Source organism: Massilia sp. UMI-21 (genome assembly GCA_015277795.1).
Lineage (GTDB): Bacteria > Pseudomonadota > Gammaproteobacteria > Burkholderiales > Burkholderiaceae_D > Telluria.
This window is the reverse complement of record CP063848.1, coordinates 4,821,019-4,877,137: the sequence shown is the minus strand read 5'-3', so window position 1 is coordinate 4,877,137 and position 56,119 is coordinate 4,821,019. Positions and strand designations below refer to the sequence as shown.

Sequence of the window (56,119 nt, the reverse complement as noted above, 5' to 3'; positions counted from 1 at the left end):
CACCATCCCGCCGATCAGGACGTAGTGCAGGTGGGCCACGATGAAATAGGTGTCGTGCACCTGCCAGTCGAAGGGAACCACCGCCACCATCACGCCGGTCAGGCCGCCCAGCACGAAGATGAACATGAAACCCATCAGGAACAGCGTGGGCGAATGCATGCGCACGCGCCCGTTCCACAGCGTGGCGAGCCAGGCGAACACCTGGATCCCGGTCGGGATGGCCACCGCCATGCTGGCCGCCGAGATGAAGCTCATCTCCAGCACGCCCAGGCCGGCCGTGAACATGTGGTGCGCCCACAGCCCGAAGCTGAAGAAACCGACGCCCACCAGGGCCACGATGACGGCGCGCCGTCCCACCAGCGGGGTGGCGGCCAGGGTCGGGACCATGGTCGAGACCATGCCGGCGGCCGGCAGGAAGATGATGTAGACCTCGGGGTGGCCGAAGAACCAGAACAGGTGCTGCCACAGGATCGGGTCGCCGCCGCGCTCGGCGATGAAGAAGGGCCAGTCGAAGGCGCGCTCCAGCTCCAGCAGGGCGGTGCCGGCAATCACCGCCGGGAAGGCGAACACGATCATCACCGCAACCACCAGCATGGCCCAGGCATACACCGGCATGCGGCGCAGGGTCATGCCCGGCGCGCGCGTGAACAGGATGCCGACGATCAGCTCGACCGCGCCGGCGATGGCCGAGATCTCGATGAAGCCGATCCCGAGCAGCCAGAAGTCGGCGTTCAGCCCGGGCGAATACGTGTTGCCGGTGTAGGGCGGGTACATGAACCAGCCGCCGTCCGGCGCCAGGCCCACGAAGACGGTGCAGAAGAAGGCCAGGCCGCCGAAGGCGTAGGCCCAATAGGCATAGGCCGACAGGCGCGGGAAGGGCAGGTCGCGTGCGCCCAGCATGTTGGGCAGCAGGTAGACGGCGATCGCCTCGACGATCGGAATCGCGAACAGGAACATCATCACCGTGCCGTGCATGGTGAAGACCTGGTTGTAGGTGCCGGGACTGAGCAGGGTATTGTCGGGCACCGCCAGCTGCACCCGCATCACGAGCGCCAGGATGCCGGCCAGGATGAAGAACAGCAGCGCGGTGCCGATGTAGAGCAGGCCGATGCTGGTGTTGTTGACCGACTTGAAGAAACGCCAGCCGGTAGGGGTGCGCCAGACTTCCTTGAGGCGCTCGAATTCGTCCTCCGGCCGGGGCAGGGAACTGGGCAATGTGTTGGAGGGCTGCGTCATTTCAGGTGCTCGAGATAGGTGGCCAGCGCGTCCAGCGTGTCGCGGTCGAGCTCCGGCGAGCCCGGCATGAAGACGCCGGGCTTGGCCGCCTGCGGGTGGGCGATCCAGGCTTTCAGGGTGTCGTGGCGGGTGCGCAGGGTGCCGGCCGCGATGTACATGCGGCTGCCGACGTGGGTCAGGTCCGGCCCCTGGTGCGCCTCTTCGGCCACGCCGCGGATCGTGTGGCAGGCCTGGCAGCGCTGTTCCAGGAAGGCGCTGCGGCCGCGTTCGAGTATCGCGTTGTTCGCCGGCATGGCAGGCTGGGCCTGGCGCGCCAGCCAGGCCTCGAACTCGTGCGGGGGCAGGGCCACCACGTGCAGCGCCATCTTGGCGTGCTGGGCGCCGCAGTACTCGGCGCACTGGCCGCGGTAGACGCCGGGCTTGTCCGCGCGCAGGTTCAGGCCGGTGACGCGGCCCGGCACCATGTCGCGCTTGCCGGCCAGCGACGGCACCCACAGGCTGTGGATCACGTCGGCCGAATTCAGGCCGAGGTAGACCGCGCGTCCGGTGGGGATGTGGATCTCGTTGGCGGTGACGATCTCGCGCCCGCTCGCCGGGTCGCGGTAGCGCACCTCCCACCACCACATTTTGGCGGTGAGCGAGATGACGAGCGCATCGTGCGAGGTTTGCGGCGCCAGCTGGGCGCTGCGCCAGGTGCTCCAGGCCAGCAGCGCGCTGAGCACGACGACAGGGAAGGCGATGCCGCCGCCGCCGATCCAGAGCAGCGCATGCGCCGGCCGTTCGCGGCGCCGCAGGCTCAGGTACAGCAGCGCCATGACGGCGATGAAGATCACGGCGCCGGCGCCGAACATCACCCAGGCGAACTGGCTGATGATGGCGGCGTCCCAGCCGGCCGGGTGCAGGACGGACTGCAGCGTGCCGTCGACAGGAAGACTCATCGCCGCCTCATTGCAAGGTGTACAGGAAGGCGGCGATGTGGCGCGCCTCCTGCTCGGTAAGACCCATCGACGGCATCTCGGTGCCCGGCCTGACGGCATGCGGCACGCGCAGCCAGCGCACCATGTTGGCGGGCTGGTTGGGAACGCCGCTGGCGATGTAGCTCAGGCGGCCGACGTGCTCGAGGGAGGGGCCCTGATCGCCCGCGGCGCCCTGCACGCCGGGAATCGTGTGGCAGGCGCCGCACTGGTACTGGGTGGTCAGGCGCAGGCCCTGCTGCGCGTCGCCGCCGGGGACGGTCATGGGACGCTCTTCCTTGCAGCCGACGAGCAGCATGGCGCAGGCCAGCAGCGTAGCGGCAGCCGGTGTGCTCTTGCGGGCGAATTCGTGGGAAGGTAGGGGGCGCACGCTTGAAAATCAGAATTGTGGAGTCGCTTTTATAATACACAAAAGAATGATGTAAATTTTTTAACAATTCAATCGGACGCGCTCCCGACATGCTTTCCAACCGCCAACGGCTGATCGTGAAGACCGCTGTACTGACCCTGCTGGCGGCCGGCGTTACCGCGGGCGCGGCCGGGCTGGCCCTGCTGTTCGGCGGCTGGTACAACATCGGGGCCACGGCCCAGCACTTCCCCATGGTGTACGCGGTGCTGGGAGAGGGCCTGGCGTACTCGGTGCGCAATCACGCGCAGGACGTCGCCCTGCCGGCCTCCGGCCTGGGTGGCGAACAGCAGTTGCGCCTGGGCGCGCAGGTCTACCGCGACAACTGCGTGCAGTGCCACGGCGGGCCCGCCGTGGCGCCGTCGACCATCGGCATGAGCATGCAGCCGATTCCCGGCCCGCTGGTGGACGCGACCCGGCACTGGAAGCCGCGCGAGCTGTACTGGATCACCAGGCACGGCATCAAGATGAGCGGCATGCCGGCCTGGGAATACCACTTGCGCGACGACGAGATCTGGGCGGTGGTGGCCTTCGTGACGACGCTGCCGACGATGAGCCCACAGGATTACCGGATCGCGACCGCACAGGGAGAGACGAAATGAACCTTCCGCGCGTGGCGGCGGCGGTGCTGCTGCTGGCCGGCCTGGCCGCCTGTTCGCCCCAGCGGCCGCCGGTCGGGGTACAGGGCGACCCGGAGCGCGGCAGGATCGCCGTCACCCAGTACGCCTGCCAGTCCTGCCACATCATTCCGGGCGTGTCCGGATCGAAGGTGTACGTTGGCCGGCCCCTCGAGGACATGGCGCGGCGCAAGGTGCTGGCCGGCTCGCTGCCGCACGACCAGGCCAACCTGGTGCGCTGGATCCGCGACCCGCAGTCGATCGATCCGGAAACCGCCATGCCCAACATGGGGGTAAGCGAACGCGATGCGCTCGACATCAGCGCGTTTCTCCTGACCCGCTGAGCGGCCGAACCGCCGCCGCCCTGCGCGATCCTTGGTATCATCGCCCCCTGCCCATGCATGGGCCAGTTCAATACGGGGAATACAACAATGAGATTGGTACGCTACGGCCGTCCCGGCAAGGAAAAACCGGGCCTGTTCGACGAAGAGGGCCGCCTGCGCGACCTGTCCGGGATCATCGGCGACATCGACGCATCGGTCCTGTCGGACAAGGCCTTGCGCAAGCTGGCCAAGGTCGACCCGAAAACGCTGCCGCTCGTGCGCGGCAATCCGCGCCTGGGCGTGCCGGTCAGGGGCGTCGGCAAGTTCATCGGCATCGGCATGAACTATGCCGACCACGCCGCCGAGACGGGGGCTGCGGTGCCGACGGAACCGATCTTCTTCACCAAGGCGATCAGCTGCCTGTCCGGCCCGGACGATCCGGTCCAGCTGCCGAAGGGTTCGAAGAAGACCGACTGGGAAGTCGAGCTGGGCGTCGTGATCGGTACCCGTGCGCAGTACGTGGACGAAGCCGAGGCCCTGAAGTACGTGGCCGGCTATTGCGTGGTCAACGACCTGTCCGAGCGCGCCTTCCAGTTCGAGATGGGCTCGCAGTGGGACAAGGGCAAGGGCTGCGACACCTTCGGTCCGGTCGGCCCCTTCCTGGTGACGCGCGACGAGATCTACGACGTCCAGGACCTCGACCTCTACCTGGAGCTGAACGGCAAGCGCATGCAGACCGGGAATACGTCGAACATGATCTTCCCGGTGGCGCACATCGTCAGCTACGTGTCGCGTTTCATGACGCTGGAGCCGGGCGACATCATCACCACCGGCACCCCGCCGGGCGTGGGCATGGGACGCTCGCCGCAGCGCTTCCTCAAGAAGGGCGACAAGCTCAGGCTCGGCATCGCCGGTCTCGGCGAGCAGCAGCAGGAAGTCCTCGCCTTCCCGAAGTAATCCGGCCTGTCAGACCGGCATCGGCTGCGCGCTGGACGCCGGCACCGCCGTCCTGGCCGTGTTCATCACCATGGCCAGGAAGGTGTAGTACCCGTTCACGCCCATCAGGTCGACCACCCCCTGCTCGCCGAACAGCGCCAGCGCATCCGCATACACCCGGTCCGACACCGATTTCGCCTGGTGCAGCTCGACGCAGAAATCGTGCACCACGGCTTCGTCCACCAGCATGTCGTCGGGCCTGCGCCATTCGGCGATCGCGTGGATCACCGAAGCGGGGATGCCCACCTGCGCCGCGATCGGCGCATGGATCGCCCATTCCACCTGCTGGTTCCATTGACGCGCCGTGACCAGGATCGCCAGTTCCGACAGCCGCACCCCGATCGCGCTGCGGTAGCGCAGGTACTCGCCCATGCGCTGGGCGTACTCCATCAGCTCCGGGCTGCGCAGCAGCGGCACGAAGGGGCCGTACACGGCGCCGCGCGGGCCATCGATGATGGCCTGCGCCGCGGCGCGCTGGGCGGCGGTCATGGCTTCGGGCGCGATCGGTCCGAGTCGGTCGGTCATCAGCGGGCGTGAGTTGCTCAGAAAGGCGTGTTGTAATTAGAAAATAATTGCACAGCGTTCTTTAAAAATCAAAAGAACCGGCGCGCCGCACGCTTATTGTCAAACCCTTGTTCTGACCAAGGAGCCGCAATGAGCCATATCCTCCACCGCAACCTGCGCCAGGTGCCGCCGACCGCGGTGTCGGCAAGCGGCATCCGCATGCGCGACAAGGCCGGCCGGATCTATATCGACGCCAGCGGCGGGGCGGCCGTGTCCTCGCTCGGCCACGGGCACCCTGACGTGATCGCCGCCATGCACCGCCAGATCGACCGCTGCGCCTACGCCCACACCGCCTTCTTCACCACCGACGTGGCCGAGGAACTGGCCGACCGCCTGATTGCCGGCGCGCCGCAGGACATCGGCGCCGTCTACCTGGTCTCGGGCGGCTCGGAAGCGATGGAGACGGCGCTCAAGCTGGCGCGCCAGTACTGGGTCGAGGCGGGCGAGCCGCAGCGCCGCCTGTTCATGGCACGGCGCCAGAGCTACCACGGCAACACGCTCGGCGCGCTGGCGGTGGGCGGCAACGAGTGGCGCCGCAAGGCCTTCGCGCCGCTATTGATGGACACGGTGCGCGTGAACGCCTGCTACGAATACCGCGGCCGCGCCGCCCACCAGAGCGTGGACGACTATACCGCCGGCCTGCTCGACGAGCTGGAAACCCGGATCCTCGAGGCCGGGCCGGAGAACATCATCGCTTTCGTCGCCGAACCGGTGGTCGGTGCTACCGGCGGCGCGATCCCACCGACGCCGGGCTACTTCCGGGGCGTGCGCGACATCTGCGACCGCTACCGCATCCTGTTCATCGCCGACGAGGTGATGTGCGGCATGGGCCGCACCGGCACCATGTATGCGATCGAGCAGGACGGCGTGGCGCCCGACATCATCGCCATCGCCAAGGGCCTGGGCGCGGGCTACCAGCCGATCGGCGCGGTGCTGGCGCACCAGACCATCGTCGACTGCCTGCGCAGCGGCAGCGGCGTGTTCCAGCACGGGCACACCTACATCGGGCATCCGGTGGCGGCGGCGGCGGCGCTGGAAGTGCAGAAGGTGATCGAACGCGACGACCTGCTGGGGCGCGTGCGCAGCCGCGGCGCGACCTTGCGGCGCATGCTGGGCGACGTGTTCGGCAACCACGAGCACGTGGGCGACATCCGCGGACGCGGCATGTTTTTGGCGCTGGAATTGGTGCAGGACCGCGCCACCAAGGCGCCGTTCGCGCCCGAGCGCAAGCTGCACGCGGCGATCAAGGCCAAGGCGATGGAGAACGGGCTGATGGTCTACCCGATGGGCGGGACGATCGACGGCCAGCACGGCGACCACGTGCTGCTGGCGCCGCCCTTCATTGCGACGGCGGCGGACCTGTCGGAGATCGTGTCGCGCCTGGCCGATGCGGTGGAGGCGGCGCTGAAGTTGTAGGGTGGGCGGCTCCACCCTGCAAAACGATTCACCGGGAAGACAAACGCCGCCCACGCGTTCACATCACCTTCAAACAGCCGAAACGGCTATTCTCCTGCTGGCTGAACGCGTGGGCGGCATTGATGGTATTGCCAGTCACATTGTCGGGTGGAGCCGCCCACCCTACGGTGTCGGGTGCTGTCCTACGCCAGCACCTTGCGAAGCCACGTCGAGATATCCTGCACCTCTTCCTGGCACAGCGAATGCTGCATGGTGTACTCGTGCCACTCGACCCCGTAGCCGAGCGAGGCCAGCAGGTCTTTCGACTCGCGTGCGCGCGCGAACGGCACCACGTTGTCGTGGGTGCCGTGGGCCATGAAGATCGGCGTGGCCAGGCTTTCCGGGGTGCGTTCGTCGACGACCACATTGGCCAGCGGCAGGTAGCCCGACAGGCACAGCATGCCGGCCAGCTGCTCGGGGTGGCGCATGCCGGTCTGCAGCGTCATCGCGCAGCCCTGCGAGAAACCGGCCAGGATGATGCGCGAGGCCGGGATGCCGCGTGCCTTCTCGCGCGCGATCAGGGCTTCGACGTCGCGCTGCGAGGCGCGCAGGCCGCCTTCGTCCTCGCGCCGGGTCAGCTCGGCGCCGGTGATGTCGTACCAGGCGCGCATCACGTAGCCGCCGTTGATCGTCACCGGCATCGTCTTGGCATGCGGGAACACGAAGCGGATGCCGGGCAGGCCGGCCAGGTCCAGCTCATTCACCAGCGGCACGAAGTCGTTGCCGTCGGCGCCCAGGCCGTGCAGCCAGATGACCGCCACTTGCGGGTTCGGCGCGGTTTCGATCTCGATGTTTTGCAGCAGCTCCATGTATTTCCTTTGTATGCGCTCGGTATGCGTTCAGGCGGCAGGAGGACGCAGCGCCGACTTCGGGCGGAAGGTCTTGCTGACGGCCGGGTTGGTTTCCATGTACGGTCCGCCGATCAGGTCGATGCAGTACGGCACGGCCGCGAAGATGCCGCCGACGACGACCTTGCCGGCATCGTCCTTCAGGCCTTCGAGCGTTTCCTTGATCGATTTCGGCTGGCCCGGCAGGTTCATGATCAGGGCCGCATGATCGGCGTCCCGGACTTCGCGGATCACCGCGGTCTGGCGCGACAGGATCGCGGTCGGCACGAAGCGCAGGCTGATCTGGCGCATCTGCTCGCCGAAGCCCGGCATCTCCTTGGTGGCCACGGCCAGCGTCGCTTCCGGCGTGACATCGCGCCGCGCCGGACCGGTGCCGCCGGTGGTCAGCACCAGGTGGCAGCGTGCGTTGTCGACCAGGTCGGCGAGGGTGCGCTCGATCTCCGCGCGCTCGTCGGGGATCAGGCGGGTTTCGATACGGTAGGGGGTGGTGATGGCCTGCGCCAGCCAGTCGGCCAGGGCGGGAATGCCCTTGTCCTCGTAGACGCCGCCGCTGGCGCGGTCCGATACCGACACCAGCCCGATCACCAGCGTCGGTTCACTCGTCGTCGGACTCGTCATCGAGCGCTTCCTCGTCGTCGGCATCCGCCTGCTTCGGCTTCTTGCCCAGGTCTTTCAGGATCTGGAAGATCTCGCGGTAGGCCTTGGGCGGCTTGTTCTCGGCCTGTTCCTTGCGCGCGTTGCGGATCAGGGTGCGCAGGTGCTGCGCGTCCAGGCTCGGGTTTTCTTCCAGGAGCTGGGTCAGGGCCTTGTCGTCGGCCAGCAGCTTCTCGCGGCGGCGCTCGAGGGCGTGCAGCGCGGCGGTTTCGGCCTTCGAGGCGCCTTTCCAGCTGTCGATGGTGCGCTGGATGACGGCGACTTCTTCTTCGTCGAGCGTGCGCATCTTCTTGCCCACGAACTGCAGGGCGCGGCGGCGGCCTTCGTGGTTGGTGATGGTCTGGCACGTCAGGATGGCTTCCTTGACGTCCTCGGGCATCTCGACGCGCTTGACGCGGTCGCGCGGCGCATCGACCAGCTGTTCGCCGAGCTTTTGCAGCTCGTTCGACTGGCGCTTGGCTTCGGACTTGGACGGGCGTTCGTACTCCTGGTCGAATTCGTTGGACTGGAAGCCGACGGAGCCGCGGTTTGGATTAGGCATAATTTGAGGGAAACTCGTGATTGTTCCGATTGGCGCTGGGCCGATCAGTGAAAACTGTAAACGGCTGCTATGATAACTGTTTTAGGGCGAGCTACGAAAAACACGATATGAACGACTCCGCGATCACCTCTACGTTTACCCATACCCAGGACCAGCTGAAACAGCTCGCCCGCGACGTGTTGGCCTTCGCCAAAGAGCAGGGCGCCACCGATGCCTCGGTCGAGATCAGCGAAGGCAGCGGTCTGTCGGTGTCCGTACGTAAAGGCAAGATCGAGACCATCGAACAGAACAAGGACAAGGGCATCGGCGTCACCGTGTATTACGGGCAGCGCCGCGGCAACGCGAATACCTCCGACTTCTCGAGCAAGTCCCTGAAGGACACCGTGGAAGCGGCCTGGAACATCGCCCGCTTCACCGCCGAAGACGACTGCGCCGGCCTGCCCGACGCCGAGCTGCTGGAAATGCAGCCGCGCGACCTGCGCCTGTGCTATCCCTGGCAGATCTCCACCGAGGAAGCGGTCGAACTGGCCCAGCGCTGCGAGAACGCGGCCTTCGAGGTCGACCCGCGCATCAGCAACAGCGAAGGCGCCAGCGTCTACGTGCAGCAGTCGCACTTCGTCGGCGCCAACTCGCGCGGCTTCATCGGCGGCTACCCGTTCTCGCGCCACACCATCTCGGTGGCGCCGATTGCCGGCCGCGGCAACAAGATGCAGCGCGACGACTGGTACACCTCGGCACGCGACCCCAAGCAGCTGGCCAAGCCGGAAGCCGTGGGCCGCTACGCCGCCGAGCGCGCACTGGCGCGCCTGAACGCGCGCAAGCTCGACACCCGCAGCTGCCCGGTGCTGTTCGAGGCGCCGCTGGCCGCCGGCCTGCTCGGCGCCTTCGTGCAAGCCGTCTCGGGCGGCGCGCTGTACCGCAAGTCGAGCTTCCTGCTCGATACGCTGGGCAAGCAGGTCTTCCCGGAGCACATCAACATCGTCGAAGACCCGCACCTGATCGGCGCGGTCGGCTCGGCGCCCTTCGACGAGGAAGGCGTGCGCACCGCCCGCCGCAAGGTGATCGATAAGGGCGTGCTGCAGGGTTATTTCCTGTCGTCGTACTCGGCGCGCAAGCTGGGCATGCAGACCACCGGCAACGCCGGCGGCTCGCACAACCTCGACATCGTCTCGACGGCTACCAAGCGCGCCGACGACTTCGAAGGCATGCTGCGCAAGATGGGCACCGGCCTGCTGGTCACCGAACTGATGGGGCAGGGCGTGAACTACGTCACCGGCGATTATTCGCGCGGCGCGTCCGGCTACTGGGTCGAGAACGGCGTCATCCAGTACCCGGTGGAAGAAATCACCATTGCCGGCAATATGCGCGAAATGTTCACGCAGATCGTGGCAATCGGCAACGATGTGCTTACTCGGGGCAATAAATCGACCGGCTCGATCCTGATCGAGAAGATGGTCGTGGCCGGCTCTTAAGCATTCAAGCGGAGGCAAGCATGAGCAAGTTCGTTCGTATCGACAAGGAAAACAGCCAGAAGAGCGTCCTGCTCAACCTCGACCTCGTGGCCACCGTCGAGCTGTCGCAGCCTTCCGACCTGCTCAGCTCGGGCAACGAGGCGCGCAAGGCCTACGCCACCTTCCTGGCGCCCGACAAGACCACCATCGCCACCCTGCATTTCGACTCGCTCGACGATGCCGGCGCCTGGGTCAACAAGCACCTGGACGTCGAACTCTAAGGGCGTTTTTCAGCCGGCTTCAGCCGGCTTCAGCTGGTCTCAGCCGCCATACGGCACATACGCGATGCCGTTGGCGATCAGTTCGGCCACCGCATCGCGGTTTTCCCCGCTATCGCTGATCAGGGCCAGCACGCCCGGCAGGTCGGCCCTTTTACTGTCCAGGATATCCAGCCAGTAGGCGTAGCCCCCCGCATCCGGCTCGCGGTGCAGGATGTTCTTGTACATGCGCATGACCAGTTCCGCGTTGGTCGGCGCCGCGCCGTACAAGTCGGCGAACTCTTTTGACGCGGCAAAGCCGGCCGCCACGTCATAGGTGGTGGCGCCCCGGTCCATCACCGACAACCAGAACCCCATCCCGCCCAGGTCCGGATCGCGGTCGAAGGCGGCGCGGTAGATGCGGAAGGCCTGGCCGGCCACGCCGTCGATGTCGAGCGCCATGGCGCCGTCATTGAAGACGAGGCGTTCGACGCCGGCCAGGGTGTCGCTGCCGTCGCCGCCTGCACTACGCTTGTCGGCGACCTGGAACACGCCTGCCGTGCGCGTGACCGTGTAGTCGGCCTTGCCGCCGGTGTAGCGTGCGCTGTCCAGGCCGGCGCCGCCGACCAGGGTGTCGTTGCCGGCGCCGCCGATCAGCATGTCGTCGCCTTCGCCGCCGTCGAGGCGGTCGTTGCCGCTGCCGCCGCTCAGGACTTCGTTGCCGCTGTCGCCGGTGCGCGTGACCGGCGGGTCGGTGGCGACCGGTGGTGGCGGCGGCGGTGGCGGAGGAGGGGGCGGTGGCGGTGGTGGCGGCGGCGGTATGACCACAGGCGGCGCGGGCCAGGGGCTGTAGCCTTCCAGGATGTTGGCGGAAGTGACCGCAGCGGCATTCACGCCGCTCAAGGTCATGATCGTCTTGAATCCGTAGGTAGCGCCCTCTCCATCGCGGTCGTACTGCAGGCGCGTATCGGCGCCGTCTTGCACCAGGCGTAAGACGTTCGAGGCAAATGGGTCCCGTTGGATGAGCCAATTGAGCATCGGCATGACCGCGATCCGGTCGCCCCCCGGACCCGCCTGGAAATCGGTGACCGTGTAATGCCCGCCGGCCTCGAACACGTCGCGGCCGGCCCCGCCGGTGGCCTGTGCGATGCTGTCATCCACGGAGGAGTGGACAGTGAACACATCGTTGCCCGCGCCGCCCAGCATGGTGGCGTGCAGGCCGGCGGTCTCGGGGGCCGTGTGGTCGCCGCGAAGCCAGAGACGGTCGGCCCCATCGCCGCCGTCCAGCATGCCGCCACGGCTCATATTGACGAGGGTGTCGTCGCCGTCGCCGCCACGCAGGATGTCGTCGCCGTAGCCGTTCAGGGAATCGTTGCCGGCACCACCCAGCAGGGTGTCGCGGCCGTAGCGATCGGAGAGGACGTCGTTGCCGTCGCCGCCGTCGAGCAGGTCGTCGCCCCGCGATCCGTCCAGGCTGTCGTCGCCGCCGCCGCCCCGTAGCGTATCGTCGAGCCAGTCGCCGACCTTGTAGTCGCTTCCTTCCGTACCGGTCCACTCGATGCCGGCCGTCGATCCGTCCGGCCGCAGGCCATGCAGCATATTGGCGGCGGCGAGCTGGTTCTTGTCGACGTTTTGCAGGGTGAGGAAATCGCGGTGCTCGCCCTTGCCGGCGGCGTCGATCTGGAGCACCGCATCGGCGCCGCGCTGGACGAAGCGGTACTGGCCCGTTGCGAACGGCGAGTTGTCGCCCAGCGTCACACCGAGCATGTCGAAGACGTCGAGCACATCGCCGCCGGCGCCCGCCTGGAAGTCGGTGATGACGATCGATCCCTGCGTGAGCGGCCAGTCGATCGAGAAAGTATCCTTGCCCGCTCCGCCCTCCAGGGTGATGTCGTAGAGCGCTTGCGCGGCAGGCCGGACGCGCAGCAGATCGTCGCCGGCGTCGCCGTGCATTGCCACGCGCTGGCGCTGCATGCCGGCGCCGTCATGGTCGGTGTCGAGCAGCAGGGTGTCGTTGCCGTCGCCGCCGCGCAGTACATCGTTGCCGCGTATGCTGACCAGTTCATCGTTGCCGGCGCCGCCCTCGAGGATGTCGTCGCCGGTTGGTACCGGGTCGTATTGTCCCGGCGGCGTGAGCACGTAGAAGTCTCCCAGCAGCAAGTCGTCGCCGTCGCCGCCCATCAGATGGTCGTTGCCGGCCAGGCCTTCCAGCCTGTCATTGCCCGCGCCGCCCGCCATGCTGTCGTCCAGCCAGCCGCCGGTCAGCGTGTCGGCCCCGTCGGTGCCGACGATGCTGCGACCGACGCTGGAGCCGTCCGGATTGAAGCCCCAGACGACGTTCGCTGCGCCGATCGCCGCTTTGTCGAGTCCGGCGAACACGATCACGTCGCGGTATACCGGATTGCCGCCCTCCGTTACCCGCGCCTGCAACACGGCATCGGCTCCGCGCTGTTCGATCCGCACGCCGCTGCCGCTACTGAAGGGATTGGGACCGCCCGCCAGATCGACCACACGGCTCAGGTCGAGCAGGTCGCCGCCTTCGCCGGTCTGGAAGTCGCGGATCGTCAGGCTGGCGTTCTGCGGTATGCCGATGGGCTGGTAGGTATCCTGGCCGGCGCCGCCGTCCGCCACGACCGTCATTTGCTGTGTTCCGCCAAGGGCAACGGTAATCAGGTCGTGGCCCTCGCCCCCATGGATGGTCACCGAGGCGTCGGCCAGGTCGAACTGGGAGTTGCCGACCTCGAAGGTGTCGTCGCCTGTGCCGCCGTCGAGTACGGCGCTGGCGGCATGGCTGCGCAGCAGGTCCTTGCCTGCGCCGCCGAACAGTTCGCTGCTGCCCGATCCGGTCAGCGCAAGAACATCGTCGCCGTCGCCGCCGTCGAGACGGTTGCTTCCCGCGTTGTCGACCAGGTTGTCGTTGCCGGCGCCGCCGACCAGCAGGTCGTCGCCTTCTCCGCCCTCCAGGTAATCGAAACCGGCGTCGCCATACAGGCTGTCCGCACCGAAGCCGCCGAGCAGCCGGTCATGGCCGTCGCCACCGCGCAGGATATCGTCGAGGCGCCCGCCTTCCATCGTCTCGTGCGCGTCCGTTCCGCTGCGGTCGAACCCCACCGGCGAGCCGTCCGGACGCGCACCATCGACGAAATCATCGCCGCTCAGTGCGGCGGCTTGCGTGTTACGCAGGATGACGACGTCGCGCCATGCGACATCCGGGCCAGCCGATTCGCGCTGGATGACGGTGTCGCTGCCGCGTTGTTCGATCCGCAGCTTGTTCAGTACGCCAAACGGATTGCCGCTGCCGTTCACATAGTCCAGCAGCGAGAAGATGTCGAGCAGGTCGCCACCAGGCCCCAGCGCAAAATCCGTGATCGCCAGCACCGGCATGGCATCGTTGGCATTGAACCGGTAGGTGTCCCGGCCTTCGCCACCGGTCGCGTCGATCCGCGATACGGTCGTGCTCCAGGCGCCGATGTGGATGAGATCGTCACCGGCGCCGGCATCGATCCGCGCCGGCGCCTGTCCCGTCAGGTCCTTGGCCGAGCGGAAGATAAGGATTTTGTCGTTGCCGGTGCCGCCCAGGATGGTGTCGGCGTCGAGCGAGGCCTCGATGTCGTCGTTGCCGGCCCCGCCGTCGATGAAGATGGTGTACGCAGGCGCACCGGGCGTGTCGTCGGGGATGCCGTAGTAGTTGGTGGTACGGATGCTGTCGTGACCATCGCCGCCTTCGAAAATATCGTTGCCCGATGCATCCACCAGCCAGTCGTCGCCGGCGCCGCCAAGCAGCCGGTCGTCGCCGCTGCCGCCGTCGAGCCGGTCGTTGCCGATCCCGCCGCGCAGGATGTCGTCGCCCGAGTCGCCGTGCAGGTTATTGCCGTTGTAACTGAAATCCTCACCGCCATCGATATCGTCGTTTCCTTTGCCGCCGTGGATCTCGTCGTTTCCCGCGCCGCCATGGATGGTGTCGTCGAGATCCTCGCCCTGCAGGAGATCGTTCTGGTCGGTACCGACGATGGTGTAGCCGACGTCGCTGCCGAGCTTGTCGTAGCCGCCGCTGAAGCTGGCCCGCGTCAGGTCCGGCAGCGAGACGCCGCGCAGTATCACCGCCAGTTCGAACCGGTGCGCCGACCCGGCCGCGCCGTCGGCGTCCGCATAGATCAGGGTATCGCCGCCGACCTGCTCGGCCTTGAGATAGGCGAGCGGGCCGAAGGGATTGTCGTCGAGATTGCTTGGAATGATCCCGCGCAGTTCCAGGCGGTCACCCTCGGCGGTGGAGAAATCGTCGATCCGCACATGCGATTGCGGACTCAGGATGGCGAAGACGTCGGCGCCCGCGCCGCCCAGTGCCGTCACCGTCGCCAATGGCGACATGGCGCCGATCCGCAGCAGATCGGCGCCCGCGCCGCCGTCCAGGCTCACCGCGCGGGCGCCCTCGTTGCCGCCGCCGTCGACCGTGAGCGTGTCCTTGCCGTCCCCGCCCAGCAGGCTGTCGGCGCCCTTGCCGCCTGCCAGGATGTCGTCGCCGGCGCCGCCGTCGAGCAGATTGACGCCGCTCGAGGCCACGCTCAGCCGGTCGTTGCCGATGCCGCCCTCGAGCCGGTTGCTGCCGGAAAGATCGCTCGTTTCATCCAGCACGTCGTTGCCGGCGCCGCCGATCAGCAGGTCGTTTCCGCTGCGGCCATACAGGCTGTCGTTGCCGTCGCCGCCGTCAAGGCTGTCGTCGCCGCCGCCCCCCACCAGGCGATCGTCGCCAGCGAAGCCGCGCAGCGTGTCGTTCGCCATTGCCCCGGTCAGCGTGTCGCCGGATGCCGTACCTTCCAGGGTCGATCCGATGGAAGAACCGGCCGGATCGATACCGCCGACAAAGTTCGCGCGGGTGAGGCTTGCGGGCGCAACCCCCACCAGCGTCAGCAGGGTAAAGTAGCCGCCGGGCGCATGTGCGCTGCGCAACTGGAACAGGGTGTCGCCACCTTCGGCCGCGAGGCGCACCGTGCCGTCCCGGAACGGATTGCCGTCGTGGTCGATCGTCAGCAGCGGGAGCAGGTCGATGCGGTCGCCGCCGTCGCCCGGCGTGAAGTCGGTGACGCGTGCGCCGGCGTCGCCATCGGCCGCGATGTCGACCGCCAGGATGGCGTAGGTATCGCTGCCGGCGCCGCCCTGCAGTGCGAGCCTGGCGCCGCTCGGGCTGTCCCAGGCGAGTTCGACGCGGTCGTCGCCGATGCCGGCATCGAGCACCGACCCGGCGGTTCCCGTGATCGTCATGCGCAGGATATCCTTGCCGGCGCCGCCGGCGAAGTCCACGCCACTGTAGCCTTGTAGCGTGTCGTCCCCGTCACCACCATCGAGCCTGCCGGTCGTTCCCTTGGCGGCGGTCAGGAAATCATTGCCTTCGCCGCCGAGCAGGATGTTGGCGCCCGCGCCACCGTTCAGCCTATCGTTGCCGGTACCGCCGTCGAGGAGGTCGTCGCCGTCTTCGCCGAACAGCTGGTCGTTGCCACCGTTGCCGTTCAGGGTATCGTTGCCGGCACCGCCCAACAGGAAGTCACCATAGAAGTCCGTCCCGGGTTCGTCGCCGCCATTGAGGAGGTCGTCGCCCCCGTAGCCGTACAGGTAGTCGCTGCCGGCGCCGCCGGAAATGGTGTCGGCAAGATCGCTTCCATGGATCCTGTCGTCCTGGTCGGTTCCGGTCGCGTCGACGGGCGTGGGGCTGATTCCGGTCTCGAAGAGTGCCGCGACCGCAATCGGATTGCCGGCCAGGTCGAGGATGGCGTTCTCGCTGAATTGGATGATGTGGAAGGTCTTGGCCTTCAAATCTTCCGGAGGATCGAAGCTGAGCGTATTGCCTTCCACGGTAAGACGTGGGTTGGTGCCGACATCGGCCAGGTAGATCTCCCCGATGCCGTTGACATGGAGTGACAGGGTGCCGCTGCCAAGTTTGACCGGCCGGTCGAAGGTAAAGACCAGGTTGGCCCGCACGTCGTGACCGCTGGCGGGACCGGATACCAGCCCCTGCGCCGTGGTATCGGCGGTGGCGCTCGCCGAACCGCCCGTGGCGACGTGCCAAAGGACGGACGAAGGAAGATGGCCTGGCGATTCGAGCATGATGGGGGCGGACGCAGTAAAAGTCAGCGGCGACTATCGCCCACTCATCTGTACATGTCTAGGAAAAAATACAACGAATTCACAATTATGCGCCCGGCATGGCGCCTGCGCAGTCGAAAAAAACGCTCCGGCGAGCGGAGCGTTTTCTGGCCTGCCGAAGCGGGCGGGTGGAGACGGCCGGCGTCAGCCGGCCTGCTCGATGCGGCTCAGGCGCTGGCCGAAAATTCCCCAGCGTCGCGCTTCGCCATCGACCGTGGCCGTCAAGGCCCAGCCGGTGCCGATCTTCTCGACGCCGACCTCGGTCTCCAGCTCTTTCGCAACTTTTTCGGCCCAGTTCTGGGCCGCGCCGCGGCCCTTGAACAGCTCCTGGCCTTCGAACACGACGGTGGCGTCGAATACGGGGGCGGCGAAGACGCTCATGGCTTACTCCTGGCCGCTACGCAGCGCGCGCACCGCGTTCAGCACCGGTTGCAGCACCGCGCCGCCCAGGCGGGCGCTGCGCGCGCCGTCCCAGCCCACTTGCGGGTCCGGGTCGTTGGCGTTGTCCTTGAACGGCAGTTCCAGGGTCAGCGACAGGCAACCGAAGGCGTGGGTGACGTGCGAGGAGCCCATGGTGAGGGTCTCGTCGGTGAACGGGGTCTGGCCGTAGCCGTGCACGTCCTGGAAGTCCGGGCTGGCGATCTTGAAGTCGTCGATGAAGCGCTGCTGCGCCGCCGCCTGGGCCTCGGTCCAGGTCGGGAGCGATTCGCTGCCGGCCACGAACACGTAGGGCAGGCCCTCGTCGCCGTGCACGTCCAGGCACAGGTCGACGCCGGTTTCGTGCATCTTCTTGAGCACCAGGAAGACTTCCGGGCTGCGCTCCATCGAGGGGTTCATCCACTCGCGGTTCAGGTTGGCGCCCGCCGCATTGGTGCGCAGGTTGCCGCGCACCGAGCCGTCCGGGTTCATGTTCGGCACCACGTAGAACACCGATTCCTTGAGCAGCTGGCGCCCGAACGGATGCGCCGGGTCGAGCAGGGCGTCGAGCATGCCTTCCACGAACCACTCGGCCATCGTCTCGCCCGGGTGCTGGCGTGCGATCACCCAGACCTTCTTCTTTTCGGGCGAGGGTTCGCCGATGACCAGCATGTTCAGGTCGCGGCCGTCGACGGTCGAGCCGAGGTCCAGCATGCGCACGTGCTCGGACATCTGGGCGCGGTCGAGCAGCTCCAGGTGGCGCTCCCACGAATACGGCTCGAAGTAGGCGTAGTAGACGCTGTCCATGCCCGGGCTGTGCTCGATGCTCATCACCTGGCCGTCGTACGAGGTCGGCACGCGGAACCAGTTCACGCGGTCGTAGCTGGCCATCGCCTGGTAGTCCTCCCAGCCGGCCGGATAGGCGGACTGGCCGGCGTTCAGGAAGCGGATCGTGCAGGCCTGGCCTTGCGCGCCCTGCAGGCGGAAGTAGAACCACTGGACGATGTTGGCGTGCGAATCCTTGCGGATGTTCAGGTCGATGGCGTTCGCGCTGGTGGCGTTCACGACCTCGATGGCGCCAGCGTCGAACTGGCTGCTGATCTTGATAGACATGGTGTGTCCTGTTGATGGGTGTTGGGTAAAAAGGCGATGATACCGTAAGGCTCAGGCGAGACCGCCGAAGCGCGCATGGAAATCGCTGTCCGCTTCCGGCGTCGATGCGTCTTCCTTGCGCAGCATCGTCATGATGTGTTCCTCGGACCGGGCATGGGTCAGCCGGTAGATGCGCCTGGCCAGCTCGTAGGCGTCGCTGCCCGGCCACGGACCCGGCAGCAGCGCGAGCGGCAGCATCGGGTCGTGCAGCTGCACCCGCCGGTAGGCGTGGATCAGCAGGCTGCGGATGGCGAAGGCGTCTTGCGGGGCGATGCCGGCGCGCTCTTCCAGCAGTGCTGCCACCGGCGTGAAACCGTCGATGAACTGGCGGTAGGCCGCGACCACGCTGGAGAGGTCCCAGGCATCGCCCGCCAGTTCCGGCAGCGGACGCGCGCCGACGCCCGGCAGCTCGGCCGCATCGCACACGAAGACCTTGTCCACGGCGCCGGCGCGCGCCAGCAGTTCGCGCAGGGTGTCGCGGTCGGGAGCCGGATGGGCCATCACGCCCGAGGCCAGCATCGCGAAACCTTCCCATTCCAATTCCTTGCGCAGCAGCGCGCGCAGGTCGCCGTCGATGCTGCTGGCGGGCGCCAGCACGAAGGTCCAGCGGCCGTCCCAGTGCAAGCCCGGCGGCGAATAGATGCGGCGATTGGCGCGCTCGAAGCGCGGCAGGGCTGCCGGATCGAGCGCGTAGCGGCTGCGCCGCCCTTCGCGGGTGGCCGCCAGCCAGCCCTCCTGCACCAGGCGGAACACGCTGGTGCGCACCAGCCGGTCGGATACGCCGAGCGGCGCCATCAACTCGATCATGCTGCCCAGCCAGAAGGCGCCGCCGTGCGGGGCGATGGCGTCGCCGCACAAGGTCATGACCAGGGATTTATGGCGGGGCGGGTCGGTCGTGAGGAAGTGGTCGATCCACTCGCCGCTGGTGAGTCTTGTCATGTTGGTAATGGTAGCAGAACGCCGCAATATGATTCAAAATTTTGGTGTACATCCAATTTTTTGTATCGTATTATGGTTTGAAGAAGTTCGCAACGGAGACCAGCATGTACGCACAGATGGTGGAGACCGGACTCAAGAAAGTCCGTACCGAAGAAGACATGAACGCCGAAGAAGCGGCGTTCCAGGCGCGCATCGACGCCGGCATCAAGATCGAGCCCAAGGACTGGATGCCCGAGGCCTACCGCAAGACCCTGATTCGCCAGATCTCGCAGCACGCGCACAGCGAGATCGTCGGCCAGCTGCCGGAAGGGAACTGGGTCACGCGCGCCCCGACGCTGCAGCGCAAGTCGGTCCTGCTGGCCAAGATCCAGGACGAGGCCGGCCACGGCCTGTACCTGTACAGCGCCGCCGAAACCCTGGGCGTGTCGCGCGACGAGCTGCTGCAGGCGCTGCACGCGGGCAAGGCGAAATACTCGAGCATCTTCAACTATCCGAGCCTGAGCTGGGCCGACATGGGCGCCATCGGCTGGCTGGTGGACGGCTCGGCCATCATCAACCAGATCCCGCTCTGCCGCTGCTCGTACGGCCCGTATGCGCGCGCCATGGTCCGCGTCTGCAAGGAAGAGTCCTTCCACGCGCGCCAGGGCTACGACATCATGATGGCCCTCGCCAAGGGCACGCCAGAACAGAAGGCGATGGCCCAGGATGCGCTGAACCGCTGGTGGTGGCCGTCCCTGATGATGTTCGGTCCGTCGGACGCCGAGTCGGTCAACAGCGCGCAGTCGACCGCCTGGCGCATCAAGCTGTTCTCGAACGACGAGCTGCGCCAGCGCATGGTCGACCAGACCGTGCCGCAGGCCGAATACCTGGGCCTGAGCATCCCCGACCCCGACCTGAAATGGAACGCAGAGCGCGGTTCCTACGATTTCGGCCCCATCGACTGGAGCGAGTTCTATAACGTCCTGAAGGGCAACGGCCCCTGCAACCGCGAGCGCCTGCGCACCCGCGTCAAGGCGTACGAAGACGGCGAATGGTTCCGCGACGCCCTGGTCGCCCACGCCGAGAAGAAAGCCGCAAAGCGGGTCGCGTAGGGTGGGCGGGTCTCCCGCCCGCGCGTTCAACCAGCCTACGCATGACCGCACAAGAATTACGGAGATAGAGAATGAGCAAAGAATGGCCCCTGTGGGAAGTCTTCATCCGCAGCCAGCACGGCCTGGCCCACAAGCACGTGGGCAGCCTGCACGCGCCTGACGCCGAGATGGCGGTCAACAACGCGCGCGACGTCTACACCCGTCGCAACGAAGGCGTCAGCATCTGGGTCGTGCGCGCCCAGGACATCGTGGCCAGCAGCCCGAACGACAAGGAAGCCCTGTTCGAGCCGGCCAACAGCAAGGTATACCGCCACCCGACCTTCTTCCCGATGCCGGAAGAAGTCAAGAACCTGTAAGCCCCGCCATGGAAGCAAAAATCGCGTATCTGCTGCGCCAGGGCGACAACGCCCTGATCCTGTCGCAGCAACTGTGCCAGCTGTGCGGCAAGGGACCGGCGCTGGAAGAAGACATGGCGCTGTCGAACGTCGCGCTCGACCTGCTGGGCCAGACCCGCATGTGGCTCACCTATGCCGGCGAACTGGAAGGCAAAGGCCGCGACGAAGACCGCCTGGCCTTCCACCGCGACGCCCACGACTACCGCAACTGCCTGCTGGTCGAGCAGCCCAACGGCAGCTATGCCGAGGTCGTCATGCGCCAGTTCCTGTTCGATACCTGGCACTACTTCCTGATGGACGGCCTGACCCGCTCGAGCGACGCGCGCATCGCCGAGATCGCGCACAAGTCGATCAAGGAAGTCACCTACCACCTGCGCCGATCCGGCGACCTGGTGGTGCGCCTGGGCGACGGCACCGATGTCAGCCACGCCAGGATGCAGGCCGCGCTGGACGAGCTGTGGATGTACAGCGGCGAGATGTTCCTCTACGACGCGGTCGACAACGCGATGGTGGAGCAGGGTGTCGCCCCGGCCGTCGAATCGCTGCGCAAGGACTGCTTCGACCACATGGCCGAAGTGTTCGCGGAAGCCACGCTCGCCATGCCGTCGCCGGACGCGTACATGCAGCGCGGCGGCAAGCAGGGACGCCATACCGAGCGCCTGGGCTACATCCTGGCCGAGATGCAGTTCCTGCAGCGCGCCTACCCGGGAGCGCAGTGGTAATGAGCGCGGTCGGCGTCGACTTGGAGCAGGTCTGGAGCTGGCTCGGCGAAGTCGCCGATCCGGAGATCCCGGTCATCTCGGTGGTCGACCTCGGCATCGTGCGCGAGGTCGCCTTCGATGGTGACGCTTGCGTGGTGACCATCACGCCGACCTATTCGGGCTGCCCGGCGATGCAGGTGATCGCCGAAGCGGTGAAACAGGCCTTGCAGGCGCACGGCCTGGAGCAGGTGCGCATCGTCAGCCGCCTGGCGCCCGCCTGGACCACCGATTGGATGAGCGACGCCGGCAAGGCCGCCCTCAAGGGCTACGGCATCGCGCCGCCGGTGCAGCAGGCGATCGACATCAGCGGCCTGCATGCCGGCATCCGCCGCCGCGCCGCGCCCGAGGTGGCCTGCCCGCACTGCGGCTCGGCGCACACCCAGCTGACCAGCGAATTCGGCTCGACGCCATGCAAGGCGCTGTACAAGTGCCTCGACTGCCGCGAGCCTTTCGATTACTTCAAGTGCCACTGAGAGCACAACGAGACCGATGAGCAAATTCTATCCACTGAACGTGGCCAAGGTGAAGCAGGAGACCCGCGACGCCATCGCCGTCACCTTCGACGTCCCGGCCGAACTGAAACCGGCGTTCGCCTACCAGCAGGGCCAGCACCTGACCCTGCGCGCGATGATCGACGGCGAAGACGTGCGCCGTTCCTATTCGATCTGTTCGGCGGTGCAGGACGATACCCTGCGCGTCGCGATCAAGCGGGTGGCCGGCGGCCAGTTCTCGACCTGGGCCAACGAACACCTGAAGCCCGGCGTCACCCTCGAGGTGATGCCGCCGATGGGCCACTTCAACGTGGCGCTCGACCCGCAGAGCGAGCGCCACTACCTCGCTTTTGCTGCCGGCAGCGGCATCACGCCGATCCTGTCGATCGTGAAAACCACGCTCCAGGCCGAGCCGAAGAGCCGCTTCACCATCGTCTACGGCAACCGCGCCTCGTCGAGCGTGATCTTCCGCGATGAGCTGACCGACCTCAAGGACACCTACATGGACCGGCTCAAGCTGGTGTATGTGATGAGCCGCGAGCAGCAGGACATCGAACTCTTCAACGGCCGCATCACCGAAGAGAAATGCGGCCTGTTCCTGCGCCACTGGATCGACATCGAGGACATCGACGTGGCTTTCATCTGCGGCCCCGAAGACATGATGCACGGCGTGTCGCGGTCGCTGCAGGCGGCCGGGCTGGCGAAAGAGCAGATCCGCATCGAGCTGTTCGCGGCCAGCATCCCCAAGCACGAGCACAAGCCGCGCAGGGTGGAAGCCGGGCAGCAGCACCTGACCGAAGTCACCGTCATCATGGACGGCAGCGCGGCCAGCTTCACGATGGACAAGGACAAGGAATCCATCCTCGACGCCGGCCTGCGCGCGGGCATCGACATGCGCTACTCCTGCAAGGGCGGCGTGTGCTCGACCTGCCGCTGCAAGGTGCTCGACGGGCAGGTGGAGATGGACGTCAACTACGCGCTGGAAGATTACGAAGTCGCGCGCGGGTTCGTGCTCAGCTGCCAGAGCTTCCCGATCAGCGACAAGGTCGTGGTCGACTTCGACATCGCCGAATAGGCGCGGCGCTTGCCTGCACCGTTTGCTTAAAGACCGTCATCCCGGCGAAGGCCGGGATCCAATTGGACGTTCGTAGCTCGGCAACGAACCTGGATTCCCGCCTTCGCGGGAATGACGGAGCATAGGACAACAATAAGACTTGGAGACAACCATGAGCTACGAATCCATCCAGTTCAAGATCGAGAACGGCATCGCCCTCCTGACCCTGAACCGCCCCGACCGCCTGAACAGCTTCACCCAGGCCATGCACCTCGAAGTGCGCGACGCCCTCGACAAGCTGCAGGCCGACAAATCCGTGCGGGTGCTGGTGCTGACCGGCGCCGGCCGCGGTTTCTGCGCCGGCCAGGACCTGCAAGACCGCGCCGTGGCGCCGGGCGCACCCGGCGTCGACCTGGGCGAATCGGTCGAGAAGTTCTACGCCCCGCTGGTGCTGACGCTCAAGTCGCTGCCGATGCCGGTGATCTGCGCGGTCAACGGCGTGGCCGCCGGCGCCGGCGCCAACCTGGCCCTGGCCTGCGACATCGTGCTGGCCGCGAAATCGGCCAGCTTCATCGAAGCCTTCTGCAAGCTCGGGCTGATCCCCGACACCGGCGGCACCTGGCACCTGCCGCGCCTGATCGGCCCGGCGCGCGCCACCGGGCTGGCCATGCTGGGCGAGAAGCTCACCGCCGAGAAGGCCGAGCAATGGGGCCTGATCTGGGCCTGCGTGCCCGACGACGCGCTGATGGACCAGGCCATGGCCATGGCCGAGCACTTCGCCGCCGCGCCGACCCGCGGCCTGGCCTTCACCAAGAAAGCCCTGCAGGCCAGCTGGTCCAACACCCTGCCGGAACAGCTCAAGCTCGAAGGCGAGATGATGCGCGAACTGGGCTACAGCCACGACTACCGCGAAGGCGTCGCCGCCTTCATCGCCAAGCGTCCGGCGCACTTCAAGGGAGAATAAGAACATGCAGGCACTTCCGAAAAACAGCATCGTCGCCGTCGTCGGCAGCGGCGCCATGGGTGCCGGCATCGCGCAAGTAGCCGCCAGCGCGGGCCACCAGGTGCTGCTGTTCGACACCCGGCCCGAAGCGGCCGACAAGGCGATTGCCGGCATCGACAAGGCCTACGCCAGGCTGGTCGAGAAAGGCCGCATGCGCCTCGAGGACGCGGAGGCGGCGTGTGCGCGCCTGAAGCGCATCGGCACGCTGCAGGAAGCCGGCGCCGCCGCGCTGGTGGTCGAAGCCATCGTCGAGAACCTGGACGCCAAGCGCGCCCTGTTCGGCGAACTGGAAACCATCGTCGGCGACGACTGCATCCTGGCCACCAATACATCGTCGATCTCGGTCACCGCCATTGCCGCCCCGCTGCACCGTCCGGAGCGCCTGGTCGGCATGCACTTCTTCAACCCGGTGCCGCTGATGGCGCTGGTGGAGGTCATCAGCGGCATCGCCACCGACAAGGGTGTGGCCGACACGGTCCACGCCACCGCCGAAGCCTGGGGCAAGAACCCGGTGCATGCGAAGTCGACGCCCGGCTTCATCGTCAACCGCGTGGCCCGTCCGTATTACGCGGAAAGCCTGCGCCTGCTGCTGGAACAGGCCGGCGACCCGGCCACCATCGACGCCGTGCTGCGCGACTGCGGCGGTTTCCGCATGGGTCCCTTCGAGCTGATGGACCTGATCGGCCACGACGTCAACTTCTCGGTCACGAACTCGGTCTACCAGGCCTATTTCGGCGACCCGCGCTTCACGCCCTCGATCCTGCAGCAGGAACTGGTCAATGCCGGCTTCCTGGGCCGCAAGACCGGCCGCGGCTTCTACCGCTACGGCGAAGGCGTCGAGAAGCCGGCCGCACAGGCCGAAGCGCCGCAAGCGAGGCCGGCATCGGTGTCGATCGTCGGTGGCGAATCCGGCATGATCGCCCCACTCGCGGCGCGCCTTGCCGCTGCCGGTTACGCGCTGCCGCACGAAGAGGCCCTCGACAATACGCCGGGCTTCGTGTGCCAGGGCGCAGCCGTGTATCTCACCGATGGCCGCAGCGCCACGGAGCGCGCCGCCGAGAGCTGGCACGACGACACCGTCGTCTACGACCTGCTGCTGGACCCGGCCGGCGCCACCCGCATCGCGCTGGCGCGCGCCGACCAGTGCAGCGAGGCCGCTTACAACGCCGTGGTCGGCCTGTTCCAGGCCGCCGGCTTCGCCGTTACCCGGCTCGACGACGTGCCCGGCATGGCTGTGATGCGCACCGTCGCCATGCTGGCCAACGAGGCTGCCGACGCCGTCAACCAGGGTGTGTGCGACGCGCGCGCAGTCGACATCGCGATGCAGAAAGGGGTGAACTACCCGCGCGGCCCGCTCGCCTGGGCCGACAGCGTCGGGCTGGAGCACATCGTCGCCGTGCTGTCGAACCTGGCCGCCACCTATGGCGAAGACCGCTACCGGGTCTCGCCGCTGTTGCGCCGCAAGCTGGCCGCCAATCCGCACGGAGCGCGCTTCCATGCATAGCGATCGGCACGGCGAACTGCAGGCGCTGGCCGAGCTGGCCGGCAAGACCATGTACGAACGCGACCCGGCCAGCCAGGCGCTGGGCATGACGCTCGACGAGATCCGCCCCGGCTATGCGCGCATGTCGATGCGGGTGCGCGCCGACATGCTCAATGGGCACGCGACCTGCCACGGCGGCTACATCTTCATGCTGGCCGACAGCGCCTTTGCGTTTGCCTGCAATTCGCACAATTTCAATACCGTGGGCGCCGGCTGCACCATCGATTACCTGTCGCCCGGACGCGCGGGCGACGTGCTGGTGGCCGAAGCGGTGGAGCAGGCCCTGCAGGGCAAGACCGGCGTCTACGACATCAAGGTCACCAACCAGGAGGGACGCGGCGTGGCGCTGTTCCGCGGCAAGTCGCACCGGGTTAGCGGCATGGTGGCAGACGCCGGCGCTTAAGGATCGTGCAAGACGACGAGGAGGTCGAGATGGTACAACGCGCATTTTCCAAGGCTCCGGCACCGGAAGAGCTGGAACCGATCGAACGCGCCAGCCGCGACGAGCTGCAGGCCCTGCAGCTGGAGCGCCTGAAGTGGTCGCTGCGCCACGCCTACGAGAACGTGCCGCACTACCGCGCCGCCTTCGACGCCGCCGGCGTGCACCCCGATGACCTGAAGTCGCTGGCCGACCTGGCGAAGTTCCCCTTCACCGACAAGAAGACCCTGCGCGACAACTACCCCTTCGGCCTGTTCGCGGTGCCGCGCGAGCAGGTGGTGCGCATCCACGCCTCGAGCGGCACCACCGGCAAGGCCACCGTGGTCGGCTATACCCAGAAGGACATCGACACCTGGGCCGGCGTGGTGGCGCGCTCGATCCGCGCCGCCGGCGGACGAGCCGGCGACATGGTGCACATCTCCTACGGCTACGGCCTGTTCACCGGCGGCCTGGGCGCGCACTATGGCGCCGAACGGCTCGGCTGCACGGTGATCCCGATGTCCGGCGGGCAGACCGAGAAGCAGGTGCAGCTGATCCAGGATTTCAAGCCCTCGATCATCATGGTCACGCCCTCGTACATGCTGAACATCGTCGAGGAGTTCGCGCGCCAGGGAATCGACCCGGCCACGTCATCGCTCAAGGTCGGCATCTTCGGGGCCGAGCCCTGGACCGACGCCATGCGCCGCGAGATCGAAGCGCGCGCCGGCATCGACGCGGTCGACATCTACGGCCTGTCGGAAGTGATGGGGCCGGGCGTGGCCAGCGAGTGCATCGAGAGCAAGGACGGCCCGACCATCTGGGAAGACCATTTCTACCCCGAGATCATCGACCCCGATACCGGCGAAGTGCTGCCGGACGGCGCGGAGGGCGAACTGGTGTTCACCTCGCTCACCAAGGAAGCGCTGCCGATCATCCGCTACCGCACGCGCGACCTGACCCGCCTGCTGCCGCCGACTTCGCGTTCGATGCGCAGGATTAGCCGCATCACCGGCCGCTCGGACGACATGCTGATCATCCGCGGCGTGAACGTGTTCCCGAGCCAGATCGAGGAACTGATATTGAAGATGCCGGCGCTTGCGCCGCAGTACCAGCTGGTGGTGGAACGAAGCGGCCACCTCGACACGCTGGAAGTGCTGGGCGAACTACGTGACGGCGCCCTGTCGCAGGACGACGTGGAACTGCTGTGCCGCGAACTCCAGCACCGCATCAAGACCATTGTGGGCGTGAGCACGCGCGTGACGCTCGCCCCGCCAGGCGGCATCGAGCGCACCCTGACCGGCAAGGCCCGTCGGGTGGTCGACCGGCGCCCCAAGAATTGAATAGAACATCGAGGAGACACCATGACTGACGCATTCATCTGCGACGCCATCCGCACCCCCTTCGGCCGCTACGGCGGCTCGCTGTCGAGCGTGCGCGCCGACGACCTGGGCGCGCTGCCCATCGCCGCGCTCATCGCGCGCAACAAGGACGTGGACTGGGGCGCAGTGGACGACCTGTTCTACGGCTGCGCCAACCAGGCCGGCGAAGACAACCGCAACGTCGGCCGCATGGCCGCGTTGCTGGCGGGCCTGCCGCCCGAGGTGCCGGCCAACACCATCAACCGCCTGTGCGGCTCGGGCATGGACGCGGTCGGCACCGCCGCCCGCGCCATCCGCGCCGGCGAAGCACACCTGATCATCGCCGGCGGCGTCGAGAGCATGACCCGCGCTCCCTTCGTGATGGCCAAGGCCGACAGCGCCTTCTCGCGCGCGGCGAAGATCGAAGACACCACCCTCGGCTGGCGCTTCGTCAATCCGCTGATGAAAGCAAAGTACGGCATCGACTCGATGCCCGAAACCGCCGAGAACGTCGCGATGGAGTTCAACATCGATCGCGCCGACCAGGACGCCTTTGCCCTGCGCAGCCAGCAGCGCTGGGCGCGCGCGCAGCTTGATGGCTTCTTCAAGGACGAGATCGTGCCGGTCACGATCCATGGCAAGAAGGGCGAGTCGCGCGTGTTCGACACCGACGAGCAGCCGCGCGAGACCAGCATGGAAGCACTGGCGAAACTGAAGGGCGTGGTCAAGCCCGAGGGCACGGTCAGCGCCGGCAACGCATCGAGCCTGAACGACGGCGCCTGCGCCTTGTTGCTGGCCTCGGAGACGATGGCCGCGCGCAACGGCCTGGTTCCGCGCGCGCGCGTGGTCGGCATGGCCACCGCGGGCCTGGCGCCGCGCATCATGGGCTTCGGCCCGTCGCCGGCCGTGAAGAAGCTCTTGAAGCAGACCGGCCTGCGGCTCGACCAGATGGACGTCATCGAACTGAACGAAGCCTTCGCTGCCCAGGGCCTGGCCGTGATGCGCGATCTGGGCCTGCCCGACGACGCGGCCCATGTGAACCCGAACGGCGGCGCGATCGCGCTCGGCCATCCGCTGGGCGCCTCGGGCGCCCGCCTGGTGACCACGGCCGTCAACCAGCTGCACCGCACGGGCGGCCGCTACGCGCTGTGCACCATGTGCATCGGCGTCGGCCAGGGCATCGCCCTGATCGTCGAGCGGGTGTAGGCATGGTCAAGGTGTACGAGATCGACGGCGTGCGGCCGGTGGTGCATCCGAGTGCCTACGTGCATCCGAGCGCGGTCCTGATCGGCGACGTGATCGTCGGCCCGCGCTGCTACATCGGCCCGCTGGCCTCGATGCGCGGCGACTTCGGCCGACTGGTGCTGGAAGAGGGCGCCAACCTGCAGGATACCTGCGTGATGCACGGCTTCGCCGGCGAGGACACCGTGGTCGAGGTCGACGGCCACATCGGCCACGGCGCGGTGCTGCACGGCTGCCGCATCAAGCGCAACGCGATGGTGGGCATGAATGCGGTGGTGATGGACAAGGCGGTGGTCGGCGAAGAATCGATCGTCGCCGCCATGAGCTTCGTGAAGGCCGGGATGATCATCCCGCCGCGCAGCATGGTGATGGGCACGCCCGCGAAAATCATGCGTGAACTCACCGATGACGACGTGCGGTGGAAGAGCTTCGGCACGCGCCAGTACCACGAGCTGAACGTGCGCTCGCTGCAGGGCATGCGCGAGGTCGAGGCGCTGAGCGAGGTCGAGCCGAACCGCAAGGGCATCGAATTCGACCCCAGCGGCATGCACAAACCGAAAACCTGAAGAGACAAGAACGGAGACGAACAAGATGGGCAACATCGCAACCCTGCAAAGCCTGATCGCCGGCCGCTGGCATGGGACTGAAGCACACACGCCGCTGCACAGCGCGCTGAACAACGAACTCATCTATCACACCCACGCCGAGAAGATCGACTTCGACGAAGCCGTCACCTATGGCCGCAAGACCGGCATCCCGGCCCTGATGGCGCTCGACTTCCAGCAGCGCGCCCAGCGCCTGAAGGCCCTGGCCATGTACATGATGGAGCGCAAGGAAGAACTGTACGAGATCTCGCATCTCACCGGCGCCACCCGCCCGGACAGCTGGGTCGACGTCGAAGGCGGCATCGGCACCCTGTTCGCCTACGCCAGCATGGGCGGCCGCGAGCTGCCGTCCTCGAACGTGCTGCACGAAGGTCCGGCGATCGCCCTGGGCAAGCGCGGCGGCTTCGCCGGCACCCACATCCTGGTGCCGCGCGGCGGCCTTGCCGTGCACATCAACGCCTTCAACTTCCCGATCTGGGGCATGCTGGAAAAATTCGCGCCGAGCTTCCTGGCCGCGATGCCCTGCATCGTCAAGCCGGCCACCGCCACCAGCTACCTGACCCAGGCCACCGTCAAGATGATGATGGAATCGAAGCTGCTGCCGGAAGGCGCGCTGCAGCTGGTCATCGGTTCCACCGGCGACCTGCTCGATCGCCTGGGCGGCTTCGACGCGGTCACCTTCACCGGCTCGGCCGACACCGCCGCCAAGCTGAAGGCCAACCCGAACCTGATCCGCGAATCGGTGCCGTTCACCGCCGAAGCCGACTCGCTGAACTGCGCCATCCTGGCGCCGGACGTGACGCCCGACGACCCCGAATTCGACCTGTTCGTGAAGGAAGTCGCGCGCGAGATGACCGGCAAGGCGGGCCAGAAGTGCACCGCGATCCGCCGCGTCATCGTGCCCGAGCAGCATGCCGATGCCGTGGGCGCGCGCCTGCGCGAGCGCCTGACCAGGATCACGGTCGGCAACCCGAAGGTCGAGGGCGTGCGCATGGGGGCGCTGGCCTCGATGGACCAGCACCGCGACGTGTCGGAACGCGTCGAGATGCTGGCGCGCGGTAATGAAGTGTTGTTCAGCGCCCGCGACGGTTTCAGCCCGGTGGGCGAGGGCGCAGCTAGCGGCGCCTTCTTCGCGCCGACCCTGCTGCTGTGCCGGAATGCGATGGTCAACGACGCCGTGCACGACATCGAAGCCTTCGGCCCGGTCAGCACGATGATGACCTACCGCGACATCGACGAAGCCCTGCATTTGGCCGCGCGCGGCAAGGGCAGCCTGGTGACGACGCTGGTGACCAGGGACCCGGCGATTGCCGCCCATGCGGTGCCGGTCGCCGCTGCCTCGCACGGCCGGGTGCACATTCTCGAGCGCGAATCGGCGGTGGATTCCACCGGCCACGGCTCGCCGCTGCCGCAACTGAAGCACGGCGGCCCGGGCCGCGCCGGCGGCGGCGAGGAGCTGGGCGGCATCCGCGCCGTGAAACACTTCCTGCAGCGCGCCGCGGTGCAGGGCTCGCCCACCATGCTGACTGCCGTGACGGGCGAGTACGTGCGCGGCGGCGCGGTCAAGGAAACGGAAGTGCACCCCTTCCGCCGCTGGTTCGAAGACCTGGAAGTGGGCCACTCGCTGCTGACCCACCGCCGCACCGTGAGCGAAGCCGACATCGTCAATTTCGGCGGCGTCTCGGGCGACTACTTCTACATGCACTTCGACGAGATCGCGGCCAAGGACACCCAGTTCGGCAAGCGCATCGCGCACGGCTACTTCGTGCTGTCGGCGGCGGCGGGCCTGTTCGTGTCGCCGGCGCCGGGCCCGGTGCTGGCCAACTACGGCCTGGACAACCTGCGCTTCGTGGCCCCGGTGGCGATCGGCGACACCATCCGCGCACGCCTCACCTGCAAGCGCAAGGTCGACCGCAACCGTGTCGACGAGCAGGGCCGCGGCCAGGGCGTGGTGGCCTGGGACGTGCAGGTAACGAATCAACACGACGAACTGGTGGCGAGTTACGATATCCTGACGCTGGTACAAAAGCGCGGCTGATTGCCGGCCCGCGGGCGGCGTTGCCGCCTGCGGAACCAACCATGGAGAGCATCGCATGTCGAGACTGGACCTGAGCAGCATTCCCGTACTGAAAGGCACCGGCTACCCCGAGCCCTTCGCCGAACTGGTGGATGGACGCACCAGGCAGGCACTGGGCGACGCCGGCGGCCTGAGCCAGTTCGGCGTCAACCTGGTCGAGCTCCAGCCCGGCGCGGCGTCCTCGCAGCGTCACTGGCACTCGCACGAGGACGAATTCGTCATGGTTGTCTCGGGCGAACTGGTGCTGGTCACCGACGAGGGCGAGACCCTGATGCGCGCAGGCGACTGCGCGGCCTTCCCGGCAGGAAAGCCAAACGGGCACCACCTGGTCAACCGCAGCTGGGGGCAGGGCGTGTTCGTGTGCGTGGGTTCGCGCATCAAGGAAGATACGGCGACCTATCCCGACATCGACCTGCACTACGACGGCGCCACCGGGACCTATTCGCACAAGGATGGCAGCCCGTATCCGCCCAAGTCGCCGCCCGGCTGATCGATTCAGCCCGGTTGCGCTCAGCGGAGTTTCCTGGCGTAGCGCGCGCGGATGTGCTGGCTGACGAAGGTCGATAGCCCGCGGCCTTCGCGGGCCAGTTCCTGCATCCTGGCAATGTTTTCTGCCCCGGCGCTGCGCTCGGTGTACAGATAGCGCTCGCCGCCCCTGAACTCGATGGTGATCGCGTCCTGGCCGATGTCGTAGGCGACCACGCCGGAGTCGCCGCTCATGTTGCGATAGCGGTGCATGCGCAGCTCCATGGAGTTCTTCGATACCATCGATGTGGGGTGCGTCCGCCTCGGTACAAGATCAGTGGCCGATCTTGCGCTGCACCTTCAGCCATCCACTTTCCGTCCGCACGGCAATCAAATCGGCGTAGTCCGGCACCGGGGCCGAGCGCGTCTCGACCGGATGCGTGTGCGTCGCGGTGACCACAATGCTGTCCATGCCGGCGCTTTCCGCCGCGGCCAGGCCGATCGGCGTGTCTTCGAACACCAGGCAATCCTGCGGCGCCACGCCCAGCTTCTGCGCGCCCAGCAGGAAGGGATCGGGCGCCGGCTTGCCGTGCTTCACGTCTTCGGCCGAGATCAGCAGCGGCGGCAGCGGCAGGCCGGCGGCGGCGATGCGTGCCGTGGCCAGGGCGCGCGAGGCCGAGGTGACGATGGCCCAGCGCTCGAGCGGCAGGCTGGCCAGGAAGCGGCCCACACCGGCAATCTCTTCGATGTCGGCCACGTCCTCGATCTCGGCCAGCGCGATGCCCAGCGCCTCGGCCACCGGATCGACGCCGGGCAGGCCGAGATTGCGGATGCTGTCCTCGGTGCGCTTGCCATGGATGGTCGGCACGAAGCTGACCGGGTCGAGCCCATGGCGCAGCGCCCAGGCGGTCCAGACCCGCTCGGCGGACTTGATCGAGGTCAGGATGGTGCCATCCATGTCGAACAGGAAGGCGGCGTATTCCCGCGAGGGCAGGACTTTGGGATTGGTGGGTGTCACGATTGCAGGCTCGTCGTCGATGATGATCGTGCAGCATAGCGCAATCGGCGCGAGGCTCTCGCCCGCCAGTCCGGCAGGGCGCGGAACGATACACGCCCGCGCCTTCGAATACACGATGACATGACGCGCATCGTCCATTCTCCCGCTGGTTGAACGCGCGGACGGCGAAGCCGTCCACCCTACGAACAACGGGGGGGCACACGCCCCCCACGGCATCACTCCGCGAGTTGCTTGCGCACCCGCTCGATCGCCTTGCGCACCTGGTTCGGCGCGGTGCCGCCCACGTGGTCGCGCGCCGCCACCGAGCCTTCGAGCGTGAGCACCGCAAACACGTCCTGTTCGATCAGCGGCGAGAATTCGCGCAGCTGTTCCAGCGACATCTCCGACAGGTCGCACCTGGCGCTGTCGCAGGCGCGCACCGCGTGCGCCACGGCTTCGTGGGCGTCGCGGAAGGGCAGGCCCTTCTTGACCAGGTAGTCGGCCAGGTCGGTGGCGGTGGCGTAGCCCTGCAGCGCGGCGGCGCGCATGTTCTCGGCCTTGACCGTGATGCCGCCCGCCATGTCGGCGAAGATGCGCAAGGTGTCGACGACCGTGTCGACCGTGTCGAACAGCGGCTCCTTGTCTTCCTGGTTGTCCTTGTTGTAGGCCAGCGGCTGGCCTTTCATCAGGGTCAGCAGGCCGTTCAGGTGACCATAGACGCGGCCGGTCTTGCCGCGCGCCAGTTCCGGCACATCCGGGTTTTTCTTCTGCGGCATGATCGACGAACCGGTGCAGAAACGGTCGGCGATGTCGATGAAGCCGATGCGCGGGCTCATCCACATGACCAATTCTTCCGAGAAACGCGAGACATGCATCATGATCAAGGAGGCCGCTGCCGTGAATTCGATCGCGAAATCGCGGTCCGAGACGGCGTCCAGCGAGTTGTGGCACACGTCCTCGAAGCCCAGGGTCCTGGCCACGCGCAGGCGGTCGATCGGGAAGGTGGTGCCGGCCAGGGCGGCGGCGCCCAGCGGCAGGCGGTTGACGCGGCGGCGCGCATCCTGCATGCGCTCGGCATCGCGGCCGAACATCTCGACATAGGCCAGCATGTGGTGGCCGAAGGTGATCGGTTGCGCCACCTGCAGGTGGGTAAAGCCCGGCATGATGGTGTCGAAGTGGCGCTCGGCGAGATCGGTCAGCGCGCCGCGCAGGCCGGCGAGCAGGCCCAGGATGTCGTCGATGGCGGCGCGCACGTACAGGCGGATGTCGGTGGCCACCTGGTCGTTGCGCGAACGGCCCGTGTGCAGGCGCTTGCCGGCGTCGCCCACCAGTTCGGTCAGGCGTTTTTCGATGTTCAGGTGCACGTCTTCCAGGTCGAGCAGCCATTCGAAGCTGCCGGCCTCGATCTCGCTCTTGATCTGGGCCATGCCGCGTTCGATGTCGGCGCGGTCCTGGGCGCTGATGATGCCCTGTGCGGCCAGCATCTCGGCGTGGGCCAGCGAACCCTGGATGTCGAAGGGCGCCAGGCGCTTGTCGAAGAACACCGAGGCGGTGTAGCGCTTGACGAGGTCGGACACCGGTTCGGAGAAGCGCGCCGACCAGGCTTCGGCTTTCTTGGAAAATTGTTCGTTCATGGTGGGATCCCTGTTGGTATCCGAAGATTATAACTGTCCTGAAGAACCCCATCCGGGGTGGATGACAAGCGCGCGGAAATGCGCAATGATGTGCGCAATTATTCAAACAATGACAACAATAAGGGGGAGACATGCAAGCATTGACCCAGCTTAGGCGGGCATCGGCACTGGCACTGGCACTGGGCGCGCCGGCGGCGCTGGCGCAGCAGGCCGCGCCGGCCACGCCCACCGCGGTGGCCGCACCGGCGGCACCGGCCGCCGCCGGTACGCTCGCCGCCGGTACGCCCGCTGCCGGTACGCCCGCCGCCCGCGCCGCCGACGTCGCCTCGATCGACGCCATCATCGCCGCGCTCTACGACGTCATCTCGGGGCCGGCCGGCGCGCCACGCGATTGGGACCGCATGCGTTCGCTGTTCGCGCCCGAAGGCCGGATGGGCGCGGTCGGCATGCGCCCGGATAGCAGCTTTGTCTTCCGCGCCATGTCGCCGGACGACTATATTGCCCGCAATTCCAAGGCCTTCGCCACCACGGGCTTCTTCGAATCCGAAAAGGCGCGCACCACCGAGATCTTCGGCCAGATCGCCCACGTCTTCAGCACCTATGAAGCGCGTCACGCCAGGGACGAGGCCCAGCCCTTCATGCGCGGCATCAACAGTATCCAGTTGATCCACGACGGCAAGCGCTGGTACGTGCTGAGCCTGGTCTGGCGCGCCGAAGACGCCAAGCTGCAGCTGCCGGAGCGCTACCTGCGCAATGGCTGAGCAGTAGGCAAACGATGCCCGCGCGCGCCGTTCAATTGAAACTTAGGCATCCAGAAACGGCGCTAGAATTGGTTTTTAAGCCAGATTCACCGCTTCCATGATTACCAACGATTCAAGCTTCCAGGTCAGTACCGACCAGTCGCGGTTGGACCTCCCGATGATCCACCGCTTCCTGAGCGAACAGTCCACCTGGGCCGTCGGCATCGCGCGCCCCATCGTCGAGCGCGCCATCGAGAATTCGCTGTGCTTCGGCGGCTACCTCGACGGGCGCCAGATCGCGTTCGCGCGCGTGGTCACCGACTACGCCACCTTCGCCAACCTGGTGGACGTGTTCGTGGTGCCGGAATACCGCGGCCGCGGCTACGGCAAGCAGCTGATCGGCGTGGTGCTGCGCCATCCCAGCCTGCAGAAGCTGCGCCGCTTCACGCTCCACACCACCGATTCGCACAGCCTGTACGAGCGCTTCGGTTTCACCGCGCCCCAGCGTCCCGAGACGGTCATGGAGCGTTACTTTCCGAACATATATTTGTCCTGAGCATACTCAACACGGCGACGCGCTTCTCGAATCAGGCTTACGATAGTCTGAAACGAGAGGAAGTCGTATGTTCCGCGCCGTCGTCCAGCTTGCCGTCCGTGCCCTGCTTGCCCTTGCTGTGCTGGGCGGGCAGGTGCTTGCGGCGGCCGACGCGCCGCAGCCCAAGGGCGCGCTCGTCATCATTGGCGGCGCCTTGCGCGCCGATAATGCCCCCGTGTGGGAGCGCATGGTCCAGCTGGCGGGCGGCAAGGGCGCGCGCATCGCCGTATTCGCCTCCGCATCCATCCATCCCGAGCGATCGGGCAAATTCTACGTCGAGCGTTTCGAGCAGTACGGGGCGAAAGCCTTTTTCGTGCCGGTCGCCGAGCGGCTGAGCGGCACCGATTATCGCGCGGCCGCCGACGATCCGGCACTGGCCGCCATGGTCCGCTCGGCCGGCGGCGCCTTCTTCTCCGGCGGCGACCAGAACCGCATCACGCGCGCGCTGCGCCGCGCCGACGGCAGCAATACGCGCATGCTCGACGCCTTGTGGGACATGTACCGGCGCGGCGGCGTCATCGCCGGCACCAGCGCCGGCGCCGCCATCATGAGCAGCACCATGTTCGGGCATCCCAAACCGGTGCTGGCCACGCTCAAGCTCGGCCTCGACGACGACACGGAAGTCGCGCCGGGCCTGGGTTTCATCGGCGACGACGTCTTCATCGACCAGCACCTGCTGGTGCGCGGCCGCTTTGCGCGCATGGTGCCGGCCATGCTCAAGAAGGGCTACAAGCTGGGCCTGGGCATCGACGAGAACACGGCCATGGTGGTGGGGCCGAATCGCGAGGTCGAAGTGCTCGGCTACCGCGGCGCCCTGCTGGTCGACCTGGCGAAGGCGGCGCCGCAGGACGGCCCGAAGGGAGGGCCACTGAGCGTCAGCAACGTACGCCTGAGCTACCTGGACAACGGCGACCGCTTCCACCTCGTCACGCACGCCTTCACGCCCTCGGCCGACAGGATCGGCAACCTGGTCGACCCGGCCGAGCCCTATTACCGTTATCCGATATTCTCGGCCGACATCCTCGGCAACAGCACGGTGGTGGACCTGATGGCCAAGCTGATCGACAGCGACCAGCCGGAGGCCATTGGCCTGTCGCTCGACAGCCCGGACAGCGCGCAGCCCGACCTCGGCTTCGAGTTCAAGCTCACGCGCACCCGCGACAGCGTCGGCTACCTGTCCTCGATCACCGAGCAGTACTCGGTCTACAACGTGCGGCTCGACATCCGGCCGATCGTGGTGCAGCGGCCGCTGTACCAGTACCGGCAGCGCGATACCGTGGCGGGTGCGGGTGCGGGCGCGGGCGCGGCGACTAGCCGGGTAGATGCTGCCAGGTGAGGTCGAAACCGGCTTCGGTGATGATCGCGCGTGCGCTCTCGAGCAAGCGCAGCGCACCGACCGTCAGCGGCGCGCGGTGCATCAGCGCGATGCGTACCTTCCTTCCCGCCGCTTCCGGATACGCTGCCAGCAGCTCGCCGCTCTCGATGAACGCCAGGTAGACGTTGAGTTTTTCCTGGAGCGCCGCGAAGTGGCCGGCGTCCGCCTCCCATGGGAGATGATCGGCGATCGTCAGCACGATCGCGTTCGCCTCGTGGTCGACGGCGATGAAGTCGACCACGCGCGGATTGTCGACGCTCATTGGACATTCCTTTGCTTGTTGCTGTCACGGGCAGCTTGCATTATCCGGCTTTTCGAGCAGGGCCATGGCGCCGCATTACAATGGCAGGTCTTCCCGTACGAGGACCGACCATGACCCGTTTCGCCTCCCGCATGCTTGCCGCCGCACTGGTACTGGCACTTGCCGCCGGCAGTGCCTGCGCCGCCCAGCCGGCCACCGTCCGCGTCGACTACACCCACAGCGGCAATGCCTTGAGCGACCACTATGCCCTCGAGCGCATCGTCATCGAGCCGCTGCCCTGGCCCGGCAACACCGCACGCAACTTCGACGACAGCAACCGCGGCCAGAACCGGGTCGAGGTGGTCGATGCCAGGACCGGCGAGCTGCTGTATTCGCGCGACTTCTCGACCATCTTCGGCGAGTGGCGCACGACCGAGGAGGCGGGCAAGATCAGCCGCAGCTTCCAGGAATCGGTACGCTTTCCCAGCCCCGAGCGCCCGGTGCGCGTGCGCATCCTCAAGCGCGACGAACGCAACGCATTCTCGCTGGCCTGGAGCGTCGAGATCGACGCCAACGCGCCGGAGGTGGTCAGGAAGCAGCCGCCGGCGCCAGCCAAGCCGATCCCGATCCACGTCAGCGGTCCATCGCCCGACAAGGTCGACCTCCTGATCCTGGGCGACGGCTACACGGGTACGGAACTGCAGAAGTTCGAGGCCGACGCGCGCCGCTTGAGCCAGCACCTGTTCACGGTCTCGCCCTTCCGCGAGCGCGCGCGGGACTTCAATGTGTGGGCGCTGGCCGTGCCGACCCCGCAGTCCGGCATCAGCCGCCCATCCACGGGCGTGCACCATGCATCGGCCCTGGGCACCCGCTACGACATCTTCGGCAGCGAGCGCTACGTGCTCACGCTCGACAACCGCGCCCTGCGCGACATCGCCCAGCACGCGCCCTACGAGTTCATCGAGATCCTGGTCAACAACGAGACCTACGGCGGCGGCGGCATCTTCGGCCAGTTCAGCACCGCGGCGGCCGGCAACGCCTGGGCCAACTACCTGTTCGTGCACGAATTCGGGCATCACTTCGCGGGGCTGGCCGACGAGTACTACACTTCGCCGGTGGCCTATGCCGCCGCCGGCACCCGCATGGAACCCTGGGAGCCGAACGTCACCGCGCTGCGCGACCCGGCCAACATCAAGTGGCAGCGCCACGTCAAGGCCGGCACCCCGCTGCCGACGCCGTGGCCGAAGGCCGACTACGAGGCGGCCTCGCGGGCCTACCAGAAAAAGCGCACGGCGCTGCGCGCGGCCGATCGCCCGGAGTCGGAGATGAATGCGCTGTTTCGCGAAGACCTGAAGGCCACGCAGGCGCTGTTCGCCGGCCAGCCATACCGCGGCGCGGTCGGCGCCTTCGAGGGCGCGAACTACGAAGCGCGCGGCTACTACCGGCCGACGATGCAGTGCCTGATGTTCGACCGAAGCGAGGCCTTCTGCCCGGTGTGCCAGGACGGCATCACCGACATCATCGACCTGTATGCGGGGAAAGCTCGGCAGTAAAGTTTGCTTACAAAGTGCCCGGGGTCTAAGTGGGTTGGCTAACAGACCCGGTGCGTGGGGAATCCGTATTCTGGAACTGTAGTCAGACATACAACAAGGCGCAGACAAGCCGATCTGCGCGACCACTCACCGGAAAGGAAACACCATGAGCAAACTGATCGCCACCCTGATCGCCACCATGAGCGCCGGCCTGCTGGCCGCCGCCGCCAACGCCCAGACCATGCCCACGCCGGCTGCCACCAAGGCCGTCGTCAAGGCCGAAGCCGCGGCCGAGAAAGATATCGCCAAGGCCGAAGCCAAGGAAGTGAAGACCGCGGCCAAGGTCGACGAACGCGTCAGCAAGGCGGTGTCCAAGGCCAACGAGAAGAAGGCCGAAGCCCACGCCGACGCGGTCGAAGCCCATGCCGAGGCGGCCGAGAAAATCGCCAAGGCCGATCCGGAAGACCGCGCCAAGGCCATCGCCAAGGCCGAGGAAAAGATCGCCGACGCCAATCTGAAGGCCGACAAGAAGATGATCAAGGCCGACGAGAAGCTGCTCAAGACCCAGGTCGACGCGGCCGCCGACAAGGCGACGGCCGCGGCCAAGACCGAGCAGGTGCGTGCTGAAGCCATGGCCGACGTGCACAAGGCGGCGGCGAAGCACTGAGCTGTCGTGCTGTAACGGAAACGCCGGCGTTCAAGCCGGCGTTTTTTGTAGGATGGTCGGCTCGGTCGACCGCGCGTTCAAGGCCGGATGCATTGTGGCGCGCATCTTCTGGTCGAACGCGCGGCCGGCAAAGCCGGCCACCCTACGAATAAAGAACGCCGGCGTCGAGCCGGCGTTCTTGGTGACGTAATCAGCTTGTTCAAGCCTCGGTCGATCGCATCGCCAAATCCATTGCCTTGAGCTTTGCCGACAGCGGCTTGCCCTTGCGCGCGCGCTTGCCGAAGTGCGGTTCCAGGCCGGACGCGAACAGCTCCACCGTGCGCGGCTTGGAGCCGGCCCAGGTGCCGATCACGTTCACGCCCTTCTGGTTGATCGGCTGGACGGCCAGCAGGCTTTCCTTCGGCTCCAGCTCCATCAGCGTCACGCCGCGGCCGCCATTGGTCAGCACCTTCATCTCGTCGATGCCGAATACCAGCACCCGGCCCTTCTCGGACAGGCAGGCGATCGCGCCGGCGGTATCGACCACGATCCGCGGCGCCAGCGGCACCGCGCCTTCGTCGAGCGTAATGAAGGACTTGCCGCCCTTGAGGCGGCTGATCATGTCGCCGGCCTTGGCGATGAAGCCGAAGCCGTTCGACGAGGCCAGCAGCAGGCGCGTGTCCGGGCTGCCGGCGAAGTAGTGCAGGATGCGAACGCCGCCCGACAGGTCGACCAGGGTCGTGATCGGCACCCCGTCGCCGCGCGCGCCCGGCAGCGCGACCACCGGCACCGAGAAGGTCTTGCCGTTGCTGCCGATGCCGATCAGCGAATCGACCGTGCGGCACTCGAAGGCCTGGTGCAGCGAATCGCCGGCCTTGAAGGTGAACTGGGCCGGGTCGTGGCCGATGCCGGTACGCGCGCGCACCCAGCCTTTTTCGGACACGATCACGGTCACCGGCTCGTCGATGACCTTCTGCTCGGCCACGGCGCGCTCGGCTTCCTCGATCAGGGTGCGGCGCTCGTCGCCATACTGCTTGGCGTCCTGCTCGATCTCGCGGATGACCAGGCGCTTCATGCTGGACGGGTTCTCGAGGATGTCTTCCAGCTTTTCCTTCTCGCTGCGCAGCTCGAGCAGCTCCTGCTGGATCTTGATCGCTTCCAGGCGCGCCAGCTGGCGCAGGCGGATCTCGAGGATGTCCTCGGCCTGGCGCTCCGACAGCCTGAAGCGTTCGATCAGGGCCGCCTTCGGCTCGTCCGCATTGCGGATGATCGCGATCACTTCGTCGATGTTCAGCAGGACGGTCTCGCGGCCTTCCAGGATGTGGATGCGGTCGTTGACCTTGCCCAGCTTGAACTCGGTGCGGCGGCGGATGGTGGTGAAGCGGAAGTCGATCCACTCCTGCAGGATCTCCAGCAGGCCTTTCTGGCGAGGGCGGCCGTCGCCGCCGATCATCACCAGGTTCATCGGGCTGGAGGTCTCGAGCGAGGTATGCGCGAGCAGCATCAGCATGAACTCGTTCTGGTCCTGGTTCTTCGACTTCGGCTCGAACACGATGCGCACCGCCGCCTCGCGGCCGGATTCGTCGCGCACGGTGTCGAGCGCGCCGAGGATGGTCTGCTTCAGCGCCAGCTGTTCCGGCAGCAGGGTCTTCTTGCCGGCCTTGATCTTCGGGTTGGTCAGTTCCTCGATTTCTTCCAGCACGCGCTGGGCCGAGCAGCCCGGCGGCAGTTCGGTGACCACCGCCTGCCACTGGCCGCGCGCCAGTTCCTCGATCTTCCAGCGCGCGCGCACCTTCATCGAGCCGCGCCCGGTGGCGTACATGTCGGCGATGTTCGAGGCCGGGGTGATGATCTGGCCGCCGCCCGGGAAGTCCGGGCCGGTGATCAGGGTCATCAGCTCGGCGTGGGTCATCTTCGGGTTGCGGATCAGCGCAACCGCCGCCGTCGCCACTTCGCGCAGGTTGTGCGAGGGGATCTCGGTGGCCATGCCGACCGCGATGCCGGAGGCGCCGTTGAGCAGCACCATCGGCAGGCGCGCCGGCAGTTGGCGCGGCTCGTTGCTGGAACCGTCGTAGTTCGGCTGGAAGTCCACCGTGCCCATGTCGAGTTCGTCGAGCAGCAGGCGCGATACCGGCGTCAGGCGCGCCTCGGTGTAGCGCATCGCCGCGGCGCCGTCGCCGTCGCGCGAGCCGAAGTTGCCCTGGCCGTCGATCAGCGGGTAGCGCAGCGAGAAGTCCTGCGCCATGCGCACCAGCGCGTCGTACACCGACTGGTCGCCGTGCGGGTGCAGCTTACCCAGCACGTCGCCGACCACGGTGGCCGACTTGCGCGGCTTGGCGGTGTGGCCCAGGCCCAGTTCGTGCATCGAGAACAGGATGCGGCGCTGGACCGGCTTCTGGCCGTCCGAGACGTCCGGCAGGGCGCGGCCCTTGACCACCGAGACGGCGTAGTCGAGGTAGGCGCGCTCGGCGAAGGTGGAAAGGGTGAGCGTTTCGGCATCGTCCGAAGGCGCTTGTTGTTGTTCGAAGAGGCTTGCTTGTGTCGTCATGATCGTGTCGTTCTGTTCAGCGCACGGGGCGAGGTCAGATGTCTGCCTCGGTCTCGTTGCCGTGTTCTTCCAGCCACGCGCGACGGGCGGCGGCTTCGCCTTTGCCCATCAGCATGTTGAAGCGCGATGCCGATTCGGCCAGGTTGTATTCGCCGAAGGCGACCGGCAGCAGGCGCCGGGTGTCCGGGTTCATGGTGGTTTCCCACAACTGCTCCGCGTTCATCTCGCCCAGGCCCTTGAAGCGCGAGATGCTCCACACGCCTTCCTTCAGGCCTTCCTTGGTGAGCTTGTCCTCGATGGCCAGCAGTTCGCCGTCGTCCAGCGCGTACAGCTTCTGCAGCGGCTTCTTGCCGCGCGCCGGCACGTCGACGCGGTACAGCGGCGGACGGGCGACGCAGATGTGGCCGTTGCGGAACAGGGCAGGGAAGTGCTTGAAGAACAAAGTGAGCAGCAGCACCTGGATGTGCGAGCCGTCCACGTCGGCGTCCGACAGGATGCAGATCTTGCCGTAGCGCAGGCCGGTCAGGTCCGGGTTGTCGTCCGCGCCGTGCGGATCGACCCCGATCGCCACCGCGATGTCGTGGATCTCGTTGTTCGCGAACAGGCGGTCGCGCTCGGTCTCCCAGGAGTTCAGCACCTTGCCGCGCAGCGGCAGGATGGCCTGGAATTCCTTGTCGCGGCCCATCTTGGCCGAGCCGCCCGCCGAGTCGCCCTCGACCAGGAACAGCTCGTTGCGGGTGATGTCGGTCGATTCGCAATCGGTCAGCTTGCCCGGCAACACGGCCACGCCCGAGGACTTCTTCTTCTCGACCTTCTGCAGCGAACGCAGGCGCGACTGGGCCTGCTTGATGACCAGTTCGGCCAGTTTCTTGCCGTACTCGACGTGCTGGTTCAGCCACAGTTCGAGCGGCGGCTTGGTGAAGGTGGAGACCAGCTTGACCGCGTCGCGCGAATTCAGGCGTTCCTTGGTCTGGCCCTGGAACTGCGGGTCCAGTACTTTGGCCGACAGCACGAAGGAGACGCGTGCGAACACGTCCTCGGGCAGCAGCTTGACGCCTTTCGGCAGCAGCGAGTGCATCTCGACGAAGCCCTTCACGGCGCCGAACAGGCCGTCGCGCAGGCCGGACTCGTGGGTGCCGCCGCTGACGGTCGGGATCAGGTTGACGTAGGATTCGCGCACCACGCTGCCTTCTTCGGTCCAGGCCACCACCCAGGCCGCGCCTTCGCCCTCGGCGAAGCCCTCGTCGCCGCTTGCCGCGTACTGCGCGCCCTCGAACAGCGGGATCAGGGTCTGGCCGTTGGCGCTTTGCGCCAGGGCTTCGGTCAGGTAGCCGCGCAGGCCTTCGTCGTAGCGCCAGGTCTGGACGTCGCCGGTCTTGGCGTTGGTGAGGGTGACGGTCACGCCCGGCAGCAGCACCGCCTTCGAGCGCAGCAGGCGCTGCATGTCGCCCAGGGGGATGGTCGGGGAGTCGAAGTACTTGGGATCGGGACGCGCGGTGACGCGGGTGCCGTTCTTCTTGCCGCCACGGTCCGCCGGGCGCGAGCTCAGGGGCTCGACCAGGTCGCCGTTCTCGAAGGCCAGGTCGTGCACGCCGTTGCCGTTGTCGTCCTTGCGCCAGACGGTGATCTCCAGGCGCGTCGACAGCGCGTTGGTGACCGACACGCCGACGCCGTGCAGGCCGCCCGAGAAGGCATAGGCGCCGCCCGAGCCCTTGTCGAACTTGCCGCCCGCGTGCAGGCGGGTGAAGACGATCTCGACGGTCGGCACGTTTTCTTCCGGATGCAGTCCAACCGGGATGCCGCGGCCGTCGTCTTCGACCGTGACCGAGCCGTCCGTATTGAGGGTCACGGCGATGTTCTTGCAGTGTCCGCCCAGCGCCTCGTCCGAGGCGTTGTCGATCACTTCCTGGATGATGTGCAGCGGGTTCTCGGTCCGGGTGTACATGCCCGGGCGCTGTTTGACGGGCTCGAGTCCTTTCAGGACGCGGATGGATGATTCGCTGTAGTCAGATGCGGGTTTCTTGGAAGCCATGCTGATGTGTGTGGTGTTCAATGCTTGCGCATTCTATCTTGTCAGGCGGAAAAATTTGGCCTTTTTACGTGACAAGCGAGATGCCAAACGTGCTTGTTAGTCTGCACCCTTGTGCTAGATTAAAACGATGTGGCCCGGAAGATGCCAAGGGCAAATCGAAAAACCGTCGCGAGCGGCGGCAATGGTGGTCGAGAAGCGCAGCTGTACCAGCCGTACGGCGCGCATCGCAGGGCCATGTGCCCCTCTACCGCCGGTGCAAGCGCAGCAGGTTTTTTTGAGCTGCCCCAAGGAAAGGCTGGAAAAGCGATGCACGCACCCAGATATCCATTCACCCTCCGCCTGGTCGGGTTCGCGCCGGCTGAATGCGCCCAGCTGGAGCGTCTGCTGGCGCAAGCCCCGTCGCCGGGGCCGTCGTATTTTTGCCTGCACGACGACAGTTTGCAAGAACCGGACCTGTATATCGCCGACGGCGGCAATCCGGCGGCGCTGGCGCGGCTGTCTTGCCTGCCGCCCGGCGCGCCGCAACCCATCCTGCTGATCGGCGGCGATGGCGCCAGCAGCCGCCGCAGCTTGCCGCGTCCCGTCGACCCTGCCAGCCTGTACGAGGTCTTGGCGGAACTGCTCGACAGCCGCGTGCAGACACTGGCGACCCTGGCAGCCCGCGGCCAGCGTTGCCTGCCCGAGCGCCGACGAAGGCCGAGGCTGGCGCCCGATACCGAGGCGCCGGCCTATTATGCCCGCCTGCGCCATGGACCGCCCGACGGCGCCGTGCTCATCATCGACAAGGGCGGCGCCTTCCGCGACCATGTGGCGCGCGTCTTTGCCAATACTATCGGCAACACCCTCGGCAATCCACCCGGTGCGACGCCGGCGACGCCGGGCTCGGCCAGCCGGCCGGTCGAATGGACCGACAGCAGCCGCGCCGCGGTGCGCCTGTGCGACGAGACCCCGGTGTCGCTGGTCATGATCAACACTTGCGCGCCCGGCATCGAACCTTACAGCCTGAGCAGCGCCATCAAGTCACAGGAAGGGGCAGGTCGTACCGCCGTGCTGCTTCTTGTTGGGCAATCGTTCAAGTACGACAGCCTGCGCGCCCGCGATGCGGGCGTGCGTGGACTGCTCGACAAGCCGATCGCGGACCGTCATCTGCTGACCACCTTCCAGAAACTGCTGTCGCTGCCGGGGTGAAAACCACTGTAATTGCATACAGTATTAACCGAAAATGAAAATCGCGCAAGCTGGGCCTGTTGCGCGGATGCGCTGCCCTCCGTGGTTTTTTGTAACAACTTTAAATCGTGCGCGGCCGTGTCAAGGGCTATATTGATACCTATGGCGGAATGCGAACCTATACCATCCGAAGAAATGCCCGGTCCGCCGGTTGATAAGCTTGCTGAGACCCCGACGCGGGTGCCGGACCGGCGCGCGACCCAGGGTCAGACCATGCGCGGTCATGCCAAGTACCAACGCGACGGCGACACGCCGCTGGCGCTGGCCGGTCGGGTGCTGAGCTCGCGCTGGCGTGCACTGCGCGACCGTTTCGGCCGCGATTTCATGAATCGCACCCTGCATATCGGGGTATCGGCGCGCATCTTCCACCCCGAGCCGGGCGCCAAGGGCTTGCTCAGCAAGAATCTCCAGTATCTCGAAGAATCGATTGCCCAGTGGGTGATGTCGCGCGACGTGCTGGTGTTCATGATTCCTACCGTAAACACAAACGGACTATTCCACCCTAGTAACATCACCCTGCGCCACTACGCGCGCCACCTCGACGGGCTGGTGTTGCAGGGCGGGGCGGACGTGGCGCCGCAGACCTATTCCGAAGTGCCGACCCGGCCCGAGTGGAATGGCGACCGGGCGCGCGACGTCTACGAGCTCGAACTGCTGCACGAATTCGTCGATGCCGGCAAGCCGGTGCTGGGCGTATGCCGCGGCTGCCAGCTGATCAACGTCGCCTTCGGCGGCACGCTGTTCCAGGACGTCGCCACCAATGTGCCCGAGGCAATGGCGCACGTGCACGACCTGTACGACGCGCACCGGCACGCGGTGCGCTTCCCGCCGGGTTCCTCGCTCGGCAAGATGTTCGGCCACCTCGACCGGCCGATCGTCAACTCGATCCACCACCAGGCGGTCAAGCAGTTGGGGCGCAATATCCGCGTCGAAGCCTATTCCGATCCCGACGGCATCGTCGAAGCGATCCGCTACGAGCGCGCCGACTTCGTCATGGGCCTGCAATGGCATCCGGAATTCCACCGGGCCGGCGGCACCGAGCTGCTCGACTGCACACCGGTCCTCGACGAGTTCCTGCGCGCCGCGCGCGAAACCAGGCTGTAGGGCGCGCGCTAAGGTGGTGGCGCCGTTCGCTCCAGTCGAGGCAGGGGCTGCGCGACTACGGCATGCACGAACGCGCGCAGGCGCCGCCAGACGCGCGCGCGGCGCACGGCTGAAGACGCTAGCGGAGACCCGTGCGGCGGTCGCCGCGGAAGTGCCGGATGGCGGCGTCGACCATGCCCTCGACGCTGCCGTCGCGCGCAAACACCCGCCGCAGCGCGGCCGCATCGCTGCCGCCGCGCGCCGCCTCCGCCAGGTGCTGCAGCGCTTCCACGCTGCCCAGCGCCTCGGCATGCGGCATCATCTGCTCGAGCGTGGCCAGGATGTCTTCGCGCATCGGCACGCTGGCGTAGGTCTTCGGGTGCGTGAGCGCGCCTTCCAGGCCGAAGCGGCAGGCCTGGAAGCGGTTGTAGTTGTAGACCAGATAGTCGTCTTCGACGGGCGGCGCATCGACGCGGGTGAGCAGGTGGCGGCACAGCGCCTGCAGGTAGGCCGCCAGGGCCGCCGCGCGCTCCACCGTGAGCGGCGTGTCGCACACGCGCAGCTCGATGGTGCCGTACTCGGGCTTGGGTCGCAGGTCCCAGTAAAAATCCTTCATGCTCTTGATGATGTTGGTGCGCTCCATCTTGGCGAAGTACACGTCGGTGAACTCCTGCCAGTTCAGGACGAAGGGTGCGCGGCCGCTCATCGGGAAGGCGAACACCGAATTCAGGCGCGCCGAATCGAAGCCGGAATCAATGCCCTGCACGAAGGGCGAGGAGCTTGATAGCGCGATGAAATGCGGCAGGTAGCGGTTCAGCGCGTGCAGCAGGTAGAGCGCATCGTCGCCGTTGGCGCAGCCGATGTGCACGTGCTGGCCGAACACCGTGAACTGCTTGGCCAGGTAGCCGTACAGCTGCGACAGGTATTCGTAGCGCGGCTTGCTCGATATCTTCTGTTCCGACCAATGCTGGAACGGATGGGTGCCGCCGCCGGCGATGCCGATGTTGAGCATGTCGCTGGCCGCCACCAGGGTGTCGCGGATCTCGCGCAGCTCCGCCAGCAGCGGTCCATACGACGAGTGCACGCTCGAGTTAATCTCGATCATGCTCTCGGTGATCTCCGGGGTCACGTTGCCGGGGAAGGGCTTGCGCTTGAGCAGGTGCATCAGGTCGGGGCTGGCCGCGGTCAGGTCGAAGTCCGACAGGCTGACCAGCTGCAGTTCCAGTTCGACACCGAACGTGAGCGGCTGCGAGGAGGTGAAGGCGTCAAGCGGCATGGGTCTGCTCCGCGACGTCGGTGGACGATTCGCGCGCCCAGACCAGGGCGCGCTGGATGATGACGGGACCGAACACTTCGAGCAGCATGGTCACCGCGGCCATCGCGCGCAGTTCCTCGACCACGTGCACGCCCGCGTGGCGCGCATGCTCGATCAGCAGGATCACGAACACCGACAGCGGCGCCAGGCCCAGGCCGGTGAGCGCGCCCTTGCGCCACGAGACGCCGGACAAGTGGGCGAAGGCGGTGACGCCGGCGGTCTTGGCCAGCTGACGCACCAGCACCACGACGATGGCGAGCGCGCTGCCGCCGGCCACCTGGCGCCAGTCGAGCGTCGAGGCGGCGTACAGGAACAGCAGCACGGTCAGTACCTCGCCCAGTGTGCCGAAGTTGCGCTGCGCCTGGCTGAACGCGATGCGGCGGTGACGCGCCGTCAGGCCGAAGAACAGCGCTGCGATATAGGGCGACAGCGTGCCGGCGTCGCACAGCGCCACCAGCAGCACGATGGCCAGCGCGAAGGCCACGGTGGCGTCCTGGCGCGGGTTGCGAATGGCGCGCAGCAGGGCCGGGACCGATACCCCGAACAGCGCGCCGACCAGCGCCGACCCAAGCAGCATCACGAGGCTCTGCCACAGGGCTTCGCCCACCGCATCGAAGGTGTGGAAGATCCAGAACCCGACGATGGCGTTGAAGGCGAATACCGCGAGCACGCAGTTCTGCGCCGTGAGGTGCAGCACGCGCTCGGTGACCTGGCCCGAGCTGCGCTGTTCGTTGATGACGCGCACGATGGTGGCCGGCGAGGTGCCCATCGAGAGCGCGGCCATCATCAGGGCGATCAGCTGCGACGTGCCGAAGGCGAGGGCGACCAGGTAGACCAGCACGAAGGTGAGCAGGCTTTCCGCCAGTCCGGCCACGCCGATCCAGGGGTTGTGGCGCAGCCAGCGCAGGTTGATGCGGTAGCCCAGTTCGAACAGGATCAGGCCGAAGGCGACGTCGGCCAGCAGCGCCACCGGACCGGCGTCCGGCGCCGGCAGCACGCCGAGCTGCGGCCCGGCCAGCACGAAGCCGACCACGCCATAGAAACTGATGCGCGGCAGGCCGGTCCAGCGCTGGCCGAATTCGCCGGCCAGCCAGGCGATGGCGAGCGCGATCGGCCACGCGAGGCTGGTCAGGATGGGCAGCAGGTCGGGCATCGGGTTCCTCTCGTAGGGTGGACGGCTGTGCCGTCCGCGCGTTCAAGCAAAGGATGCGTCGCTACAGCGCGTCCGCGAGCTGGACGCGCGGTCGGCGAAGCCGACCACCCTACATGTAGTCGTTTTGCTAATTCTACAAGACGGACCAACGCGCACGATTGACCTGCGCGCCGGCCTATCTGGAGAGCAGCCGCATGGCCCGTTCCAGCCCCTCGAGCGTGATCGGGAACATGCGGTGGTTCATGATCTGCTTGATGACGGCGACCGACTGCCGGTATTCCCACAGGTGCTCCGGCTCGGGGTTGAGCCAGGCGAACCTGGGGAAGGTCGAGGTGAGGCGCGCCAGCCAGGCCGCGCCGGCTTCCTCGTTGTTGTACTCGACCGAGCCGCCCGGCGCCAGCACCTCGTAGGGGCTCATGGTGGCGTCGCCGACGAACAGCAGGCGGGTGTCGGGCGGGTAGGTGCGCAGCACATCCCAGGTCGGGAAGCGTTCGCTGTGGCGGCGCCGGTTGTTCTTCCACAGGTAGTCATAGACGCAGTTGTGGAAATAGTAGAACTCCATGTTCTTGAATTCGCCCTTGGCCGCCGAGAACAGCTCCTCGACGCGCTCGATGTGGTCGTCCATCGAGCCGCCCACGTCCAGCAGCATCACCACCTTGATGCGGTTCTTGCGCTCCGGCTGCATGCGGATGTCGAGGTAGCCGGCATTGCTGGCGGTGGCGCGGATGGTCTCGTCCAGCGCCAGTTCTTCGGCCGCCCCGGTGCGCGCGAAGCGGCGCAGGCGGCGCAGCGCGACCTTGATGTTGCGGGTGCCCAGTTCGCGCTGGTCGTCGTAGTCGCGGTAGCTGCGCTGCTCCCACACCTTGACCGCGCTGCGGTTGCGCCCCTGACCGCCGATGCGGATGCCTTCCGGGTTGGTGCCGCCGTGTCCGAAGGGAGAGGTGCCGCCGGTGCCGATCCACTTGCTGCCGCCTTCGTGGCGCTCCTTTTGCTCCTTCAGCAGTTCCTGCAGGCGCTGCTGCAGCTTGTCGTAGCCGAGCTTTTCCAGCGCCGCTTTCTGCTCCGGCGTGAGCTCGCGCTCGAAACGCTTGAGCAGCCAGTCGAGCGGGATCTCCGCCTTCTCGTCGAACACCGCCTCGATGCCGTGAAAAAAGGCGCCGAAGGCACGGTCGAACTTGTCGAAGTGGGCTTCGTCCTTCACCAGGGTCAGGCGCGCCAGGTAATAGAACTCGTCGAGCGCGGGCGCGGTCACGCCCTGCTGCATGGCTTCCAGCAGGGTCAGGAATTCCTTGATCGTGACCGGGACCTTGGCGTCGCGCAGGGTGTAGAAGAAATCGATCAGCATGCTAGTTCCTTGCGTGGCGCTCCAGCCGCACCCGGATCGCCTGGATCATCGGTTCATCCTCGACATGGCGATCAGGCGTTCGAACAGGTGCACGTCCTGCTCGTTCTTGAGCAGGGCGCCGTGCAGCGGCGGCACGATGGCGCCGCGTGCCTGGCTGCGCAGGGCTTCGGCCGGGATGTCCTCGGCCAGCAACAGCTTGAGCCAGTCGAGGAATTCCGAGGTCGAGGGCTTCTTCTTGATGCCGGCCACCTCGCGCAGCTCGTAGAAGCTCTGCAGCGCGGCGGCCAGCAGGTCCTGCTTCAGGGTCGGGAAGTGGACCTTGACGATGTCGGCCATGGTTTCCCGGTCCGGGAATTTGATGTAATGGAAGAAGCAGCGGCGCAGGAAGGCGTCCGGCAGTTCCTTCTCGTTGTTGGAGGTGATGATCACCAGCGGGCGGTGCCTGGCGACCACCATCTCGCGGGTCTCGTAGACGTAGAACTCCATGCGGTCCAGTTCGCGCAACAGGTCGTTCGGAAACTCGATGTCGGCCTTGTCGATCTCGTCGATCAGGAGCACGACCGGTTCCGGCGCCGTGAAAGCCTGCCACAGCACGCCTTTGACGATATAGTTGTGGATGTCGCGCACCCGCTCGTCGCCCAGTTGCGAGTCGCGCAGGCGCGACACGGCGTCGTACTCGTACAGGCCCTGCTGGGCCTTGGTGGTCGACTTCACGTGCCATTGCAGCAGCGGCATGTCGAGTGCGGCGGCCACTTCTTCGGCCAGCATGGTCTTGCCGGTGCCCGGCTCGCCCTTGATCAGCAGCGGGCGGCCGAGCCTCAAGGCGGCGTTGACGGCCAGTTTCAGGTCGGCGGTGGCGACGTACTTGTCGCTGCCTTCGAAGCGGGGGGAAGCTTGCATGGGCGCGGGCATGGTCATTCTGGAGGAGAGTGAAATGAAGGCGAGTATAAGTCAGAACCGCGTCCCGGACCGGCCTGGACGGCCGCGTGCGTTTGTAGACTGGTGACAACTCTTCAGATAGAATCGACAGGTTGGTAGTCCGTTTGCTAACTTTTTGTGCGTTTGCGGTATTCGAATTACAACTAACGAGCCACACCCATGAAAACATCTTTAGCACTACTGGTATTGGCAGCGTCTGCCGCCACCGCCAGCTCGGCCACCGCGGCGGAAGTCGTCGGCGATCCGAAAGCAGCACCGGCCAAGATCGAAATGTGCATCGGCTGCCACGGCATCCCGGGCTACAAGTCGGGTTTCCCCGAGGTCTACCGCGTTCCCATGATCGGCGGCCAGTCCGCCAAGTACATCGAAAGCGCGCTGAAGGCCTATCGCAAGGGCGAGCGCAAGAACCCGTCGATGATGGGCATCGCCGCCTCGCTGAGCGACCAGGACATCGCCGACGTCGCCGCCTACTACGCGCAGGCGACCCCCGCCACCGCCAAACGCTAAGGACCAGCCAATGAAAAAACTGTTCTCCGCGCTGCTTGCCGGCGCCTTCTGCATGGGCAGCGCCAGCCTTGCCTGCGCCGCCGACGTGGCCAAGGGCGAGGCGCTGGTCAAGAAATACAACTGCGCGTCCTGCCATGGCGCCGACTTCAACAAGCCGATCGACCCCAGCTATCCGAAGCTGGCCGGCCAGCACCCCGACTATCTCACCCACGCCCTGCATGCCTACAAGCGCGGCGCCAGCCTGAACGGCCGCATCAACCCGATCATGGCCGCCCAGGTGCAGCCGCTGTCGAACAAGGACATGGCGGACATCGGCGCCTACCTGGGCAGCCTGCCGTCGCAGCTGGTCGTGACCAAGTAAAGCTTCATACAGACTTGCCGGCGTCGAGCTGGTAAACTGTCGATCCCCCCGAACCGGGCAGCCGGCGGGGGGATTTTGTTTTTTGGTGCCGCCGCCGTTACGGATCGGCGCGTATTCTGCGTCAATGGAGCCGTCGTGTCATCCCTGTCCCCATCCCACATCAAAACCAACCTGCTCAGCGGCCTGACCGTCGCCCTCGCACTCGTTCCCGAAGCGATCGCCTTCGCCCTGGTGGCCCAGGTCTCGCCGCTCACCGGCCTGTACGCCGCGGTGCTGGTCTCTTTCATTACCTCGGCCTTTGGCGGCCGCCCCGGCATGATCTCGGCCGCGGCCGGATCGCTGGCGGTGGTGATGGTGGCGCTGGTGGTGCAGCACGGGCCGCAGTACCTGTTCGCCGCGGTGGTGCTGATGGGCGTGCTGCAGCTGCTGTTCGCGGCCGCGCGGCTCGGTAAGTTCATCCGCATGGTGCCGCACCCGGTGATGCTCGGCTTCGTCAACGGCCTGGCGCTGGTGATCTTCGTGGCCCAGTTCGGCCATTTCAAGACCCCCGGCCCGGACGGCACCATGCAATGGATGGGCGGCCTTGAATTGGCCACCATGCTGGCCGTCGTGGCCGCGACCCTGGCGGTGATCTACATCACGCCGCGCTTCACCAGGGCGGTACCGAGCACGCTGGTCGGCATCCTGGCCGCCACCGCGGCCTGCGCGCTGCTGGGCATCGACACCAAGACCGTGGGCGACCTCGGTTCGATCGCCGGCGGCCTGCCCAGCTTCGCGGTGCCGGAAGTGCCCTGGAACCTGGACACCCTGCGCATCGTCTTCCCGTATGCGCTGGTGCTGGCCGGGGTCGGCCTGATCGAGTCGCTGCTGACGCTCACCCTGATCGACGAGATCACCGACACCCGCGGCCAGCCCAACCGCGAATGCCTGGCGCTGGGGGCCTCCAACGTCGTGACCGGCTTTTTTGGGGGCATGGGCGGCTGCGCCCTGATCGGCCAGAGCATGATCAACGTGAACAGCGGCGGCACCGGACGCCTGTCGGGCATCGTGGCTTCCCTGTCCCTGCTCGCGTTCATCCTGGTCGGCTCGCACTGGATCGAGCAGATCCCGCTGGCGGCCCTCATCGGCGTGATGTTCTTCGTGTGCGAGAAGACCTTCGAATGGGGCACCTTCCGCCTGTTCGGCAAGGTGCCGCGCGCCGACGCGCTGGTGATCGTGCTGGTGGCCGGCATCACGCTGGCCTTCGACCTGGCGGTGGCGGTGCTGGCAGGGGTGATCGTCTCGGCGCTTGTGTTCGCCTGGCAGCATGCCAAGCAGATCGGCGTGAAGACCGGCGCCGACGCGCAGGGCTGGAAGGTGTACGAGCTCGAAGGCACGCTGTTCTTCGCCTCGGTCGCCAGTTTCAGTGAGCTGTTCACGCCGCGCGACGACCCGCAGGACGTAGTGATCGAATTCAGGCGCGCGCGGGTGGTGGACCATTCGGCGATCCAGGCGATCGACGCCCTGGCCGACAGGTACCGCGCGCTGGGCAAGCGCCTGCACCTGCGCCACCTGAGCCCGGACTGCCGCGAACTGCTCGGCAAGGCCAGGGACATGATCGAAGTGAACCTGCTGGAAGATCCGCGCTACCACGTTGCCGACGACAAGCTCGGCTGAATCGGGCAGAATGGCCGGATCATCCATCGTAGGCGATCGACGCGCGCGTGCTGACGACCATCCTGTCCGGACTGTTCCTGCTGGCCATCGGCCAGGGCCTGTTCCTGGCCGCCACGCTCCTGCTGCTGGGGGTGCGCCGGCCGGAAGTGCGGGCCGCCAACGGCCTGCTGGCCGCCCTCATGCTGCTGTGCGTGGCCGTGGTGGCCCATGCCTGGCTCGGCATCGCCGGCCTGTATCGGGCCTGGCCGCACAGCGCCATGCTGGTCCTGCCCCTGGGCTTTGCGACCGGGCCGCTGCTCTACCTGTACTGTTCGCGCATCCTGCTCGAGCAGCCGCTGGGCCGGCGCGCGCTTCTGCATTTCCTGCCCTTTGCCCTGGCGACGCTGGCGCTGCTGCCGTTCTACCTGCAACCGGCGGCCGCCAAGCTGGCCTGGATGCGCGGCCTGGACGGCCCGCCCTGGTACGTCGGCGTGGCCGCTGTCCTGAAGCTGGTGCTGTTCCTGGCCTATCTGCGTGCCTGTCATGCCCTGGTCGGCCAGGCCCGTGCCCATCCGCTGGCGGCCGGCCTGCGCCGCCTGCTGGGAATCTGGCTGTTCGGCGGGGCCCTGAGCATGCTGGCCCTGGCGCTGGAGTTCGCGCCACTCGGCCTGCCCCTGTCCGCCGACGTGACCGGCGCGCTGGTGCTGCTGTATTTCCTGTACGCGACCGCCTACCTGGCGATCCGCCAGCCGCTGGGATACCGGCCGCCGCCCATCCCCGCACCTGTACTTGCGGCGGCGCCGGCGCCCAGGCCGCGCTATGGGGACCGGGCGCTGCCCGACTCCCAGCGCAGCGCATTCCTGGCCCGGCTGGAAACCTGCATGCGTCATGAGCAGCCCTGGCGCCAGGGCGAGCTGAAACTGGAAGAGCTGGCCGAGCGGCTGGCGCTGACGCCGCACGAGCTGTCCCAGCTGATCAACGGCGCCTGCGGCGCCAACTTCCAGGATTACCTGAACCGCTACCGGGTCGAGGCGCTCAAGGAGGCGCTGCGCGACCCGGCACAGTGCGAGCGCACCATCCTCGACCTGGCCCTGGCCGCGGGCTTCAACAGCAAGAGCGCGCTGAACCGGGTATTCAAGGCGCATAGCGGGATGACGCCGGGCGAATTCCGTCGCCAGGAACAGGCGCTCTCCAGGGCCTGAACCAGGGCCCGGATCATGATCCGGGACGCTGGACGGCCCCGGCCGGGCCACACTCCATACTCCGTTTCAACGAGTTCACTGGAGTTCACGCATGAAGTTCAACGCATTGCTCGCCGCGCTGCTGGCGCTGTCCCTCGTTCCCGCCGCCGCCGCCGAGGCGGTCTGGATCACCAACGTCACCCTGGTGTCGCCCGAACAGCTCGACCGCGTCGAGCCGGGCAGCGTGCTGGTCGAGGATGGACGCATCGCCGCCGTCCACCGCGGCAAGGGTGGCCGCATGCCGCCCGGCGCCCGCCGCGTCGACGGCAAGGGTTATTACCTCCTGCCTGGGCTGATCGATTCCCACGTCCACCTGCATGCCGTGCCGGGCATGAGCCTGGACCAGGCCCGGCAGGAGCGGGAGCTGGCCCAGGCCTATGCGGCGCAGCTGCCGCGCTCCTTCCTCTATTACGGCTACACGACCGTGGTCGACCTGGCGGTGGCCGACATGCAGGTGATCGCGCGCTTTCGCGCCGCGCCGCTGCACCCGGACCTGGTCCATTGCGGGCAGCCGCTGCCGCTGGCGAACGGCTACCCGATGTCCTTCCTGCCGGCGGCAGGGCGCTTCGCGGCCTTCCCGAACTCGGTCTACGATCCGGCCCAGCCGACCGCCGTCCCGCCCGGCTACCGGCCGGAGCAGCACACCCCGGCGGCCGGCGTGGCGCGCGCAAAAGCCGACGGCGGCGTATGCGTGAAGACCCACTTCGAGCGCGGCTTCGGCAGGGAGCGCAATCTGCCCGTGTGGACCCCGGCGCTGTTCGCCGAGGTGCGCGCCGCCGCCACTGACCAGGGCATGACCCTGGTCACCCACGCCAACTCCTTCGAAGGCCAGCGCTTCGCGGTGGAGAACCGGGCCGACGTGCTGGCGCACGGCATGTGGCACTGGGGCGGCCTGAATGGGCACGCCGAACTGCCGGAGGAGATCCGCGCGCTGCTGGACCGGATCGTGGCCGACCGCACCGGCTACCAGCCGACCATGCGCGTGCTGGCCGGCCTGAACGCCTATTTCGACCCGGCTTACCTGCGCCATCCGGGCGTGCGCAAGGTGGTGCCGAAGGCCTTGGCCGACTGGTTCGGGACGCCGGGCGGCCAGTGGTTCGGGGAAGAGCTGGCCGAAGGGCACAGCCACGCGGAGATGCTGCAGTCGAGCGAAGCGCCGCTGCGCCGGCTGCGCCAGGTGGTCGGCTACCTGGCGGCGCGCAACGCCAATATCCTGTTCGGCACCGACACCCCGTCGTCGCCGACCTACGGCAACCTGCCGGGACTGAACGGCTACCTGGAGATGCAGCACCTGGTGGAGGCCGGCATGAGTCCGGCCCAGGTATTGCGTGCCGCGACCATCGACAATGCGCGCGCCTTCGGCATCCTCGAGCAGGTCGGCACCATCGAGGCAGGCAAGCGCGCCAACCTGCTGCTGATGACCCGCTCGCCGCTCGAGAGCGTGCAGGCCTACGACAGCATCGTCACGCTGTGGGTGGGCGGCAGGCAGGTCGAGCGCGCGC

General features: G+C 66.9%; 51 protein-coding genes and 11 pseudogenes (2 of these 62 running past the window's edge). 31 read left to right on the top strand and 31 right to left on the bottom strand.

Annotation, left to right across the window (positions count from 1 at the left end; all coding sequences use genetic code 11):
- The 3 genes in view from ctaD to IM543_21460 are tightly spaced (at most 7 nt apart) and all read right to left on the bottom strand, a layout consistent with a single transcriptional unit that may run on beyond the window.
- Nucleotides 1-1,236, bottom strand: the 5' end (the start) of a protein-coding gene (ctaD, locus tag IM543_21470; GenBank protein ID QOY94041.1) for a cytochrome c oxidase subunit I. 1,287 nt of this gene lie to the left of the window's left edge; only the first 1,236 of its 2,523 coding nucleotides appear in the window; the start codon lies at nt 1,234-1,236; its stop codon lies beyond the left edge, outside the window.
- Nucleotides 1,233-2,174, bottom strand: coding sequence for a c-type cytochrome (locus IM543_21465; GenBank protein QOY94040.1), 942 nt, complete (start codon nt 2,172-2,174; stop codon nt 1,233-1,235). The genes ctaD and IM543_21465 overlap by 4 nt, the downstream gene beginning before the upstream one ends.
- A 7-nt stretch (nt 2,175-2,181) precedes the next feature.
- A complete protein-coding gene (locus IM543_21460) occupies nt 2,182-2,475 on the bottom strand; it encodes a c-type cytochrome (GenBank protein ID QOY96800.1) in 294 nt (97 codons plus the stop codon).
- Nucleotides 2,476-2,669: 194 nt separating this feature from the next.
- Here IM543_21460 and IM543_21455 point away from each other — a divergent pair, with 194 nt between their 5' ends.
- The 3 genes from IM543_21455 (at nt 2,670) to IM543_21445 (ending at nt 4,513) form a co-directional block, all read left to right on the top strand.
- Entirely contained in the window at nt 2,670-3,218 is a 549-nt protein-coding gene (locus IM543_21455) for a cytochrome c (GenBank protein ID QOY94039.1), read from the top strand.
- Nucleotides 3,215-3,577, top strand: coding sequence for a c-type cytochrome (locus IM543_21450; protein ID QOY94038.1), 363 nt, complete (start codon nt 3,215-3,217; stop codon nt 3,575-3,577). Before IM543_21455 ends, IM543_21450 begins: the two co-directional genes overlap by 4 nt.
- 87 nt (nt 3,578-3,664) lie before the next feature.
- The gene (locus IM543_21445) at nt 3,665-4,513 is read left to right on the top strand and encodes a fumarylacetoacetate hydrolase family protein (GenBank protein ID QOY94037.1); all 849 of its coding nucleotides are present in this window, start codon (nt 3,665-3,667) and stop codon (nt 4,511-4,513) included.
- Nucleotides 4,514-4,522: 9 nt separating this feature from the next.
- On the opposite strand, the gene IM543_21440 is transcribed toward IM543_21445, so the two are convergent.
- Nucleotides 4,523-5,077: a carboxymuconolactone decarboxylase family protein gene (locus tag IM543_21440; GenBank protein ID QOY94036.1), complete on the bottom strand. Its 555-nt coding sequence runs from the start codon at nt 5,075-5,077 to the stop codon at nt 4,523-4,525.
- A gap of 129 nt (nt 5,078-5,206) precedes the next feature.
- On the opposite strand from IM543_21440, the gene IM543_21435 reads away from it, so the two are divergent.
- The gene (locus IM543_21435) at nt 5,207-6,532 is read left to right on the top strand and encodes an aspartate aminotransferase family protein (protein QOY94035.1); all 1,326 of its coding nucleotides are present in this window, start codon (nt 5,207-5,209) and stop codon (nt 6,530-6,532) included.
- 182 nt (nt 6,533-6,714) lie between these two features.
- Here the strand turns inward: IM543_21435 and IM543_21430 are convergent, their stop codons facing one another.
- Genes IM543_21430 through IM543_21420 form a run of 3 tightly spaced genes read right to left on the bottom strand, consistent with a single transcriptional unit; the run spans nt 6,715 to nt 8,614 of the window.
- On the bottom strand, nt 6,715-7,380 hold the full coding sequence (locus IM543_21430; protein ID QOY94034.1) for an alpha/beta hydrolase: 666 nt from the start codon (nt 7,378-7,380) through the stop codon (nt 6,715-6,717).
- Between the two features lie 30 nt (nt 7,381-7,410).
- Entirely contained in the window at nt 7,411-8,037 is a 627-nt protein-coding gene (gene mog, locus IM543_21425; protein QOY94033.1) for a molybdopterin adenylyltransferase, read from the bottom strand.
- Complete coding sequence (locus IM543_21420; GenBank protein ID QOY94032.1) at nt 8,015-8,614, bottom strand: DUF615 domain-containing protein; 600 nt, start codon at nt 8,612-8,614, stop codon at nt 8,015-8,017. Before IM543_21420 ends, mog begins: the two co-directional genes overlap by 23 nt.
- Nucleotides 8,615-8,721: 107 nt before the next feature.
- Here IM543_21420 and pmbA point away from each other — a divergent pair, with 107 nt between their 5' ends.
- Together pmbA and IM543_21410 are read left to right on the top strand one after the other, a co-directional pair.
- Entirely contained in the window at nt 8,722-10,086 is a 1,365-nt protein-coding gene (pmbA, locus tag IM543_21415; protein ID QOY94031.1) for a metalloprotease PmbA, read from the top strand.
- A 20-nt stretch (nt 10,087-10,106) separates the two neighbouring features.
- A complete protein-coding gene (locus tag IM543_21410) occupies nt 10,107-10,346 on the top strand; it encodes a hypothetical protein (GenBank protein QOY94030.1) in 240 nt (79 codons plus the stop codon).
- 582 nt (nt 10,347-10,928) lie between these two features.
- On the opposite strand, the pseudogene IM543_21405 reads toward IM543_21410, so the two are convergent.
- The 14 genes and pseudogenes from IM543_21405 to paaX all read right to left on the bottom strand — a co-directional run bounded on the left by IM543_21405 (nt 10,929) and on the right by paaX (nt 18,968).
- Nucleotides 10,929-11,033 (bottom strand): annotated as a pseudogene (locus tag IM543_21405) (hypothetical protein).
- Between the two features lie 144 nt (nt 11,034-11,177).
- A pseudogene (locus IM543_21400) lies at nt 11,178-11,627 on the bottom strand (type I secretion C-terminal target domain-containing protein).
- Between the two features lie 111 nt (nt 11,628-11,738).
- A pseudogene (locus tag IM543_21395) lies at nt 11,739-11,921 on the bottom strand (hypothetical protein).
- Nucleotides 11,910-12,296 (bottom strand): annotated as a pseudogene (locus tag IM543_21390) (type I secretion C-terminal target domain-containing protein). Before IM543_21390 ends, IM543_21395 begins: the two co-directional pseudogenes overlap by 12 nt.
- 180 nt (nt 12,297-12,476) lie before the next feature.
- Nucleotides 12,477-12,962 (bottom strand): annotated as a pseudogene (locus tag IM543_21385) (hypothetical protein).
- 213 nt (nt 12,963-13,175) lie between these two features.
- Nucleotides 13,176-13,706 (bottom strand): annotated as a pseudogene (locus IM543_21380) (type I secretion C-terminal target domain-containing protein).
- Nucleotides 13,707-14,021: 315 nt separating this feature from the next.
- Nucleotides 14,022-14,279: pseudogene (locus IM543_21375) on the bottom strand (calcium-binding protein).
- Nucleotides 14,280-14,396: 117 nt separating this feature from the next.
- Nucleotides 14,397-14,690, bottom strand: a pseudogene (locus IM543_21370) (type I secretion C-terminal target domain-containing protein).
- Between the two features lie 84 nt (nt 14,691-14,774).
- Nucleotides 14,775-15,581, bottom strand: a pseudogene (locus IM543_21365) (hypothetical protein).
- 111 nt (nt 15,582-15,692) lie between these two features.
- Nucleotides 15,693-15,983 (bottom strand): annotated as a pseudogene (locus IM543_21360) (calcium-binding protein).
- 72 nt (nt 15,984-16,055) lie between these two features.
- Nucleotides 16,056-16,421: pseudogene (locus IM543_21355) on the bottom strand (Ig-like domain-containing protein).
- Nucleotides 16,422-16,604: 183 nt separating this feature from the next.
- Nucleotides 16,605-16,841, bottom strand: a complete 237-nt coding sequence (locus tag IM543_21350; protein ID QOY94029.1) for a hypothetical protein — start codon at nt 16,839-16,841, stop codon at nt 16,605-16,607.
- 3 nt (nt 16,842-16,844) lie between these two features.
- Nucleotides 16,845-17,990, bottom strand: a complete 1,146-nt coding sequence (locus IM543_21345; GenBank protein QOY94028.1) for a hypothetical protein — start codon at nt 17,988-17,990, stop codon at nt 16,845-16,847.
- Between the two features lie 51 nt (nt 17,991-18,041).
- The gene (paaX, locus tag IM543_21340) at nt 18,042-18,968 is read right to left on the bottom strand and encodes a phenylacetic acid degradation operon negative regulatory protein PaaX (GenBank protein QOY94027.1); all 927 of its coding nucleotides are present in this window, start codon (nt 18,966-18,968) and stop codon (nt 18,042-18,044) included.
- Nucleotides 18,969-19,072: 104 nt separating this feature from the next.
- Between paaX and paaA the strand changes: the two genes are divergently transcribed.
- From paaA to IM543_21275, 13 genes are all read left to right on the top strand, one after another.
- Nucleotides 19,073-20,059 carry a 1,2-phenylacetyl-CoA epoxidase subunit A gene (gene paaA / locus IM543_21335; protein QOY94026.1) on the top strand — a complete coding sequence of 329 codons (987 nt, stop codon included), beginning with the start codon at nt 19,073-19,075 and terminating at the stop codon, nt 20,057-20,059.
- Between the two features lie 71 nt (nt 20,060-20,130).
- Nucleotides 20,131-20,415, top strand: a complete 285-nt coding sequence (gene paaB / locus IM543_21330) for a 1,2-phenylacetyl-CoA epoxidase subunit B (protein ID QOY94025.1) — start codon at nt 20,131-20,133, stop codon at nt 20,413-20,415.
- Between the two features lie 8 nt (nt 20,416-20,423).
- Nucleotides 20,424-21,176, top strand: a complete 753-nt coding sequence (gene paaC, locus IM543_21325; protein ID QOY94024.1) for a phenylacetate-CoA oxygenase subunit PaaC — start codon at nt 20,424-20,426, stop codon at nt 21,174-21,176.
- Complete coding sequence (gene paaJ, locus IM543_21320) at nt 21,176-21,688, top strand: phenylacetate-CoA oxygenase subunit PaaJ (protein ID QOY94023.1); 513 nt, start codon at nt 21,176-21,178, stop codon at nt 21,686-21,688. The genes paaC (IM543_21325) and paaJ overlap by 1 nt, the downstream gene beginning before the upstream one ends.
- A 16-nt stretch (nt 21,689-21,704) precedes the next feature.
- Nucleotides 21,705-22,781 (top strand): phenylacetate-CoA oxygenase/reductase subunit PaaK, encoded by a 1,077-nt coding sequence (paaK, locus tag IM543_21315; GenBank protein QOY94022.1) that lies wholly within the window; start codon nt 21,705-21,707, stop codon nt 22,779-22,781.
- A gap of 151 nt (nt 22,782-22,932) precedes the next feature.
- Nucleotides 22,933-23,724: a 2-(1,2-epoxy-1,2-dihydrophenyl)acetyl-CoA isomerase gene (locus IM543_21310; GenBank protein QOY94021.1), complete on the top strand. Its 792-nt coding sequence runs from the start codon at nt 22,933-22,935 to the stop codon at nt 23,722-23,724.
- 4 nt (nt 23,725-23,728) lie between these two features.
- Nucleotides 23,729-25,267, top strand: coding sequence for a 3-hydroxyacyl-CoA dehydrogenase PaaC (paaC, locus tag IM543_21305; GenBank protein QOY94020.1), 1,539 nt, complete (start codon nt 23,729-23,731; stop codon nt 25,265-25,267).
- On the top strand, nt 25,260-25,709 hold the full coding sequence (gene paaI / locus IM543_21300) for a hydroxyphenylacetyl-CoA thioesterase PaaI (protein ID QOY94019.1): 450 nt from the start codon (nt 25,260-25,262) through the stop codon (nt 25,707-25,709). Before paaC (IM543_21305) ends, paaI begins: the two co-directional genes overlap by 8 nt.
- Before the next feature lie 29 nt (nt 25,710-25,738).
- Nucleotides 25,739-27,064, top strand: coding sequence for a phenylacetate--CoA ligase (gene paaF / locus IM543_21295; GenBank protein ID QOY94018.1), 1,326 nt, complete (start codon nt 25,739-25,741; stop codon nt 27,062-27,064).
- Between the two features lie 21 nt (nt 27,065-27,085).
- Nucleotides 27,086-28,288 (top strand): 3-oxoadipyl-CoA thiolase, encoded by a 1,203-nt coding sequence (gene pcaF, locus IM543_21290; GenBank protein ID QOY94017.1) that lies wholly within the window; start codon nt 27,086-27,088, stop codon nt 28,286-28,288.
- A 2-nt stretch (nt 28,289-28,290) separates the two neighbouring features.
- Nucleotides 28,291-28,890, top strand: coding sequence for a phenylacetic acid degradation protein PaaY (locus IM543_21285; protein QOY94016.1), 600 nt, complete (start codon nt 28,291-28,293; stop codon nt 28,888-28,890).
- 25 nt (nt 28,891-28,915) lie between these two features.
- Complete coding sequence (paaZ, locus tag IM543_21280; GenBank protein ID QOY94015.1) at nt 28,916-30,967, top strand: phenylacetic acid degradation bifunctional protein PaaZ; 2,052 nt, start codon at nt 28,916-28,918, stop codon at nt 30,965-30,967.
- A 55-nt stretch (nt 30,968-31,022) separates the two neighbouring features.
- The gene (locus IM543_21275) at nt 31,023-31,496 is read left to right on the top strand and encodes a cupin domain-containing protein (protein ID QOY94014.1); all 474 of its coding nucleotides are present in this window, start codon (nt 31,023-31,025) and stop codon (nt 31,494-31,496) included.
- A gap of 20 nt (nt 31,497-31,516) precedes the next feature.
- Here the strand turns inward: IM543_21275 and IM543_21270 are convergent, their stop codons facing one another.
- From IM543_21270 to argH, 3 genes are all read right to left on the bottom strand, one after another.
- On the bottom strand, nt 31,517-31,744 hold the full coding sequence (locus IM543_21270; protein ID QOY94013.1) for a hypothetical protein: 228 nt from the start codon (nt 31,742-31,744) through the stop codon (nt 31,517-31,519).
- Nucleotides 31,745-31,805: 61 nt separating this feature from the next.
- The gene (locus IM543_21265) at nt 31,806-32,429 is read right to left on the bottom strand and encodes an HAD-IA family hydrolase (GenBank protein ID QOY96799.1); all 624 of its coding nucleotides are present in this window, start codon (nt 32,427-32,429) and stop codon (nt 31,806-31,808) included.
- A gap of 275 nt (nt 32,430-32,704) precedes the next feature.
- Nucleotides 32,705-34,102, bottom strand: a complete 1,398-nt coding sequence (argH, locus tag IM543_21260; protein QOY94012.1) for an argininosuccinate lyase — start codon at nt 34,100-34,102, stop codon at nt 32,705-32,707.
- 329 nt (nt 34,103-34,431) lie between these two features.
- On the opposite strand from argH, the gene IM543_21255 reads away from it, so the two are divergent.
- The 3 genes from IM543_21255 (at nt 34,432) to IM543_21245 (ending at nt 36,773) form a co-directional block, all read left to right on the top strand.
- Nucleotides 34,432-34,863, top strand: coding sequence for a hypothetical protein (locus IM543_21255; protein ID QOY96798.1), 432 nt, complete (start codon nt 34,432-34,434; stop codon nt 34,861-34,863).
- Between the two features lie 97 nt (nt 34,864-34,960).
- Complete coding sequence (locus IM543_21250) at nt 34,961-35,398, top strand: GNAT family N-acetyltransferase (protein ID QOY94011.1); 438 nt, start codon at nt 34,961-34,963, stop codon at nt 35,396-35,398.
- 67 nt (nt 35,399-35,465) lie between these two features.
- Nucleotides 35,466-36,773 carry a cyanophycinase gene (locus IM543_21245; GenBank protein QOY94010.1) on the top strand — a complete coding sequence of 436 codons (1,308 nt, stop codon included), beginning with the start codon at nt 35,466-35,468 and terminating at the stop codon, nt 36,771-36,773.
- On the opposite strand, the gene IM543_21240 is transcribed toward IM543_21245, so the two are convergent.
- Nucleotides 36,748-37,074, bottom strand: a complete 327-nt coding sequence (locus IM543_21240; GenBank protein QOY94009.1) for a hypothetical protein — start codon at nt 37,072-37,074, stop codon at nt 36,748-36,750. The genes IM543_21245 and IM543_21240 overlap by 26 nt on opposite strands.
- 110 nt (nt 37,075-37,184) lie before the next feature.
- On the opposite strand from IM543_21240, the gene IM543_21235 reads away from it, so the two are divergent.
- Together IM543_21235 and IM543_21230 are read left to right on the top strand one after the other, a co-directional pair.
- Nucleotides 37,185-38,606, top strand: coding sequence for a peptidase M64 (locus IM543_21235; GenBank protein QOY94008.1), 1,422 nt, complete (start codon nt 37,185-37,187; stop codon nt 38,604-38,606).
- A gap of 145 nt (nt 38,607-38,751) precedes the next feature.
- Nucleotides 38,752-39,252 carry a hypothetical protein gene (locus tag IM543_21230; protein ID QOY94007.1) on the top strand — a complete coding sequence of 167 codons (501 nt, stop codon included), beginning with the start codon at nt 38,752-38,754 and terminating at the stop codon, nt 39,250-39,252.
- A 199-nt stretch (nt 39,253-39,451) separates the two neighbouring features.
- Here IM543_21230 and parC read toward each other — a convergent pair whose 3' ends face one another.
- Together parC and IM543_21220 are read right to left on the bottom strand one after the other, a co-directional pair.
- Nucleotides 39,452-41,779 (bottom strand): DNA topoisomerase IV subunit A, encoded by a 2,328-nt coding sequence (gene parC, locus IM543_21225; protein QOY94006.1) that lies wholly within the window; start codon nt 41,777-41,779, stop codon nt 39,452-39,454.
- 34 nt (nt 41,780-41,813) lie between these two features.
- Nucleotides 41,814-43,811: a type IIA DNA topoisomerase subunit B gene (locus IM543_21220; protein QOY96797.1), complete on the bottom strand. Its 1,998-nt coding sequence runs from the start codon at nt 43,809-43,811 to the stop codon at nt 41,814-41,816.
- 306 nt (nt 43,812-44,117) lie between these two features.
- Between IM543_21220 and IM543_21215 the strand changes: the two genes are divergently transcribed.
- Complete coding sequence (locus tag IM543_21215) at nt 44,118-44,999, top strand: response regulator (protein QOY94005.1); 882 nt, start codon at nt 44,118-44,120, stop codon at nt 44,997-44,999.
- Nucleotides 45,000-45,140: 141 nt separating this feature from the next.
- Entirely contained in the window at nt 45,141-46,142 is a 1,002-nt protein-coding gene (locus IM543_21210) for a type 1 glutamine amidotransferase (GenBank protein ID QOY94004.1), read from the top strand.
- A 118-nt stretch (nt 46,143-46,260) separates the two neighbouring features.
- On the opposite strand, the gene IM543_21205 is transcribed toward IM543_21210, so the two are convergent.
- The 4 genes from IM543_21205 to IM543_21190 all read right to left on the bottom strand — a co-directional run bounded on the left by IM543_21205 (nt 46,261) and on the right by IM543_21190 (nt 50,834).
- The gene (locus IM543_21205) at nt 46,261-47,397 is read right to left on the bottom strand and encodes a glutamate--cysteine ligase (protein ID QOY94003.1); all 1,137 of its coding nucleotides are present in this window, start codon (nt 47,395-47,397) and stop codon (nt 46,261-46,263) included.
- Entirely contained in the window at nt 47,387-48,589 is a 1,203-nt protein-coding gene (locus IM543_21200; protein ID QOY94002.1) for a cation:proton antiporter, read from the bottom strand. The genes IM543_21205 and IM543_21200 overlap by 11 nt, the downstream gene beginning before the upstream one ends.
- Nucleotides 48,590-48,764: 175 nt before the next feature.
- Nucleotides 48,765-49,934, bottom strand: a complete 1,170-nt coding sequence (locus tag IM543_21195; protein QOY94001.1) for a VWA domain-containing protein — start codon at nt 49,932-49,934, stop codon at nt 48,765-48,767.
- A gap of 45 nt (nt 49,935-49,979) precedes the next feature.
- Entirely contained in the window at nt 49,980-50,834 is an 855-nt protein-coding gene (locus IM543_21190; GenBank protein QOY94000.1) for a MoxR family ATPase, read from the bottom strand.
- Nucleotides 50,835-51,032: 198 nt separating this feature from the next.
- On the opposite strand from IM543_21190, the gene IM543_21185 reads away from it, so the two are divergent.
- From IM543_21185 to IM543_21165, 5 genes are all read left to right on the top strand, one after another.
- Nucleotides 51,033-51,380 (top strand): cytochrome c, encoded by a 348-nt coding sequence (locus tag IM543_21185; protein QOY93999.1) that lies wholly within the window; start codon nt 51,033-51,035, stop codon nt 51,378-51,380.
- A 10-nt stretch (nt 51,381-51,390) separates the two neighbouring features.
- A complete protein-coding gene (locus IM543_21180; protein ID QOY93998.1) occupies nt 51,391-51,741 on the top strand; it encodes a cytochrome c in 351 nt (116 codons plus the stop codon).
- A gap of 135 nt (nt 51,742-51,876) precedes the next feature.
- Nucleotides 51,877-53,397, top strand: a complete 1,521-nt coding sequence (locus IM543_21175) for a SulP family inorganic anion transporter (protein QOY93997.1) — start codon at nt 51,877-51,879, stop codon at nt 53,395-53,397.
- Between the two features lie 59 nt (nt 53,398-53,456).
- Nucleotides 53,457-54,578: a helix-turn-helix transcriptional regulator gene (locus IM543_21170; protein QOY96796.1), complete on the top strand. Its 1,122-nt coding sequence runs from the start codon at nt 53,457-53,459 to the stop codon at nt 54,576-54,578.
- A gap of 91 nt (nt 54,579-54,669) precedes the next feature.
- Nucleotides 54,670-56,119, top strand: partial view of an amidohydrolase family protein gene (locus IM543_21165; GenBank protein QOY93996.1) — the 5' portion only. Its footprint extends 23 nt past the window's final position; 1,450 of the gene's 1,473 nt are visible here — the first part of the coding sequence; the start codon lies at nt 54,670-54,672; its stop codon lies off the right edge, out of view.

Coding starts and splice junctions, on each gene's coding strand:
- IM543_21465 (QOY94040.1), bottom strand. CDS start 2,174: ATGAGTCTTCCTGTCGACGGCACGCTGCAGTCCGTCCTGCACCCGGCC.
- IM543_21460 (QOY96800.1), bottom strand. CDS start 2,475: ATGACCGTCCCCGGCGGCGACGCGCAGCAGGGCCTGCGCCTGACCACC.
- IM543_21455 (QOY94039.1), top strand. CDS start 2,670: ATGCTTTCCAACCGCCAACGGCTGATCGTGAAGACCGCTGTACTGACC.
- IM543_21450 (QOY94038.1), top strand. CDS start 3,215: ATGAACCTTCCGCGCGTGGCGGCGGCGGTGCTGCTGCTGGCCGGCCTG.
- IM543_21445 (QOY94037.1), top strand. CDS start 3,665: ATGAGATTGGTACGCTACGGCCGTCCCGGCAAGGAAAAACCGGGCCTG.
- IM543_21440 (QOY94036.1), bottom strand. CDS start 5,077: ATGACCGACCGACTCGGACCGATCGCGCCCGAAGCCATGACCGCCGCC.
- IM543_21435 (QOY94035.1), top strand. CDS start 5,207: ATGAGCCATATCCTCCACCGCAACCTGCGCCAGGTGCCGCCGACCGCG.
- IM543_21430 (QOY94034.1), bottom strand. CDS start 7,380: ATGGAGCTGCTGCAAAACATCGAGATCGAAACCGCGCCGAACCCGCAA.
- mog (QOY94033.1), bottom strand. CDS start 8,037: ATGACGAGTCCGACGACGAGTGAACCGACGCTGGTGATCGGGCTGGTG.
- IM543_21420 (QOY94032.1), bottom strand. CDS start 8,614: ATGCCTAATCCAAACCGCGGCTCCGTCGGCTTCCAGTCCAACGAATTC.
- pmbA (QOY94031.1), top strand. CDS start 8,722: ATGAACGACTCCGCGATCACCTCTACGTTTACCCATACCCAGGACCAG.
- IM543_21410 (QOY94030.1), top strand. CDS start 10,107: ATGAGCAAGTTCGTTCGTATCGACAAGGAAAACAGCCAGAAGAGCGTC.
- IM543_21350 (QOY94029.1), bottom strand. CDS start 16,841: ATGAGCGTCTTCGCCGCCCCCGTATTCGACGCCACCGTCGTGTTCGAA.
- IM543_21345 (QOY94028.1), bottom strand. CDS start 17,990: ATGTCTATCAAGATCAGCAGCCAGTTCGACGCTGGCGCCATCGAGGTC.
- paaX (QOY94027.1), bottom strand. CDS start 18,968: ATGACAAGACTCACCAGCGGCGAGTGGATCGACCACTTCCTCACGACC.
- paaA (QOY94026.1), top strand. CDS start 19,073: ATGTACGCACAGATGGTGGAGACCGGACTCAAGAAAGTCCGTACCGAA.
- paaB (QOY94025.1), top strand. CDS start 20,131: ATGAGCAAAGAATGGCCCCTGTGGGAAGTCTTCATCCGCAGCCAGCAC.
- paaC (QOY94024.1), top strand. CDS start 20,424: ATGGAAGCAAAAATCGCGTATCTGCTGCGCCAGGGCGACAACGCCCTG.
- paaJ (QOY94023.1), top strand. CDS start 21,176: ATGAGCGCGGTCGGCGTCGACTTGGAGCAGGTCTGGAGCTGGCTCGGC.
- paaK (QOY94022.1), top strand. CDS start 21,705: ATGAGCAAATTCTATCCACTGAACGTGGCCAAGGTGAAGCAGGAGACC.
- IM543_21310 (QOY94021.1), top strand. CDS start 22,933: ATGAGCTACGAATCCATCCAGTTCAAGATCGAGAACGGCATCGCCCTC.
- paaC (QOY94020.1), top strand. CDS start 23,729: ATGCAGGCACTTCCGAAAAACAGCATCGTCGCCGTCGTCGGCAGCGGC.
- paaI (QOY94019.1), top strand. CDS start 25,260: ATGCATAGCGATCGGCACGGCGAACTGCAGGCGCTGGCCGAGCTGGCC.
- paaF (QOY94018.1), top strand. CDS start 25,739: ATGGTACAACGCGCATTTTCCAAGGCTCCGGCACCGGAAGAGCTGGAA.
- pcaF (QOY94017.1), top strand. CDS start 27,086: ATGACTGACGCATTCATCTGCGACGCCATCCGCACCCCCTTCGGCCGC.
- IM543_21285 (QOY94016.1), top strand. CDS start 28,291: ATGGTCAAGGTGTACGAGATCGACGGCGTGCGGCCGGTGGTGCATCCG.
- paaZ (QOY94015.1), top strand. CDS start 28,916: ATGGGCAACATCGCAACCCTGCAAAGCCTGATCGCCGGCCGCTGGCAT.
- IM543_21275 (QOY94014.1), top strand. CDS start 31,023: ATGTCGAGACTGGACCTGAGCAGCATTCCCGTACTGAAAGGCACCGGC.
- IM543_21270 (QOY94013.1), bottom strand. CDS start 31,744: ATGCACCGCTATCGCAACATGAGCGGCGACTCCGGCGTGGTCGCCTAC.
- IM543_21265 (QOY96799.1), bottom strand. CDS start 32,429: ATGGATGGCACCATCCTGACCTCGATCAAGTCCGCCGAGCGGGTCTGG.
- argH (QOY94012.1), bottom strand. CDS start 34,102: ATGAACGAACAATTTTCCAAGAAAGCCGAAGCCTGGTCGGCGCGCTTC.
- IM543_21250 (QOY94011.1), top strand. CDS start 34,961: ATGATTACCAACGATTCAAGCTTCCAGGTCAGTACCGACCAGTCGCGG.
- IM543_21245 (QOY94010.1), top strand. CDS start 35,466: ATGTTCCGCGCCGTCGTCCAGCTTGCCGTCCGTGCCCTGCTTGCCCTT.
- IM543_21240 (QOY94009.1), bottom strand. CDS start 37,074: ATGAGCGTCGACAATCCGCGCGTGGTCGACTTCATCGCCGTCGACCAC.
- IM543_21235 (QOY94008.1), top strand. CDS start 37,185: ATGACCCGTTTCGCCTCCCGCATGCTTGCCGCCGCACTGGTACTGGCA.
- IM543_21230 (QOY94007.1), top strand. CDS start 38,752: ATGAGCAAACTGATCGCCACCCTGATCGCCACCATGAGCGCCGGCCTG.
- parC (QOY94006.1), bottom strand. CDS start 41,779: ATGACGACACAAGCAAGCCTCTTCGAACAACAACAAGCGCCTTCGGAC.
- IM543_21220 (QOY96797.1), bottom strand. CDS start 43,811: ATGGCTTCCAAGAAACCCGCATCTGACTACAGCGAATCATCCATCCGC.
- IM543_21215 (QOY94005.1), top strand. CDS start 44,118: ATGCACGCACCCAGATATCCATTCACCCTCCGCCTGGTCGGGTTCGCG.
- IM543_21210 (QOY94004.1), top strand. CDS start 45,141: ATGGCGGAATGCGAACCTATACCATCCGAAGAAATGCCCGGTCCGCCG.
- IM543_21205 (QOY94003.1), bottom strand. CDS start 47,397: ATGCCGCTTGACGCCTTCACCTCCTCGCAGCCGCTCACGTTCGGTGTC.
- IM543_21200 (QOY94002.1), bottom strand. CDS start 48,589: ATGCCCGACCTGCTGCCCATCCTGACCAGCCTCGCGTGGCCGATCGCG.
- IM543_21195 (QOY94001.1), bottom strand. CDS start 49,934: ATGCTGATCGATTTCTTCTACACCCTGCGCGACGCCAAGGTCCCGGTC.
- IM543_21190 (QOY94000.1), bottom strand. CDS start 50,834: ATGCAAGCTTCCCCCCGCTTCGAAGGCAGCGACAAGTACGTCGCCACC.
- IM543_21185 (QOY93999.1), top strand. CDS start 51,033: ATGAAAACATCTTTAGCACTACTGGTATTGGCAGCGTCTGCCGCCACC.
- IM543_21180 (QOY93998.1), top strand. CDS start 51,391: ATGAAAAAACTGTTCTCCGCGCTGCTTGCCGGCGCCTTCTGCATGGGC.